A 57,057-nucleotide genomic window follows, 5' to 3' on the forward strand; every position below is an offset into this window, starting at 1 on the left:
GACGAATTCCTCCACCCCGAGCACCTTGTTCAGCCGGGCCTCCCATCTCGGCATCGCAGCGGCCCAGGTCCGGAACGATTGGGCCGGTTCCGAATGGCAGGAGGCGCAACTCGTGCCTGCCGCTCCGGCCGTCTTCCAGAGCGCCGTTGCACGCTCCTCGATCAGCCACATCGCTGGATTGATCAGAGCATCGAGATTGTCCCGCTGTTCGATCGGAGCAGGCCGCTTGATCGGATCGTCGAAAGCGGTCTTGAATTTCGCGGGCCACTTCAGCGTCTTCAGGAAGGCAACGATATCGCCGATCTCCGCTTCGCTGAAGATGCCGTGTGTCCCCCAGGGCGGCATCACCGTGTCGGGGTTGTAGACCCGCGCATCGTTGACGTAGTTGAAAAGCCATTCGTCGTCGCGTCCTGCGTTTCCGATCTCGGACAGGTCGGGACCGACGTTTCCCGGAAGATCGGCCTCTCCTGCCGGCCCCATCACGTGACAGGCGAGGCATGATCCGCCGCGCGAGCGATCCGCCGCCAGCTTCTGACCGGCGGCAGGATCGCCCGTGAGTTCCGTGTCGAGCTTGCGGGGCGTGCCGGGAGCGGGCGGGGACATCATCCTGGTCAGCGAATTGAATCCCGACGTATCGCGAGTCGGCCATCCCGCATATCGCTGCCAGGGGACACGGGACGCGGGGCCGTCCATTGCGAGCGGCGCCAACCGGACGTCTTGCGCCCCGGTCTGCAGGCTGACCATGGCGCCGATCGATGCAGCCAGGACCACAAGTGCGCTGCCGGCGATGAAACGCCGCTTTCGAGGCGATGTGTCGGTGAGAGAGCGGAGGGAGGTCAACATGCAAGCTTTCGTTTGCGGTCAAGCTACGATGATCTTTTCCTCAGCTGCGATCACCGCGCCGTCGTCATCCGTCCAAGTGAACGCGAAGACGCCGCTTTCCTCGACCTTGACCGAAAATTGAAGGTAGGGGTTTGCGGCAATGGCTGGCTCCAAGTCGCATTCCAACACCGGTTTGCCGTTGAAGGAGCATGTGAAGCGATTGATGATTTTCCGTGGCACGATCTTGCCGCTTGCATCCTTGCGCTGGCCCGATTCCATCACATGAGCCATTAGCGTCTTGATTTCGACGACCTCGCCCTTGCCCGCCTGCTTCGGCAGTTTTATGCGCGGCTTTTCCGCCATGACGATCTCCTCAAATCCTGTTTCCGTTCGATCAACCGCCGCATCCGCCGACGGTGACCTTGACCTGCCGCTGCGCAACGAACAGCTTGCCTTCGCTGGTCTTGGCCAGGACGCTCACGACCTGCGTGCCGGCGAGCCGGATCCGCGTGGCTGCCGCGGCGCGCCCGCTCATGGGAGTGAACCGGAAGCTCGCCACACGCGGCGACGGATTGCTGTCGGCAACCACGAGCACCTCCGTGACGTGACTATCCGGCGTCATCGGATGGTCGATGTCGAAGGCAAGGGTGATCGAATTGCCGTTTTCGGCGATCTCGGGCAGGTCAATCGCGATCCTGCCAGAGTCCGCCGCCCTGCCGCCGGTAAAGCGGCCGATCTCGATGGCGACCTCGGCCGGCGTGGCCTGCGAACGTTCGACCGTGCCCGACCACGCCAGGCCCGTCACTCCGGGGATGAGCAGCAGGGCATCCCGCCGTGAAATGAACCGCATGAGCGCTTCCTTCTGATTACAGCGAGCGGCACCCTGGCGCGCGATCTTTAAGACAGAATTATGCAGGCTCGCTTCCGGGCTTAATGTTGCTATAAACTTCGTCCCGCACCCTACCGTCGGATCAAGGCGGCCGGACTGAGATCATGCGAGTTCTCCTGGTTGAAGACGAGGTGCGTCTCGTGGATTTGCTGCGCTCGACGCTCGTCGATGCAGGGTTCGCGGTCGATGCGCTCATGAGCGCCGGAGATGCCAACGAAGCTCTTGCCCTTGGAGCTTACGATGTCGTGATCCTCGATCTTTGCCTTCCTGACGGAGACGGCCTCGACGTCCTTGCTTCGGCCAGGCGAGGTGGCAAGAACATGCCGATTCTTGTCCTGACCGCTCGCGATGCGGTCGAAGACCGGGTGCGCGGGCTTGACGCCGGCGCCGATGACTATCTCGTCAAGCCGTTTGCCACGACCGAGCTGGTTGCCCGAATTAAAGCGCTGCTGCGCCGGCCCGGTCACGCGCTCGGAACGACGCTCGAGGCCGGCAACCTCCTGTTCGATACGATCGGACGCGACGTTCGGATCCACGGCGACACGCTCGCGCTTGCGCGCCAGGAATTATCGGTGCTCGAACACCTGATGCGCCGGCTTGGCAGGGTAGTGCCGAAGGCGGTTCTGGAAGAAAGGCTCTACGGCATGGACGACGAATTAGGCTCGAACGCGATTCCGGTTCATGTCCATCATCTCCGTCGCAAGCTCGCCGAGTACGGCGCGACTTGCGCGATCCACACGGTGCGCGGCATTGGCTATCTCCTGATCGAGGAGCCATCGTGATGCGATGGCCGCGATCTCTCCAGGCTCAGCTTGCAGTTCGCTTAACGGCGGTGCTTTTGATCGCGGCCGCCGTTGGCGTCGTCGCGCTGCTTCACGAAAGCGATCAGACGGCGGATGCCCTGCGGCGCGAAGAGTTGCTCCGGCGGGCAGAGGAGCTGACGCGGCTGATCGAGCGGACGCCTGATGGAACGGTGGCGGTTCGGCTGTCGCAGGGGCTCGCGCAGGTTTTCAACAGGCCGGGCGCAACAGATTTGTTCGTGGTCCGCGCCGATGGGGATGGCATTCTCGCGACCTCGCGGCCCGACCTCGCTCCCGCCACCAACGCTTGGCCGTCCGCCACTGCGGAGCCACGCTACTCGCGCATTCGGGGTTTCGGAGCGGCCGGTCAGGAATATTGTGCGCTGAACCTGCATGCTGAGAGTGCCGCAGGTCCCGTTTCCATCATGGTTGCCCGCTCGATCGAAGCCGACACGCTGGCGCATACCGTGCTGAAGGATTTTGCCCGCGACATCAGCTGGGCCATTCTTCTGTTCGCGCTGGCGCTTCTTGCCGTTGGTATCTGGAGTATCCGTCGCGGGCTCGACCCCTTGCGGGCGGTTTCGGTCCGTGCCGCCGCGATCGGACCGGGCACTACGGGTGTCCGTCTTTCCGGCGACGGGTTGCCGAGCGAGCTGTTGTCGCTGGTGGCGGGATTCAATCAGGTGCTTGATCGGCTCGAGCGTGGGCTGATCGTTCAGCGCGAGTTTACTGCCAATGCCGCTCACCAACTGCGGACACCACTTGCGATCTTGACGGCACAGCTCGACCAGCTTGCCTACAGTCCCTCCGTGCAGCTTCTACGCGGCGATGCGGCGCGGATGAACCGGCTCGTGGAGCAATTGCTCCGAGTCGCACGGCTGGACAGCGTGCCGCCGTCGCAGGACGCCGTTGAACTGAATGCGCTCGCAGCAAAGGCCGTCCGTGGGTTGGCTCCCTGGGCGATCGGGCGGAAGCGTATGATCGGGCTCGACGGTCCGGACCAGCCGGTCTGGGTCTCGGGGCAGGCCGATGCGGTGGAAGACGCGTTGCGTAACCTGATCGAGAATGCCGTAACCTATTCGCCGCCGCAGACCGAAGTCACGGTGACGGTGCTGCCGGAAGGCGCCGTCAGCATCTCGGACCACGGGCCTGGAATTCCTGAACAGGACAGGCAGCGCATCTTCGAGCGGTTCTGGCGCGGGCGTGGCGCTCAGGGAGCAGGGGCGGGCTTGGGACTTGCCATCGTCGCTCAGGTTGCCGAGGCGCATGGGGGGTCGGTTGAAGTCGAGGAAACGCCCGGTGGCGGCGCCACGTTCACCCTTCTCCTGAAATCCGCCGCGGCTAACCAAGCAGTCCCGCCGCGAAATCGCGCCGCCGTAAACCACTGATCGCCTGGATAGGTCAACTCGACCGACCTTAGTGGCGCTTTTGCAAGACACTGATCCCCGCGCGATCCGCCAAGCTGAAAGTCGCGCGGGCGTGTGAACCAGCTCATACAACCCACGGCAGCTTTCTCTTATCTTTTCGATCGCGGTCACGCGGGCAGGTTTATTGCAGCGACCCTCCGTTCGCCCCCGAGGAGCGTCCTCTGGCGCCTACCGATTGAAAAGACGCGGTCGGACCGAAGGTCTCGCGCGCTGTGGCGGTAACACCTCGAAAGGAGCCATCCGATGCTGAACCTTCTGCGACAGGACCCTTCCATTCAGGTCGATATCCAAGACACAGAGTTCGCCCGAGATATGCTCGGCAGATACGTGTGCAGCACATACGACGAAGCGGTGAACAATGGCGGCAGACCGTTCGATGTGGTGGTCATTGGCGCGGGGATGTTCGGCGCATATGTCGCCAACAAGATTTATCGCGCCGGTGCCGACCAGAACCTGCGGGTCCTCCTTCTCGACGCGGGAGGCTATTTTGCCCCGACGCACGTGCAGAACATGCCGCATCTCGGCCTGAATGCGCCGGATAGCGCGCTGGTCACGCGCAACGATCAAGATCCACGTACGCGCAACGGTGTCTGGGGCATTCCCTGGCACAGCAACGAGCCGTTCACTGGACTGGCCTATTGCCCCGGGGGCCGCTCGCTATTCTGGGGAGGCTGGGCGCCGCGGCTCATGCCAGCTGATCTGGCTGCATGGCCCAAAGACGCGCGCGATTTCCTTACGGCGAATTACCCTGACGTCGAGGCCGAGATCGGCGTTCAGGACAAGGCGGACTATCTGTCGGGTCCGCTCAACGCCGCTATCAATGCACAGCTACAAGCCGTCGCGACAAGCTCCAATCCGATCATGCCTGATGTGACGTTGGACCTCATCGACGAAGCTCCGATCGCCGTGCAGGCGAGCTCGCCCGGGGCCGGGCTGTTTTCGTTCGACAAATTCAGCAGCGGCCCCATGCTGCTGGAGAGCATTCGGGACGACATCGCCAAGCGTTGGACCTTGAACGACAACTCGCGGCGACGCTTCTTCCTCGTTCCACGGTGCCACGTGATACGGCTACAGACCGGCGGGGGCAGGGTCACCGGCATCGATCTCACCTACAATGGTCAGTTTCGATCGCTGTCCGTGCCGACGAACCTCAGTCCTGATTGCCAGGTCATCCTGGCGGCCGGCACGATCGAGTCGACACGGCTGGCCATCGAGTCGTTCCCGGTGACGCGCGGCGCCTATAGCATGGGCGCCAACTTCATGGCGCATCTGCGCACAAATCTCACAGTGCGCGTCAAACGCAGCGCACTTGGCCTCGGTGCGCTCACGACTCTTGAGCAGGGCGGCGCGATCGCGCGTGGCGAGATCACGAATCCGGATGGAAGCAAACGCCGTTATCATATTCAGGTGCTCGCATCAGCCGAGAAAGGACAGAACCCGGAAGCGACAATGTGGACGATGGTGCCCGACATCGACTTGTTGCGGAACCTGCTTTCGAACGAGGACCCGGATTGGGTGGCGATCGTCTTTCGCGGCCTCGGAGAGATGGACGGCGACAAGAGGGCCGGACCCGGCGGCGCGACGAGCTTCGTGAACCTAACCAATGCTGCCGATCCACTTCAAAACGACGGCATGAGTGCGCGCGCGTGGGTCAATTTCACGCCTACCTCAAACGACTACGCGGCATGGGGCAAGCTCGCGGCCGCAGCGGTCAAGTTGGCCGGAGGCCTCGCCAAGGGCGCAGGCGACGTCCAGTATCTGTACAATGGCGGCTGGCAAAGTGCGCCGCCACCCGATCCGTTTGCGACCACGAAGGACCAACTGGGCAACACGCATCACGAAGCGGGAACGCTGTGGATGGGCGATGATCCAGCCACGTCAATTACGGACCCGAGTGGGCGATTCCATCACATCGCGAACGCCTACGTTGCCGGGCCTGCCTTGTTCCCCACCGTCGGTTCGGCGAATCCGTCCTTGACCGGCCTGACGCTCGCGCGTCAGACCACCGCCGCTGTCGTCGCAGCACTGAAGCCGGCGCCTTTGCCGCGCTTCAAGGCGCTGTACGCCGGGAGCTTGGCCGACTGGCAGATGTCGGGAAGCGGAGGCTTCATGCAGGTCTACGACATTCTTGAATCCGTCGGTGGACCTGGATTGCTTTGGTACACGCGCGAAAGCTTCTCCGATTTCGTGCTTGAATTCGAATGGCAATACGCGAACCGCACCGACAACTCCGGTGTTTTCATCCGCGTGCCCAACCTGAACAGCTCGAATCCGGGCGATTGGATGCCTGCGATCGACCAGAGCTACGAAATCCAGATCGATCCGCGCGGATACAACTCCGAAAAAAATATGGAGAATGATCCTCTGCGAAGCACCGGTGCGATTTACAACCGCAATGCGCCGACCCGCAGCGATGTTGCGAAGGGACCGTGGCAGTGGAACACGTTCCTGATCGAAGCCGTCGGCGCCCGCATCAAGGTCACGCTGAACGGCGTACTCGTGAACGAATTCACCGACCCTAACCCGCGCTCTCTTCGGGGCCACATCGCCCTGCAAAACCATCACGACGGATCGAAGGTGCAATTCCGCAACATTCGCATCAAGGCGGTGGTGCCGGGGGTGACCGATCTGCCTCTCCCGAGGGTCGCTTAGTCGACTCCCCTTATCCGGCCTGCCAAGACGGGGCGCTCCACCTGAGCGCCCTTTTCCTCTTGGTCCGGCGACCTTGTACTGACCGGCTATTCAGTACTCGCGCTGATCTCCGCAGTTCGCCATGCGACGACGTGTAGGTTCGTACTTACTGCAAACGCTACGTCAGCTCTTGGCTCAGAGCATGCATACGGTTGTGCCCCGCCAGGTCGGCTTTTGCAGTGGGAGCGGATGATGTGAGCCGGAGAGACGTCGGCCAATGACACGCCTCTGGTCTGGCGTGCCAGGCGCCCGGTATCCCGGGACCAGTGCAGAGGCACATATGGGCCGGCCGAGCGTTCCATTCCGTCCCGGGGTTCAAATGGCACTCCGATCCACCTCAGGCAGGCATGGTTGAGGGTGACGGGCTCTCGGGGCCGACTAGGGAGTGGCCCGGTGGTCAGCGCAGAACGTAGGCGATTGCGTCTGCCCGGGCGCCGGCGCGTATACCCCGAGCGCACGCTCGCTGCAGCCGCCTCTTTTCGCTGAGAACCCCGTCAACCTGACGAACGCAGCATGTCAACCTGTCAACCGTGTCAACCCAGATTTGAAAATCTGCGGCTAGCAATATTTCGGGGCGCGCTTGTGCCGTAAGGGGGAGGGGCCAGGGAGGGACCCGCAGCCCGCCCGTCGCCGATGGCGAGGATCACCCCAGCGAGTCTATCTGCGCGGATGAAGTTGCTCGCACCCGTGCCGCAAGAGAATAGCACGAGGACGGGCACGTCTGCGACGCGAGGTACGTGGCCCAGATCACAGCGCGGATCAACCAAGCAGGCATCCAACTTAAAATCCCTGGTAGGCGTGTTGTCGCGAGTGGCGTTTAATTCGAGCTATGCCACCAGACGGGACGCCTCTCTGGAGCGTCATACTCGCCGTATGGGCCAGTCGTCGGCGCGACGACGCGGCGTCTCGGACACGTTCTTGAACGCGACGTTGTTTTATAGCGCGACGGCGCAACGCATACCAAAAAGTGCACAGGCTGTCATTCTGGGGGGTGAGAAGGCTCTTGGAATTTCGTTGCCAGGGGCATGATTACAGCAAAGGGCAATCTCAACTCATCTACCGCATCAACTAATTCCAACACCAACGCGTCTAAGATGGAGCACGCCATTGCTTTCGTTGGAATTGATGTCGTCTTTTGCTTCGGTGTAGGGATGTAGGGACGGTGTAGGGTTACGACAAACCCTACATCAGCGTTTTCTCTTTATGTTTCATACCTTTATTCCATCCTAGTATAGGGATGTAGGGTTGAGTCTATACGCACACATGAGAAAGTGTTCTTTGTCTCTCCCGGACTACAAATTAAAAAAGAAGGCTCGGCCGGCTTCCAACCATACATCCCTACACCCGCACTTTTTAACCTCTTGATATTGTTTTCCTTTCGAGCGGTGTACGATCGTCCGCAACCCTACACCAACCATACAACGCTACACCGGCGCGCTACTGCATTGTTCGTTCGCAAGACTTGCACTCGACGACTTGGTGCGTTGGGCGCCCATGACCGAGGGGCGAGATACCGCGCTGGCCCGGTTGCGGTTCGATCGCCGAGACAAGCCGGGCACATCATGCGCGCTTTTGTCGGCATCTGTTAGCCAAGTGGAAGTAATTGCATGGCGGCAGGATACTGCCGCGTTCTGACCGTTCTTCGGGGTGCCCCTTCCTAGGGGGTGCGGGGCGCAGCATGAGTGCCTAAGAGGGTGAGCCAAGCAGCTCATTACGGCGTGGGTATGCGTGCTGCCGTTACAGCACTCAACGAGCACGAAAATCTTCCCCCTGGTCGCTATGAAGACCGGCCCCAATCACTGGGCGGATTCTGGGCGTATCCGTTCGTGTTTTGACGTCCAAAAGCGTAACGAAATGCACATTGGAACCGAGGAGAACTTAGCAAAGAACCCTGTAAAACAAAGGGTTTGAATGGTGGGCGCACAAGGGATCGAACCTTGGACCTCTCCCGTGTGAACCACAATCTGTAGGCCTTAGCTGACCTAATCAAGCCATAGTTTTATTACAAAAGTCCTTGCAGCGCAGGGATTTCAGGTCATATTGGCCCATAGGAGGCCATAGCTGGCCTTCCTACATTTTGTATGCCCCTGCCGTGCCCTGCGTAAATTTTCCCGTGGGGCACAACAGAGCTGGGAACGTGGAGGGAACGGTTTATGACCCGTTTCTTGGATCTCCTTCGACGTGTCCCGGGGCACAAGGAGTAAGGGCACAAACAATGGAAAACAGCGAGAAGGGTCTCAGAGCCGAAGTGACGACGAACTACCTGAGGCTCACTGACGCTGCGATACGTGCAGCCACGCTGCCGCCGGGCAAGTCGCAGTACTATCTGCACGACACAGAGCAGCCGGGGCTTGCCATCAGGATGCGCGCGACTGGCGGGCGGACCTGGGTCTTCCTGTTCACCAAGCCTGGGACGAGAGGCACCCAACGCAAGACGCTGGGCGCATGGCCCAAGTTCAATGAGAAGGCCGCGCGCAAGGCCGCTACCGTCGCCGCCGGCGAGGTGGTCATTGGAGTCGATCCGAACGAGGCCAAACGCGAGGCAAAGCGACAACAACTGGCAGAGAGGCAGTGCACCACGCTGGCGACCCTGATCATTGAAGATGGCCCCTACGAAACGTCCCTGACCGGACGCCAAGTCGTCAACTGGAAACCGGCAATGTCGGCGTTGCGACGCGGTCTCAAAGATCACTTCGATCTCGCCATCGGCGAGCTGACGCGACGGCAAATCATGGCGACGGTGGACAGGATCGCCAAGACCGGTAAGCGCGGCGCCGCCAAGGACGTGCGCAAGCACACGCACACCTTCCTCGAATGGTGTGTAGGCGAAGGTTATGTGGAGCACAACGTGCTCGCCGGCTATCGCGCGCCCAAGGAAACCCGTGCACAGAGGGTCGGGCGCCGAACGAAGGGCCGCGCGCTGATCGATGAGGAGATCATCAAGGTTTGGCATGCATCCGGCAAACTCGGGGCTTTTGGGCTGTTGACACGCATGTGCCTACTCGGTGGTCCGCGTCGCAGCGAACCAACTATGATCGAGTGGCAAAAGCACATCATGGATGATCGCATCACCTTCGATGCGGCATGGACCAAAATGGGCCTACACCACGACGTGCCGCGCACCCATCTTGTTGACGAGGTGCTTACCGCCGCGAAACACTTCCAGCGCGCAACGTCCGACTATGTCTTCCCGTCACCGAAGACCGGCGGCCAGATGTCGGGCTTCACCAAGATGGTCAACCGTCTGATCAAGGAAGCGGCTGTCGCCAAGTTCACCATGCATGACTTAAGGCGGAGCTTGCGAACCATCATGTCTCGTTGCGGCTACGACAACGAAATCCAACGGCTATGCGTGGGGCAAAAGCCGCGTGGAATCGATCAGGTCTATAATCACGACGAACAGTGGATCATCCGCAAGATGGCGTTCGAAGCGGCTCATGACTACATCGCGCAGTTAGTCGGCGCGGAACGGGTCGGCAAGGTGGTGCGGCTGCTGCGGACGAATCCGCTTGACCCCATTAAGGCCGAGCTCCTTGGCCGTCTCCGTGAGCATTATGCGGCTGAAGCCTCCTAGGGGTCTCATCACATTTGGCCAGATAGTCGCGCACCGCATCGACACGATAGAGGGGCCGGCCGTCGACGTAGCGCCATTTCAGCGGGTGGTTCGGGTCGCGCCTCCACTGCTCAAGTGCGCCGGGCGTCCGCCGGATGACCGCTGCCGCCTCTAATGCGGTCAAGTTGGAGCTGCCCGGCAGCGTATCGATATCGAACGTCGCGGGCGGCGGCATGCCACGGTTCTTGCGACGGCGCTTCGCCGCGAGCGGCTTTTCCAGACCATCCGGCGCCCGTAATCGCTCGATCCGACTCGCTTCGCGCTTGCCGCTCATGCCTTTGCCCTGGACCGTGATTGGTCTAGGGCATTAGGTTCGAGGCTTCTCGAGCAAGAAAGGGATCGAGAGCGCAGATATTGCGGCTGGGTAGCTGTGGCGTGCAAATAGGACGAATTGTTCCGCGGAATGGCTAGGCAAAGCATTTTGTAAAGCGAGAGGAAGCTTCTCCCCGCCTACGGATCGCGTGAGGGCGCAGGGTGGCCGAGCCGCTTCCGGAACTCTTGCAGGGTCATCATACAGACATCGTGCATGCCGTAGCCGGCAAATGCGGCAGAGAAGAAACGTAGATCAAAGCTCTTAGGTTCGTCGATCGACTGAACGATGTTGAGCAGTTTCCTGCTCCTGGGATTATGATTGGCGAGCAGAAAGACGACCTCAGGTCGGCCAGAGACCGAAACTGATGAGATTCAATTCCGAAAGCTGATTGAATTGATCCGCTATCGTCTGGCTCAGTTCGTGAACCTTCGCCGGATCACTCAGTATCGATTGCAGATCCTGGATGTGCTTTTTGATCCCCGCCTCTCCGTCGTAGGCGTCAATGCCATACTTCATCTCTATGAAGACCGGAGTGCACTTCGAGCCATCCTTTCGATTGGTGCTGAGCCATTTGAGACCCAACATGTCCAGCCGCGCGCTTTTTGGCTCGCGTCCGCGTATTCGATATCCGTAGTGAAATATTCGCTCGAGTTGGCTACCGGAGATCGATTGTTTTCCCATGCAACGAGTTGCTGAAATTCGCGTTCTGATTTTGCGTGCACCGAGAAAAACCGATTCATCAGTTCCTTGAGCGCGGGGAGGGCGCTGATCCATTTCTCGCAGTCCTCGGGGGACAGAGGGAAGGTCGACCTTGAATTGCTCCACAGCCTGCCTGAACGCGGCGATCTCTTTCCGTTCGTAGCTGAAGAAGAGCGATAGAAGTTTTTCAAGGCGAGGCGCATCGAGCATCTCGCATCGGATCACCTCTTGTCGATTTTGGATCAGAACGGCCTGACTGCTGTCTTCGAATATAATGTTGTCCTGCGGATAGCCTTTGCGTTTTTTCTTCTCAATTTCTTCGTCGAGCTTGTCGTCGGTGTCCTTGGCTTCCCAGTAGCCGAAGGGCACGCGGATTTCATGAAGGAGCGCGCCGTCAACGTAACAGCGGTCCTTCGCCGGCGTGATGTGCTCGTGCTCTGCTATGAACACTAGGTTCTGCTGGCGGCCCCATTGTTTGAGCAGGTCCTTGAAGGCTTCGCGTACGACCGATTCACGGGTAGCGCCGGAGGCTGTACGGATACGATCTAACTCATTGAAATAGCCCTGAATTAGAAACTGGCTCATCCGCCCCGACCCCTTCGTTGATTGACCGTATCAGTGCTGGGCCAAAGTGCTCAAGCGTTACATCGTTGCTCGTAGGCTACATTGCCCGCCTTCACTTTTCAGGCTCTGCGTGACTGCTTTGCTCGCCTCGCGAGCGAAGGCTGGTGGGCCCGGCAGGACTCGAACCTGCAACCAGACCGTTATGAGCGGCCGGCTCTAACCATTGAGCTACAGGCCCCGCTGCGGGCGACCGCTGATAGACACCCCGGACTGTGCGGAAGCTCGTTTACAGGGCGGTTGGTATTATGGCAATGCCAATCGACAAGCCGACTGGCCAGGCGAGCTTCTCAGTCGCCTCAGAGGAAGCGCCGGCGTGGGCGCCGCCAGGCAATGACGCTCGACCTCCTCCGGAGGGCCGGGCCCGTCTGACGCGTGTTTGCTACGCCGTCCATCGTTGCCGCAGGCTAAGGCTTACACGCACCCAATCCGCTTTCAACCTTGCAGGTCAAACCCGCGAGTCGCTCCCGTCCAGATTCATGATCTCGCGTTGAGTAATCAAGCGCAATATTCGGATATTCACGCGATAGCCGCCGCGCATGGATCGACAGCAGGTGTCGCGCTGGCCGCATCGACAGCCGTATCGCCATCGCGTTCTCTTCAATTTAAGTAAAGCATGCCATAGCTTGAAAAAGACATCTGGATGTAGCGTATTTGTCAGCTTCTCCTTCCATTGTCGCCGATCTCTACTCTTGGTTGCTTTCCTCGTCGACGACCTGGGCGGGCGGATTGGTCCTGGCTTCCACCGAGCCCATTAGACGAGGGCTGGACCCGGTCTCGCAAGTTCTGATTGATCGCTGTGGAGTGACCGCAAATCTACATCGTCCCCCTGATTGAGACTGTGGGATCTCCAAATGTTAAACGCCGCTACAACTGCGCTTCTACGCTCGGTCCTCGACGAGGTCTGCGCAAGCCTTTCCCGGTACGAGACAGGCGCTCGCGTTGATGTCGCCTCGAAGATTCTGGAAGCTGCCAGCACAGGTGAGACGAGGCCGGAGCGGCTCAAGCAGATTGGTCGCGAAACGCTGTCCAAAAAGCTGCGATGATGGCGCGATAGATCCTCGACACCACGTGTGCCTCCCAGGATGTCGATGATGTTGGCGTGCACGGTCCTCGTCAACGTGAACGAAGCGAAGACCGCGGGTCGTACATCCGCCTAAGACACGAGTTTTCCACCGCGCGGATGTGCCCACTCGCGCTTAAAAGATGCGCTCCGCCGGGGACAGCCGCAGAAAGGCTGCGCCGAGATGCAGCCGATTTTCTGGAAATGACCCGATCTCGGCCAGTGCCGTCCGTTATGGCGCTCTTATTGCATGGTCCTTGTTTGTATCCAATGTCCCGCTCAGGTCTGTCGCGCTCGCGGGCTCCGGTCACGCTGAACTCTATTTCTGGATTTCTGGCGATGCCTGACGGGCTGGTCCGGCTATCTGCCATTCACTAAGATCGCAAACGGTCCAATTCGGATCCTCTGTGCTTCAGCGACCCCAACGAAGGTAGGAGGTCTCACACGCTATCTTCTCGCTATCAGAGTGCTAGCACTTCCCATTCTCGTCGGCTTTGGATTGCCTTCGGACGCTGCTTCGCGGGTTCGTTCGTACACCTCACCGGCTCGCCAGGACGTTTATTGCCTTCAGGGACGTAGTTGGGGGTATTCGGGCAACTGCCAATTCTCAACCTATAGCCAGTGCATGGCTACTGCATCCGGTACATACGCATATTGCGGTGTTAATCCGATGTACGCTTTCCAACGACAAGGAAGACAATCGCGCTGACGCAAATGAAAATTGCTGGCTGAGCCAAGCCGCGACTTGGAGAAGCGAGCTCCTTCGTCCATATCGAAATTCTCCTGCGCTCCTCCGATCAAAATGCATGAGGCCAACAGCGTCTCTCTCTCTCTCTCTCTCTCTCTCTCTCTCTCTCTCTCTCTCTCTCTCTCTCTCTCTCTCTCTCTCTCTCTCTCTCTCTCTCTGGATCGGCGCAAGCGGAGCTTGTCGGGGGACCAGATCGCGCGCCATGATCTTGTTATCAATATGGGCGAACGCGAACTTCTCGAGAGCCGTGACACTATAGGATGCCTTCAGAATAGCGCCAGCCGAAGGATTAGATAAATGCCGCAAAGTCTCCGTTTCTCATCGTCCTGCGGAAGACGATGCAGAAAGCGATCGGCAGAGCGCGCCAGAAATCCAATCTGAATATGCCGCCGCGGTCCCATCAAGGCTCTTCCGTGCGCGCAGCATCGCCACGGGACCGCCGAATGTGATTGCTCGGCAGCAGATCGGTGACGGCTTGCCGGTCGAGCTGTTCCTCGAGGGCGTGGATCCAAATTTGCGATCTCAGGATTGGACTTAGGCTGCCGTTATTACAGGAGTGACGTGGGTTTGTCAGTTCGAATGGGTACTTGCTGATTCCGCTCGATGTCGCCCACCATTCCGGAATGATCTCGCCCACCGTTCCGATTTGATGTCGCCCACCATTCCGAGATGATCTCGCCCACCATTCCGGGATGACCGGGGTGACGAGGCCTCTTCTGGCTCCGATACGGTCCCGCCTTTCGGTTTTGCGAAGGGGGGCCTGGATGCCGACGGAGAGGTTTGCGATGCGCATGTGCGCGATGTGATCAGATTGAAGTCGGCCGGGATGCCGACCCGCGAGATTGCGCGGCGGGTCGGCACGGCCCCCTTCGACGGTGCGGTTGACGATCCGCCGGTTCGAGGCGGCGGGGCTGACCTGGCCGTTGCCCGACGACGTCACCGACACGGTGCTGGAGGCCCGGCCGTTCGCCAGCGCCGGTCCGGGCACCCGGCGGGGCCATCGGCGGCAGGCCGAGCCGGACTGGCCGGCGGTGCATCGCGAGCTCAAGCGCAAGCACGTGACACTGTCGATTGTGTGTGAGGAGTACATCGCGGGCGAACCCGGCGGGTATCGCTATTCGCGGTTCTGCGAGCTCTACCGGGCCTGGAAGGCCGGCTGTCGGTGACGATGCGCCAGTCGCATGCGGCCGGCGACAAGCTGTTCGTCGACTATGCCGGCGACGGCGTGCCGGTGGTGATCGACCGGTTCACCGGCGAACGGCGCACCGCGCAGATCTTCGTCGCGGTGCTCGGCGCATCGAGCTTCACCTACGCGCAGGCGACCTGGACGCAGGGCCTCGCCGACTGGATCAGCGGGCACGTCGGCGCCTTCGAGGCGATCGGCGGCGTGCCGGCACTGCTGGTGCCGGACAACACCAAGGTCGCGGTGATCAAGGCCTGCCTCTACGATCCGCAGATCAACCGCAGCTACGCCGATATGGCGGAGCATTACGGCACCGCCATTCTGCCGGCCAGGCCACGACGGCCACGGGACAAGGCCAAGGTCGAGCAGGCGGTCCTCATGGTCCAGCGCTGGCTGCTCGGACGGCTGCGCCACCGGATCTTCCACAGCCTCGCCGAGGTCAACGCGGCGATCGCCGAGTTAATGAGCGCACTGTTGTCAGATGCGACAAGCTCGACAACCCCCATCAGATCATAGTTTCCCAAGACCTTGATGCCGTTCAGTGAAAGCTACCGCAAGCGGGTGGCTCGTCCCGCAATTTGGACCCAGGCTTAGACTGTCCTTTCGGATCTCGGGAGAGGTTCGTGATGTTATTCCCCGTTCGTTCCGGCAGGACTGCGGGGCGCCAAGCATCAAACCTGATTGATCCTGGACAGCCCGGAGCTTTGGGAAAGGGGCCCTGCATCAAGAGATCGAGGCCAAAACTCCCGAGACTGAGTTCCCTTCTAATGTCGCGAGATTGCGAGAAGATTGAAAGCTACCATACGCGCGTGAATATATCCGCGCCCTTCAACTTGCCTGGCTTGCCGTTCTTGTCAACGTAGAAGAGCGTCCATGACGTTGGCATTTGAGACCCGTTAATTTTTCCAACCCAGCGGGTAAAGGAATTGCACTGGGCAAAAGTAACAACAAAATACAGTCCGGTTGCACTAGCGGCTCCCGATGCAGGATAAGGGATGCCTTGGCACGCAAACCCTTGAGCATGGTTTGTGAAAGTCCCTTGTATTGCCCCGCTATTGGCGGACCAAACAAACAGTTCTGAACCTCGTTCATTCTTCCAGTATGAGGGAGCAGGAAGTCCCTGCGCCATGACCTCGGCGGAAAGAAAGAACGAATGGGCGAGCAGCAAGAATCCCAGAAGTCTCTTCATATTGAAGCCCCAAAAGAGTTCGCTAAAAGCGGCAACCACATCACCAATTTAGTACAACTTCAGGTGACATTCGCCGCTCTTATCTCGCGTTCGGCAAGGGAATGCGGCGCATATAGCCGAAATCACGCTGGATCGCGGCGTAGCCGGACTCCGTCGAGCCCCGCGTCCCATGTATCACCGCATGGGTTCGCCTGGTCGTAAGCGTCGTTCCGCACCCACCTTTTCGAGGCAAATGGGATTGGCGAGTTTCACGATCTCTTTGAAGGGATCGGTTTGTGTCTATGTTTGGCCATACGCTTAAGTCGGATGTAACGGCGCGCCGGCTGGAAGGATCACGGAGACGGGACGACGTCGTTGGTTCTCCAAGGAGGACAAGGCCCGGATTGTCGAGGAGACGCTGGTACCAGGCGCGGTCGTTTCCGAGATTGCCCGGCGACACGGGCTGACCCCACAACAAGTGTTCACTTGGCGCCGGCAAGCGCGCCGGCAGCCGGCGCCGATGGCTAACGATCCGCAGTTTGTACCGGCGGTGGTAGACGCTATGGCGCCGGTCGCGGTTGCGGGCCGTGAGCGCAAGACAGCGCGACGGAAGGTCAAGCCGGATGTTGGGGGCATCGAGATCGAAGCCGAAGGCGTCACTATCCGGGTCGGCCAAGGCGCGGACGTGGCGATGATTGCGGCCATCGTCCATGCGTTGAAGGCAAGCCGGTGATCGGCCCGTCCGGCACTGTCCGGGTGATGGTGGCAACCAAGCCGGTCGACTTCCGCAATTATGTGGAGCCCACGATTATGCTGAGTGCGCGGTCGTTCGATCCGAGACCCGCTTCGTTATCAACAGTTTAGTTCCTGGTGCCCTCTTCCTCACTCCGCATAATCTGAGGCCTCCCTTCCTGCCTTGATGGCAACGAAAGGGAGACAACGAATGGCCGAGTCGAGTGAGAGTCACCGCCACGGGCAGCGCTGCATGGACGCGGGCGATCTCGCCCCGCTGGTGACGGAGTTCGCACGACACCTGACGGGGTTGGGGCATGCGAGCTTGACGGTGAGCGGCTATGACGCCGCAGCCCGTCACCTCGCGCAATGGCTGACGCTGGCCAAGATCGCAGTCGCCGACATCGATGATGGTGTCACCGATCGGTTCGCTCGGCATCGCTGTCGAGACCCCTTGCGGCGGGCTAGTCTGATGGTCGAGAACTGTACGTATGGACAGCCATACGATCAGTGCGCTGAATCGACTTGAGGTGGTGGAGAGGGGCCGGCGCCGGCGCTGGTCTGAGGAGGAGAAGGCGCGGATTGTTTTGGAAAGCTGTCCGAGCCGCGTCTGGTTGCGTCGACGGCTGGGTGATATGGCCTGTCGCGTTCTCTGCTGGTGACCTGCCGGAGGGCCTTCGCAGCGAACTGGGCCAAATCCCAGGCTGGTTTTATCAGGGCAGTTATTGCGGAGGATGAACGTGTAGTGGGGCAAAGATGCTCGGCGAAGTGTCGCTCCTGGACGACGGAACGTCACAGGAGGGGGCGCTACCAAGTTGAACATTGGGATGTCGGGCGGAATTGCGCCTCACGGAAGCGGCAGCTCAAATATCCCGGCCCCTGCGTCGACAAGACACGTCGGGGTCTAGGGGGGCGCGAAGCTTTACTCGTGCCACTGAGTTGACCTCCCTCCTTTAGGCTGACAGCGCATCTTTAACCCAGTTCATAGCCGGATGCGTCCGGTTGTTGACCTTGATCCACTCATTTGTGCGGCCAGACATCAGGGCCGGGCTTGGCGAACACTTCCATGTGCTTGAGGATTCTCTCGATGGCCTGACCACGCGCGGCATCGCCGCTGCGAACGGTTGGGGCGATCGCAAAGCCGGTGAGCACAAGGCCGTGGCAGCGCAGGATCTGGCCCTGGCGGCGTCGGCCGCGCTGGAGAAAAAGCTCCCGGCCTAGCAATGAAACCATGGTCTAGCCTCATTTGAGACTGGAATCGTCGATCAATATCTCCCGCGCGCTAGAGCGGGGGAGACTGCGAGACGTGGCGAACGAGCGGCGACGTAACGTCTATGCTGCGCAGATATTGGTGGACGGCAGTCCTGTGCGGTGCAAGGTCCGCCACCTCACGGATTCCTCTGCGATCGTCCAAATCGATAACGCGCCTTTCGTGCCCGCGGCTTTCGGCCTGCGTGTTCCAGGTGCTGGCTTGGATATTGATTGCTCCGTTGTATGGCGTGATGAGCGCCGTCTCGCTGTGAAGTTTCTGAACTGACCGTCAATGTCTTTGTAGACGCGCGTTCCTATCCTGAACTCGGACCGTATTGAGTTGTAGGGATGCTGAATCCCGAGGTGACGTGCAAACTCGCGCCGGTTCTATCCCGGCGTCCTTTTTTCCCGGCCCGAGTGGCGCGGCCCGCCAAGCGGCTGCACGCTCAGCAATTCGCTCGACGGATTCCCGCGTTCACGCAGTAGCCGACATCAGCAGACGCTTGCAGGAGGCCGACAATCTGCCTACGGCGCGCCTGCCGTTGCGCCCGAACTGGACCAGCCAGACGTATGCCTGCTGTTGGCGACGCTCATGAGTGCGCCAAAATTGAACGAACCCGTGGACCATTCGCGCGCGTATGCGGGAATGACACCAGCAGGGCGGTACTGTCGGCTGACACAGCCGGTAGCATTCCGCGCTAGCGCTCGAATATCTAGAACTGAAATCCGAAATCGCAGTCAGCGGGGCGGCCGATGCCGTCGACGACGTTCGCTCCCATCGATTTGAATTCGTGCACGGCTGGTGGGAGCTCTTAGCGCACACCCGGAAGGGACGGTAACGCGATTCGATCTCAGGACAGTTGGCCTCGCATCAACAGGCGCCGCACCGAGTTGAAGGGCGAGTGGTTCATTAATTTGATGAAGGATCTTTTCTAAAACGGCACCTTTGGAGATAAAATCCGCGACGTGTTTTCGCGTACCGAGCTTGGCGGAGTCGGATCCAATCTACGCTAGCTTGGTAGCCAAACGCTGTTCATCACATCAGTTCATGATCGGGTCGTGAGTCAGCCTCGTCTACCCACGCAGGTACGTCGACGCGAGCGAAGTTCCAGCTGCGCAGCAACAAACGTCGCGTTTTGCGTCAACAAAAGAATACCGCTTCCCCGGACTCGCTGAAAAAGAGTTTGGCTTGGACTCGCTCGTCTCCGTTTTCTCTGAGAGTATTGATTGCTCGCCGATGGTGCTTGCGAGGGGAATGCGAATGACCTGCACGGGCCTCCTTGATCGATCTCGAAACTGCTTTGCGTCGCTGAATTCGTGTCGCGCGGCGTGTTGTTGACGCGCCGATTGCGCGCCAGCGCGGATCAGAACTGATCGCGCCAACCTTTCACTCATTCAAATCTCACCGACGGCTCGTATGCGCCGCGTCGTCACCCGCTGGTGCAAGCGCAGCGTGAATGCCTCGTGCTGCCTGCGTCACATCCGTCTCCAAATCCAAACCCTCAGAGGAAAATTCCCATGACCACCAACCATGATCAGATCAAATTCGCCTATTGGGTGCCGAACGTCTCCGGTGGCCTCGTGATCAGCAAGATCGAGCAGCGCACCGGATGGGACATCGACTACAACCGACGGCTCGCGCAGATCGCGGAGCAGGCGGGGTTCGACTATGCCCTGAGTCAGATCCGCTTTACGGCCGGCTACGGCGCAGAATTTCAGCACGAGCCGGTCGCCTTCAGCCACGCGCTGCTCGCAGCGACAACGAAGCTGAAGGTGATCGCGGCGCTGCTGCCTGGACCGTGGAATCCCGCGGTTGCCGCCAAGCAGATCGCGACAATCAGCCAGCTCACCGAGGGGCGCGTCGCCGTCATGATCGTCAGCGGCTGGTTCCGCGGCGAGTTCACCGCAATCGGCGAGCCCTGGCTCGACCACGACGAGCGCTACCGGCGCTCAGAGGAGTTCATCCGGGCGTTGCGCGGGATCTGGACGCAGGACAACTTCACCTTCCGCGGCGATTTCTATCGTTTCACGGATTACACGCTGAAGCCGAAGCCCGCCGAGCCGCTGCCCGAGGTCTTCCAGGGCGGCAGCTCGCGCGCGGCGCGCGACATGGCGGCGCGGGTGTCGGACTGGTACTTAACCAACGGCAACTCGGTCGAGGAGATCAAGAAGCAGGTCGACGACATCAGGGCCAAGGCTAAGGCCAACAATCATTCGGTCCGGATCGCAGTCAATGCGTTCGCGATCGCGCGCGACAGCGAGGCCGAGGCGCGCACCGTCCTGAACGAGATCATCGCCAACGCGGATCCGGAGGCCGTCAACGCCTTCGGTCACGAGGTCAAGAACGCCGGCAAGGCCTCGCCGGAAGGCCAGGGCAATTGGGCGACATCGAGCTTCGAGGATCTCGTCCAGTACAATGACGGCTTCAAGACCAACCTGATCGGCACGCCGGAGCAGATCGCCGAGCGCATCGTCGCGCTTAAGGAGGTCGGGGTCGACCTCGTGCTGCTCGGCTTCCTGCATTTCCAGGAGGAGGTCGAATATTTCGGCCGCCGCGTCATTCCGCTGGTCCGCGCGCTGGAAGCGAATGCGCCGCTGCACGTCCAGGCGGCCGAGTGATCAGGGAAAGATTGGCGTGACGATGATCGCAGCAAGCGCGAGCGTGCTTCCACTGGATGGCGCCCTTGTGGAGCCGGCGCTCTCCCCGCCCTTGGCCGGGCGAGCCGGTACGCGGGACCGGTTGCTCGCGCCGCGAGGCGATGACGCCGCACGGCCGGTGCTTGCGCTTGCGGACATCTCGCTCTCGTTCGGCGGCGTCGCCGCGCTGCGCGACATCGAGCTCGAGGTCGCGCAAGGCGAGATCCGCGCGGTGATCGGGCCCAACGGGGCCGGCAAGAGCTCGCTGCTCAATGTCATCAGCGGGCTCTACCGGCCCGACCGGGGCCGGGTGTGGCTCGGCGAGTATTCCTTCGCCCATGTGCCGACGGCGCGGCTGGCGCAGCATGGCGTGGCGCGGACGTTCCAGAATCTGGCAGTGTTCAAGGGCCTTTCCGTGCTCGACAACGTCCTGATGGGGCTGGCGCACCGCGTCCGTGCCGGCTTTCTGCGCCAGATCGCCGGCTCGCCGCTGGCGCGGCGGATCGAGGCGGAAAATCTTGCCGCCGCTGAAGACGTCATCGGCTTCCTGCACCTCGGCGAGGTGCGCGATCGCGCCGCCGGTTCCTTGCCTTACGGTTTGCAGAAGCGCGTCGAGCTGGCGCGCGCGCTGGTCGCGCGGCCGGCGCTGCTGTTGCTCGACGAACCGTTCGCCGGCGTCACTCTTGGCGAGAAGCAAGAACTGGCCGCGCATGTGCGCAACGCGCGCGACAGCTATGGCGCCACCATCATCTTGATCGAGCACGACATCGGCATCGTCATGGGGCTGTCCGATCGCGTCGCGGTGTTCGACTACGGCCGCAAGATCGCCGACGGAACGCCCGACCAGGTCAGGGCCGACCAGGCGGTGGTCGACGCCTATCTTGGCGTCGCACATCAGGACGAGACGGAGCTCGCCCTCTGATGTTCGACTATCAATTCCTGGTCGAAGTGTTGGTCGGCGGCCTGCTGTCGGGCGTGATGTATTCGCTGGTCGCGATCGGCTTCGTGGTGATCTACAAGACCTCGGGCGTGCTCAACTTCGCGCAAGGGGCGATGCTGCTGTTCGCCGCGCTGACGTTCGTCAGCCTGGTCGAGCGCGGCATCGTGTTTCCACTGGCGCTGCTGGCGACGCTGGCAATCATGGTCGCGCTCGGCGTCGCCATCGAGCGCACGGTGCTGCGGCCGCTGGTCAACCAGCCGCCGATCACCCTGTTCATGGCAACGCTTGGGCTGTCCTATGTGATTGAGGGCGCGGCACAGCTGCTCTGGGGCACCCAGGTCCACGGTCTGGACATCGGTGTCAGCGACGTTCCGCTCGACATCGCCGGCGTCTTCATCAGCCGGTTCGATCTGTTCGCGGCGGCGGTTGCGGGCAGTCTGGTGACGTTGTTTGCGCTGTTCTTCCGCTTCACGCGGACCGGGCTGTCGTTCCGCGCCGTCGCCGACGACCCCTTCGCTGCGCTTGCGGTCGGCCTGCGCCTGCCGCGCGTCTGGGCCATCGTATGGACGGTCGCCGGCATCGTGGCCCTGGTTGCCGGTCTGTTGTGGGGCGCGCGTCTCGGCGTGCAGTTCTCGCTGTCGCTGGTGGTGCTGAAGGCGTTGCCGGTGCTCGTGCTCGGCGGCTTCGATTCGATTGCGGGTGCGATCGTCGGCGGACTGTTGATCGGCGCGATCGAGAAGCTCGCGGAGGTCTATGTCGGTCCGTTTTTCGGCGGCGGCATCGAGGCCTGGGCAGCCTATGTCGTGGCGCTGGCGTTCCTGCTGGTACGGCCGTCGGGGCTGTTCGGGCAGAAGCTGATCGAGAGGGTCTAGGACATGAGCGCAGCCTCAACATCACGGCGGACCTCGTCCGCCACCGAACGCATCCTAATCGGCGTTGCCGCGGTGATCGCATTCGGCGTGATTCCGCTGGCCGGTTCGGATTATCTAATGGACGCGGTGCTCACGCCGTTTCTCGCGCTTGCGCTCGCCGCGGTCGGGCTCAACCTCCTCACCGGCTATGCGGGGCAGGTGTCGCTCGGTTCGGCGGCGTTCCTCGCGGTCGGCGCCTACGCCGCCTACAATCTTCATCTCCGCATTCCCGCGCTGCCGCTGTTACTCGACCTGGTGCTGGCCGGCCTCGTCGCGGCGGCCATCGGCATCGTGTTCGGGCTGCCGAGCCTGCGGCTGCGCGGGTTCTATCTCGCGGTCTCGACGCTCGCCGCGCAGTTCTTCGTGCAATGGGCGCTGACCAAGTTCAGCTGGTTCTCCAACGACAACCCGTCGGGCGTGATCGACGCGCCGACGATCAACATCGCCGGCTATGCCTTAACCAGCGCCGCGGGACGCTATCTGTTCTCGCTCTCCGTCGTGACTGTGGCGACGTTCATGACATTGCGGCTGCTGCAATCGCAGACCGGCCGCAACTTCATCGCCGTCCGCGATCACGAGGTCGCCGCCAAGGTCATCGGCGTGCCGCTGCTTCGGACCAAGCTCTCGGCGTTCGGAGTGTCCTCGTTCCTGATCGGCGTCGCCGGAGTGCTGTGGGCCTTCGCCTATCTGCGCACGGTCGAGCCGGCCGGGTTCAATCTCGACCGCTCGTTCCAGATCCTCTTCATCATCATCATCGGCGGATTGGCGTCGCTGCGCGGCGCGTTCCTCGGCGCGGCCTTCATCGTGGTGTTCCCGTTGATCCTGTCGCGGCTCGGGGTCGCGCTGCTCGGCGGCGTGTTCGATTCCGGCGTGCTCGAGATGAGCCAGCGCATCGTGATCGGTGCGCTGATCATCGCATTCCTGATCGCCGAGCCGCGCGGACTGATTGCGCTGTGGGACCGCTTTCGCGCAGCGGTGCGCCGGGCGGCCACAGCATGACGCTTCCCACGACTGACAAATGAAGGAGCAGACGATGACGAGACTACGACACTTGGAGTTTGCGAAGTTGAAGTTCGTTCTTGGTGTGGCGGGCGCGCTGGCTTTGGCCGGCGCGCCGGCGGCGAGCGCGGACGAGCAGTTTTTCCCGCTGCAAAGCTACCGGGTGGGCCCATATGCCGCCGGCGGCACCGGCTTCTTCGGCGGCTTCATCGACTATCTGAACCTGATCAACATCCGCGACGGCGGCGTCAACGGCGTCAAGCTGACCTGGGACGAGGGCGAGACCCAGTACGAGGTCGAACGCGGCGTCGAGGTCTATGAGCGTCTGAAGAACCGGCGCGGCGTCGCAGCCTGGAATCCACTGTCGGTCGGCATCGCATACGCCATGATCGACCGCATCACCAAGGACAAGGTGCCGTTGATCACCATCAACCATGGCCGTACCGATTCGACCGATGGACGCGTCTTCCCCTACGTCTTCCCGCTGCTGCTCAATCCCTACAGCGAAACCTCGGGCATCGTGAACTACATCGCAGGCCGCGAAGGCGGCGTCGACAAGCTCAAGGACAGGAAGATCGTTGTGCTCTATCACGGCTCGCCCTACGGCAAGGAGACGATCCCGATCTACAAGCTGCTCGCCGACAAGTATCATTTCAGCGTTGAGCAGATCGAGGTGCCGCATCCCGGCAACGAGCAGCAGTCGCAATGGCTCTCGATCCGCCGCGCCAAGCCCGACTATGTGGTGCTGCGCGGCTGGGGCGTGATGAACCCGGTGGCGTTGAAGACGGCGCAGAAGGTCGGTTTCCCGGCCGACCACATCATCGGCAACGTCTGGTCCAACTCGGAAGAGGACGTGATCCCCGCAGGCGACGCCGCCAAGGGCTACGTCGCGATCACCACCCAGGCCTCCGGTGCCGAATATCCGGTGCTGCAGGAGGTGATCAAGACGGTCTATGGCGCCGGCAAGGGTAATCTCGACGACAAGAAGCGGATCGGCAGCGTCTATCACAACCTCGGCATCGTGAACGGCATCCTCAATGTCGAGGCTGTCAGGATCGCGCAGGCCAAGTTCGGCAAGCGCACGCTGACGGGCGACGAGGTGCGCTGGGGCTTCGAGCATCTGCAACTCGATCCGGCACGGGTCGAAGCGCTCGGCGCCAAGGGCCTGTTCCATTCGATCAACGTCACCTGGGACAATCACGAGGGCGACGGCCGGGTCACGTTCCAGCAGTGGGACGGCGCGAAATGGAAGGTGGTTTCGGACTGGATCGCGCCGGATTGGGCGTCCCTGCGGCCCATCATCGAGAAATCCGCGGTCGCCTATGCCCAAGAGCACGGCATCAAGGTCCGCACCTCCGGCGACGACCCGGTCAGCCAGTAACCGAACGCCCGGCTGCGGGAGCCCTGAATCTCCTGCAGCCGGCAATCTCACGGACCGAACCATGAGCGAAGTCCTGCTTTCAGTCGAAGGCCTGGCCGCGACTTATAATCACGCTATCCACGCCGTCAGCGACGTGTCGCTTGCGGTGCGGCCGGGCGAGATCGTGGCCGTGCTCGGTGCCAATGGCGCCGGCAAATCGACCACCTTGCAGGCGGTGTCGGCGCTGCTGCCCGCCCGCCGCGGCCAGATCACCGCTGGTAGCATCGTTTTCGATGGCCGCGATCTCGCCGCTGCATCGGCCGCCACGCTGGTGCGCGAGGGCATCGTGCCGGTGCTCGAAGGGCGGCACTGCTTCGCGTCGCTGACGGTCGAGGAAAATCTCGTCACCGGCGCAATTGGACGTGATGCGACACGCGCCGAGACAGCTGATGATCTCGAGCGCGTCTACACGCTGTTTCCGCGGCTGAAGGAGCGGCGCCGCTCGCTGGCCGGACTGACCTCGGGCGGCGAGCAGCAGATGACGGCGATCGGGCGCGCCCTGATGTCGCGGCCGCGGCTGCTGGTGCTGGACGAGCCGTCGATGGGGCTGGCGCCGTTGGTGGTCGAGGGGATTTTTCGCGCGCTCAAGCAGCTCAATGCCGAGCAGGGCCTGTCGATCCTGATCGCAGAGCAGAACTCGACGGTTGCGCTGCGCTTTGCCGACCACGCCGTCGTGCTCGAGGGTGGCCGCAGCGTGCTCACCGGTGCGGCTGCCGAGCTGCGGCGGCGCGGTGACATCAAGACGCTTTATCTCGGCGGATCGTCGCAAGGCGACCCGAACGGACAGCCGATCCAAGCTGTCGCTTGACATCAACCCGGACAGGAGAACGATCATGGCCAAAGACAATCTCGCCCGCAACGACGACGTCTACGCAAGGCTCGACGCGGCGATTGGCGCCACGGTGAAGGTGAATGCCGACCGCAACGACAAGGAGAGCCGCTTCCCACGGGAAAACCTCCGCGCGCTATCGGATGCCGGCTGGACCGGCGTGCTGAACGAGGTGCAGCACGGCGGCCTCGGCCTCGGCCATGTCGACTTCGCCGAGGCCGCCTATCGCATCGGGCAGGCCGATGCCTCGACTGGCCTCGTCTATGTGATGCATGTCGGCGCGGCCCAGACCATCAACCTGTTCGGCAGCACCGACCAGAAGGAGCGTTGGCTGAAGTCGAACAATGGCGGCCTGCTCGGCACCTATTCGACCAGCGAACGCGCCACCGGCGGGCACTGGTGGTACAACCTCTCCGAAGCCTCACGCGACGGCGAGGACTATCTGGTCAATGCCGAGAAGTCGTTCACCACGAGCTCGGGCCAGGCCGATTATTACGTGGTGCAGACGCGCACGCCCGGCGCGAAGGACCAGGCCGACATCGTGTTCTTCATCGTCGATGGCAAGGCTGATGGCATCGAGTCACGGCCGTGGGATGCGCTCGGCGTGCGGGCCAATCATTCGGGTCCGATCCGCTACAGCAATGTGAAAGTGCCGCAGCGCGACCGGCTCGGCGCCGAAGGCCAGGGCAAAGAGATCATCTATGACGGCGTATCGCCGGTCTATCTGATCGGGCTCGGTGCTGTCTGGGAAGGCGTGGCGCGCGGGGCGCTGAACGCGGCGGTCGCGCACACTACGAGCTTCGTGCACAAGGACAAGAACAAGAGCCTGTCCGATTACCAGGCGATCCGGCAGGAGCTCGGCGCCGCCAAGGTGCTGGTCGAGACCTTGCGGCCTTGGCGCAACGAGCTGGCCGGCAAGCTCGACGATCTGTGGCGCGCGGGCAAGCCGCAGAGCGAAATCCTGATTCCCCTGACCGAGTTCAAGGTGCATGCCGCCGAGGTCGCCAACAAGGTCGCAGCCGCGGCGCTGACCGTGACCGGCGGCTATGGCTACCATCGCGGTCCGATCGAGCGTTCCTTTCGCGACGCGCGTGCGGCGATCGCGATGGGTCCCTCCAACGTGATCGCGCGGGACTGGATCGGCAAGGCGCTGGTCGGCCTGCCGCTGGAGTTGTTCTATGAGGGGGGAGAGTAAGGCGAATGTCGCGGACGGCCAACATTTGGTCGCGCCGAAGATTGTGGCGATCCCTTGAGCATCGCCGCAATTCCACTTGTCGTCTGCTCCTCCCAGCTAGTTACTCTTCATTGGGTCGCACGACATGAAATGAGAAAAAGGCATGCGGATTAGCTGGCGCGCTTCGCTTACGTCCGGCCCGCACCACCCCGACGTCTTCCGGCCTGTGACGGCCAACCCCCGGTCATTGACGCTGGCCTGGCTCCGGTTGCATGCGCATCCGGGCAACGAGGAGAGGCGGATGATAGCCGATGCCCATCAGAATATCACGGATCAGATCATTCAGATGTTTGAGCAAGGCGTGAAGCCTTGGCGTCAGCCCTATCGCTCAGCTTTCGCATGTAGTACCCCTGCTTCCGAACGGTCGACTTGATCTCCTCGCTGACGCTCGTGACCCGCCGTTTTTTCCACCATTTACCGAACGCACTTGCGGGAAGGGAAGCTCCCTTCTCGACGACCAAAAATTTATGCCGATCGTTCAGATATAGATCGAACATTTGCTCTCCATCTGGAGGACTGGATCTCGCCGTGAGCCAGACGGCGCGAAGCATGCAGCAGCCGAACGAGCGGTGGCCAACCCATCCGCGCTGCTTGTTCGCTTTTTGATCGGGGGAATGCAGCCGAAGGCAAGAGTGCATTTCGAAAATCATCACAGGCCGGCCGCTGTAATCGGTCAACTCTCATCTAACCGGCGACGGAGCGTGTCGGTGGCTTCCGCAAGTTGAGTAAACGCTGCGGTTTGCCGAACGCGGAATCGCTCTGACAGACGGCTCGACCGATAACCGTTAACGATCCGCTTGGTCTCATCAAAAGCCTCCAGGGTGCTATTGCAGGACGGGCAGTGATACTTGCCCTTCTGCCCTGGCTCAGACCACAACTCTAGTCGATAAAAACCGGCGCCGCCCCCGGGGCACGTTACGTCGCTCGTCCTCATGACCCGCTCACGCTGAACGCTGTCATAACACCTTAACATGAGTGAGTTCGCGATGGTCAGGGAAAATCAGGCCACCTCCGAATTCGCCTTATCAAGCCGTGCGCGCCGTCGACGATCGACCGGGCCACTCGGCCTACAACGTGATCATTGATATCGCAGATCCGATCGCCCATGCCCCGCTGGGGGATGCCCGAGTCGCGGTCGTCGACGGGTTCTTGTCTGACTGCGACAAGTCGGTGGAGACAGTGGCAAACGCCATTTTTCCTGCCGGCCTTTACCGCCGTATGGCGCACCTGCCTTTTTCGATATTTTCCGCGACAATGTCCTGAAGAAGGTTCGGCGAAGCGAACGCTGGTCGGGTTACTATTTCGAGCGCATGATTCAATATCCGGTGGCCGAGGGTGAGGCGCCCAATCAGCTCTGGGATATCGTCGAACGCCTGAAAAACGAGGACGTGCGGGCCTTAAACAAGTTCGAGTTGTCCCTGTTCGATCCGGCCAGGGATGTCGATAATTCGCCTTCTGGCGGACAGTGCCTCAGTTTTATGAGCTTCAAGGTCATACCGGGTATGGAAAAGCCGCTCGATCACGTTTCTTAGCTCCTGGTCTGGACTTGTGTCCTCCCAGTCGCTCGCCCAGAGGTCAGCTCCGAGCACGTTTCACCCCGACCCGCCGATCGCTACAGTTTTATATGCGCGCGATTGCGATATCCCGGCGCTGTGGGTTGCGCGCAGCTCTTGGATGCGTCCAGATCTCCACCATGTCCGCGACAAAGATCTTTTGGCATCAGGTTATCCTGCTCTGTCTCGTCGTACTCGTCTTCCTGTAGGCGGTAACCGAATGGACGGCTTGGCGACTGGCGTTTCAGTCGCAGCTTGGCTCCCCATGGTTTTGGCTTGGGCATTGGCTGGTTTACAAGCTGGCAGCCTTCTTCGTCTGGTGGTTCAAGTTCGACGCATATTCGCCCATGATCTTTTTCGAGGGAGCCGCCATTGCCGCAAGTGGTGGCATTGCAGCCATCACGCTGGCAATGATGCTCTCAGACTTCAGGGCTCATGAGGCAAGGGACGTGACCATCTACGGCTCAGCGCGCTGGGCTGACGCGCGAGGTCAGGCGCGCAGGGCTCTTGGGACCTGATGGTGTTGTGCTTGGACGTTTTGAAGGTCGCTATCTACGCCATAATGGCCCCGAGCATGTGCTCTGCTTTGCACCGACTCCGTCGGGCAAGGGGGGCAGCCTCGTGATACCAACTCTTTTGACCTGGCCGGATTCCTTCGGAAAATAAGCTTCTCTCCAAGCCAACGCGCCCCGATCACGCTACCCGGTGCTGGTCCCGCTATCATAAAGATCCTCGACGACCTCGGCATGGTATTCCAGAGATTTGCCGAAATAGACAGCCGTCCCCCGTCGGAGGCACATCGTTGCGCAGCGACGCCCGGTCTCGATCGCTGTAAATGATGACGTCAAATCCGGCATTGACAAGGCCAAGCCCGGCGGTTGTCCCGGCAAGACCTGCTCCGATGATCGCGACTTTGCGTTTGGTGTTGGACACGTGGCTCTCCTGAAGGAAGAATGACGCGGCGCCGAAGGCGGGATCTGGACGTGCCTCGTCTCGACGCGTGAAGCTCGCGAGAAAGTGGAGTGCTAGTCGCCCTGTTGTCCTGTCTGACGAACGCCAGCACTCCAGGCATATGGAAGTGTCTCGCCATTCAACTCGTACGCACCGATTGCGCGGAGCTTGAAGATCGCGGGGTTGTGGGAAGCGATGGTACGTGCGTTACGCCAGTGCCGATCGATGGCGAGCTTCTCCGAGCTGAGAGAGGCGCCGCCTACTTCGAAAAGCGTGGTCACGGCGTCGAGCACGAGCTTGATGACGGTCACCTGCGCCTGCGCCGCCGCAAGTTCGGAGGCATCGAGCCGCTGAGGGTCCTGGTGGGCACCATCAAGCGTTCGCGCGAGCTCGTCGACCGCGGCGAGGACCGTTGCCCGTGCACCAAAGGCCGCGCTGAAGAGCTGACCGATGACCTGCTGTACCAGGGGATCGTTGCGTGGCAGGTCAGCGACAGCATGGGTGAACGTGCGGGTTCGCGCCTTGATCCAGTCAGTCGTATCCGCCGCGGCACGTTTCGCAATCCCCGCGAGCGTGGCGAGCAGGATCAGCTGAACGTGGGCCGTTCCAAACACCCGGCCTTCCGTTCCATAGCCGGGACCGATGATCCGGTCCTGGGTGACCGTGACATTCTTGAACGTCGCCGTGCCGCTTGCCGTGAGCCGCTGGCCGAAGCCGTCCCAGTCGTCCTCAACATTGACGCCAGGCTGGCTGGTGTCGACAAGGACGGTTATTCGTTTGCCGTCCCGGTCGGCCGCGACAAGCAGGTGATCGGCGTAAAGTGTGCCAGTCGTGTAATACTTCAGCCCGTCGAGCCGCAGCGCGGCTCCTTCCGATGTGACGGCGGTCCGGTAGCGATCGACCGCACCAAGGCCGGGCTCGGTAACGGCGACGCCGACGAGCGCGCCGTTCGCGATGGCTCTGAGCCACCGCGCCTTGACTGCCTCATCCTTGTTCAGCTGCAAGTCCTCGACCAGGTTGAAGTGTGCCCGTAACGCCTGTGGCAGGTTGGAATCCGCGGCCGCAAGCTCGATAAGGAGGTCGAACGTCTGGCGGAGCGTGGCGCCGAGCCCTCCGAACTCGATCGGCACACGCAGCGCTCCGAAGCTAGCCTCCTTCAACAGTCTGATCTCCTCGATCGGCAGCGTCCGGCTTCGTTCGCGCGCCACCGCACCTGCCGCGATCGTCTCAAAGACCGGAGCGAAGCGCTTGTGAAGTTCGTCATCGCTGATGCTCGGTCTGCCTGGGTGAATGGTCATCGCGCTGCGTCCGCTCGTTCTTTGAGTCCTTGGATGGACAGAGGTTGTTGCCTCGCAGAATAGTCCGCTCTCCTACGAGAGCCAGACTGTATTTTTGTTTGGTTAGAACACGATCGTTTGGAGCGGAACATCGCACGAAGAAAAATCTGCTGCGCGATCCTGCCTGTCGATGTTTCGAGAAATGAGGTCAACGCCGCTTGCAGAAGATCGCGATGCTCGCAATCGCCTCCAACTCGAAAGGACTGTTCTCCGAGGTGCGATATATGCGGCGAATCGTGTCGAGACGCGATCGGATCGAAGCTAATTGTTGCCTTGGACCGCATCGAGTGTGCTGCATGACCAGAGCTTGTGGCAGCGAATGAGACTGGGCCAAGAGCTGGTTTCTCATCTCGCAACGAGATGCGACGAAAGATGCGTCTCGAAAACGACCGATAAACGCGATGGACGATCGACTGCGTCTTGTGGCGAGATGGCTGCGTGGATGAACGCGGGCGACGCGACGGAGACGTGTGAATGGTGCGACAGATTCGGTTCAATGCGTTCGACATGAATTGTGTCGGCCATCAGTCTCCCGGCGTCTGGGCGCACCCGCGCGACCGTTCCTACAAGTACAAGGACCTCGACTATTGGCAGGATCTCGGGCGAACGCTGGAGCGGGGAGTCTTCGACGGCATCTTTATTGCCGATGTCATCGGGTATTATGACGTCTACAAGAACTCGCTATCCCACGCGCTTGAGCAGGCGGCACAAATCCCCGTCAACGATCCGTTGCAGCTCGTGGCCCCAATCGCGCTTGCAACCGAGCATCTCGGTATCGGCATCACCGCATCGACGTCGTTCGAGCATCCCTATACTTTCGCGCGCAGGCTCTCGACTGCGGATCACCACAGCAAGGGACGCCTCGGCTGGAACATCGTGACCTCTTATCTGGAGAGCGGGGCCAAGAACATCGGCCAGGGCGGGTTGCGCCGCCACGACAATCGCTACGAGGTGGCGGCCGAATATGTCGAGGTTCTCTACAAATTGCTGGAGGGCAGCTGGGAGGAGGGGGCCGTCCTGCGTGATGCCGGGAAGCGCATATTCACCGATCCTTCGAAAGTCCACGAGATCGAGCACAGGGGAAAATACTTTGAGGTGCCGGGCTATCATCTCTGCGAGCCGTCTCCGCAGCGGTCGCCGGTCCTCTACCAGGCCGGTGCGTCTGGGGCCGGCAAAGCCTTTGCGGCGGAACACGCTGAATGCGTGTTCGTCGCCGCCCCGATCAAGCCGGTTCTGAAATCCTATGTGGCGGAGGTGCGCCGGCTCGCGGCCGAAGCCGGCCGCGATCCACGCAAGATCCTGACCTACAATCTGGTCACGGTGATCGTCGATGAAACCGACGCGAAAACAGAGGCGAAGTTCAGGGAGTATCAGCAATACGCCTCCTATGACGGCGCGCTGGTGTTCATGTCCGGCTGGAGCGGCATCGATTTCGGACGGTACGCGCCGACCGATCTGGTCAAAAAGGTCGAGACGAATGCGATCGTTTCCCTCGTGGATCATCTCGCGGGTGGCAGCAAGGCCTGGACCATCGAGGAGCTGGCGCGCTGGGGCGGCATCGGCGGACTTGGTCCGGTGTTTGTCGGTTCGGCGTCGACGGTGGCCGATATCCTGCAGGAGTGGGTGGAGGAGACCGACGTTGACGGCTTCAACCTCGCTTACGCGGTGACGCCGGAGACCTTCGAAGACGTGGTCAACCTGCTGGTTCCGGAGCTACAGAAGCGCGGTGTCTATCCGACCAGCTATCGTCCCGGGACCCTGCGGGAGAAGCTGTTCGGAGAAGGGCCGTATCTGCCGTCGAGTCATCCGGCTGCAGCGTATCGCGACATCCAGGCGGTGAAGCGCCGCGCGGGCGAGGCGACGGTCGCGGCTCCGCGCCAGACCGTCGAAGCGTGATGCGCGATGGCAGAGCCCATTCTGCAGTTGCGTGACGTCTCGCTGTCGTTCAAGGCGCTGAATGCACTCAGCTTCGATGTAGAGCGAGGCGAGATCTGCGCGCTGATCGGTCCCAACGGGGCCGGGAAGAGCTCGCTGTTGAATATCATCAACGGCGTCTATCGCGCCGACAGCGGAAGCGTCAGCTTCGACGGTGAAGGCTTCGTACGCATCCGCCCCGCGCGCGCCGCGCATCTCGGGATTGGTCGGACTTTCCAGCACAATGCGCTGTTCAGGCATCTTAGCGTACTCGACAACGTGCTGGCCGGGCTCATCAGGCATAGCCGCACGACTCTGATCGAACACGCCTTTGGCCTCGGTCGCGACCGTAGCGAAACACGTGCGTTCGGCCGACGTGCGGACGAGATCATTGGTTTCCTGGATCTTGCCAGGCATCGCGACAGGGTTGTGTCGACGCTTCCTTACGGTGTGCAAAAGCGGGTTGATCTTGCCCGCGCGCTAGTTGGCCGGCCGAGCCTTCTGTTGCTCGACGAGCCCATGGCCGGGATGAACCAGGACGAGAAGCGCGAAATGAGCAGCTTCGTCCTGGAAGCAAACCGGTCCTTCCGAACCACGGTTGTGCTGATAGAGCTCGATATGAGCGTGGTGATGGGCCTCTCCCATCACGTCGTCGTGTTGGACTACGGCCGGATGGTCGGCGACGGCACCCCGGAACAGGTGCGCAGGAATCCGGACGTGATCGCGGCCTATCTGGGCACGGTGCATTGAGGTCCAGATGAGCTTCTTCGTCGAAACCGTCGTCGGCGGCCTTTTGGCAGGCGTGATGTACTCGCTGGTCGCGATCGGGTTCGTCCTGATCTACAAGGCCTCGGGCGTGTTCAATTTCGCGCAGGGTTCGATGGTGCTGTGCGCGGGCCTGACCTTCGTGACCTTGCGCGACAGGGGGATCGATTTCTGGCTGGCGGGGCTGATCAAGATCGACTTCGTGGTTCGCAAGTCCTGGTGCGAGTGCAACGACCCGCACTTCACGGCCAAAGCCGCCGATGTTGTCGGCCTCTACGTCGCCCCGCCCGCGAAGGCCATTGTGCTATGCGTGGACGAAAAGCCTTCGACCCAGGCCTTGGAGCGAGCGCAGGGTTATCTGAAGTTGCCCAATGGCCGCACCTTGACCGGTCAGAGCCACGACTACAAGCGGCATGGCACGACAACGCTGTTTGCGGCACTCGAGGTTGCACCGGAAAGATCATCGCGACGCATTCAAAACGGCGGCGTCGTGTCGAGTTCCTCGACTTCATGAACAGCGTCACCTCGGCTTTTCCGGACCGCCAGCTTCACGTCATCCTCGACAATTTCAACACCCATAAGAAGAACGACCACTGGCTCAAGGCCCATCCCAATGTGAAATTTCATTTCACGCCGACAAGCGCGTCCTGGCTCAATCAGGTCGAGGTTTGGTTCTCGATCTTGCAGGGGCAGTCGCTCAGCGGCTCCTTCACAAGCCTCAAACAACTCGAGCAGCACATCTGGCCTTGCCCCCCCGGCAACGCCGATTGACAATCCGGAAACTCTCAAAGCGTGTCGACCTCGTCTCTCAATCGATATCGAAGGCCGTGGAGACGGTCATGGACCGCATCACCAAGCTCGAGGAAGAGACTGACGTCTCGAACTCGCCGTCGTTCGGAAGCGGGAAGCAGCAGGAGAGCGACAGATTCGACGACGAGGCATTGAGAGCCTGTTTCTTCCGCTTCACAAAGATGACCGTTTGGGCAAAAGATCGAAACGGATAACCTTTGCCTGGGCGGTTCTGCCTACGACCCTTACGTGGAACGGATTTGATGCCAATTTCTCGTCAGCTTCTCGAAAGCCAAGCATCTTACCAAGAATGTGTTTATCCGTGTCCGGCGTTAGCTGCTCAGATCTGTCGAAGGAGAGTGGGGTGGATCCGTTCAACAATCTCGACCAATTCGAGGGCCCAGATGTCGAGTGGACGTATTACGACGGGCCAGAACAGCAGCAGGCGGACCAAGCGGGGTTTCAGCAGCACCTGAATGCGAATCCTTTGAGAATGCCGGACGAGGATCGTGTCGGGCAAGGCACCTCGCGGTGGCTCTCGGATCCGCCTGCCTACTCTGAACAAGGGCTCAATCAGCATATGCTTTTTGCGGCGGCGGATCGCGCTGGCCAGTTGCCAGCCGGCAATTTCGGTCTATCGGATTGTTGGCACGGCATGGATGCAGCTGCCGATTGGCTGACGCATAGTGTCGATCAGGAGGAGCGATCGTGGGCGGAGGTCGGTGACGTGGTGCCGGAGTGGCCAACGACCTCCGAAATTCCTTGGGAGCAAAATCTCGGGGCATCGATCCTCGGCCGAGAGCCCCGGCCGGGCGATGGCAATACTTCAAGAGGAGGCCGCCGGCTCACCCCAGCCGCGGCGCAGAGGACCGAAGCCTTGTACGGCACGCGGGCCTCAGGCCCTGCAAGCCTTCCGACGGACCTTGAAGACCCCGTCCTCAGGCAATCGCGGCTTGACCAGATCTTGGACACCTGGGCCGGCGAGGAGGGGCAGACGGAAGACGAGGACCGGCAAGAGGCGGTAAGACGAATCCGTGCCTGGGGAGAGGCCGGCGACGGCTATGTAGGGCTGGAGCTGTTAAATCTAGGCCTGACGACATTGCCCGCCGCCCTTCCGCCGGGGCTCCAGTCGCTCAACGTGAGCGACAACGAGCTGGTGCGCTTGCCTGACACCCTCCCGTCCCGACTCCGAACGCTCGACGCCAGCGGCAACCGGTTGACCAGCCTGCCCGACACCCTGCCGACGGGACTCCAGTCACTCGCCATCGGCAGCAACCGACTGACCAGCTTGCCCGAAACCCTTCCGGAGGGCCTTTTGACACTCGCCGTCTTCAACAGCCGGCTGACCAGCCTGCCAGACACTCTGCCAGCCGGGCTCCAGGACCTTGATGTCCGCGGCAACCTGCTGACCAGCCTGCCCAACGCCCTCCCGACCGGACTTCAGTTGCTCGCTGTCGGCGGCAATAGGCTGACCAGCCTACCCGACACCCTCCCGCCCGAACTCCAAGAGCTCGAAGCCGATGGCAACCGGCTGACCAGCCTGCCCGACACTCTCCCCGCCGAGCTCCAGTTGCTCTTCGCGCGCGAGAACCACCTGAACAGCCTGCCCGAGACCCTCCCACCTGAGCTCCAGAGACTCCACGTCAGCGGCAATAGGCTGACCAGCTTGCCCGAGACCCTCCCGGCCGAGCTCCAGGTGCTCGAGGCAGGCGACAATCGGCTGACCAGCCTGCCGGAGACCCTGCTAACCCGGCTAGGTTCTGAGTGCATGGTTCACGTGGAGGATAATCCGCTGCCCGAGCAGGTGCGGACGAATTTGGCGGGAGCCCTGAATACCCTGAGCTATGCCGGCCCGCGGGTCTTCTTCTCGATGGGCGGGGGGACGGCGGTGGGTCAGGAACGGCCGCTGGCCGAGGTGGTAGCGGACTAGATGGAGGCCGAGCCGGAGGCGATCGCCGCCTGGCAGAACTTCGCCGACGAGGCGGGTGCCTCGGAATACGCGCTCTTCCTCGACAGGCTGCGGGAGACCGTGAATTATGACAATCCCCATTTCCAGCAGGTCGTGGCCGAGGATCTGCGGCAGGCAGCGATTAGGCCGCAATTGCGCCAGCAGTATTTTCAGCTGGCCTTCGGGGCGAGCGAGAGCTGCCAGGATCGCATCACCCTGACCTGGAACGGCATGCAGACCGCACGCCTGAACGCCGATGTCGAGGACGGGGCCTATGACGATCGGCTCGGCGAACTCATCCAGCAGGCCCGGGTCCTGTTCCGCCTGAACGCGCTCGAGCCGATTGCCCGTCAGAAGGTCGGCTCGCTCCAGTTCGTCGACGAGATCGAAGTCTATCTCGCCTATCAGGTCAAGCTACGTGAGCGGCTTGACCTGCAGCTCGTCGCTCCGGACATGCGGTTCTTTGATGTCGCCTACGTTACTGAGCACGACCTCACCGCAGCCGAGACGCAGGTGCGGAATGAGGAGGCGGCGGGATTCGCCGACTATCTGGCAACTCGCTGGCAACCCTGGGAGACGGTGGTGAGCCGGATCGCCCCCGAAGCCCATGCAGAGATGCAGGACCGGCTCGCCGAGGCGATGGACGGGGAGTTCCAGAGCCGCCTCGACCAACGGCTCGCCGATCATGACCTGACCGGCAGCGATGCTGAGTTGCAGTTCGGAGCCCAGATTCGCGAGGAGATCGCCCGCGAGATCAAGGGCGCTCTAACGCGCCAGGTGCTCGGGGACCACGCGGTTGAGCTGTGAAGCGGCCTATTGCGAGCCTTGGCGACCCCATCGTGGATGATCAGCCGGTCCATCAGCTGCATCTTGCCGTAAGTATCGATCACATCTGCGGTCTCCGTGATGTTGGGGAGGTAATCGAGCAATGACGGCTCCTTCAGACTGACATCGAAGGAGAGCGCCTTGCCATGCATGTCAATCGGCGTTGGAAGTTTGCAAACGATGACGTAATTGCGGTCGGCGCTCGTGGCAGACAACCTCGCGTTATCGTTGAGCCCTCGCAATAAAATGATGCGAAGGAGCTCCCATGAAGCAGTACGTCGGGCTGGACGTCTCACAGAGAGAAACCGCTGTGTGCGTTGTCAACGAGACTGGTCAAGTAATCTTCGAAGGAAAAGCCAAGTCTAATCCTGGTGCCTTTGACTGACCTGCTTAGCAAACATGCGCCTCATGCCGAGCGTATCGGCTTCGAGACCGGTGCGATGGCAAGTTGGCTATGGCATGAACTCCGCAGGATTCAGCTTCCGGCGGTCTGCATCGACGCTCGGCATGCGCACGCAGCTTTGTCGGTCCGAATGAACAAGAGCGATCAGAATGATGCGCGAGGCCTTGCCGAACTGGTGCGGGTTGGATGGTATCGAGAGGTCAAAGTCAAAAGTGAGGAAAGCCAGAAGATCCGAGCGATCCTTGTCGCCAGATCTCGGCTAGTGTCCATGCGCCGAGACATCGAGAACCAGGTTCGCAGCTTGATCAAGGAATGTGGATTGCTATTCCCTCGCGCGATCGGCCAACAGTTCCGCAACCAGGTCAGCGAACTCTTGGGCGTCGATCATTTGCTTCTCAGCGTGATATCGCCGCTGCTCTCGATCCATGAGAACGTTTGTCAGCAACAAGGTAAGTTCGACAACGAGGTCCGCCGGTTGGCAAAGCTGGACGAGACGACGCGTCGCCTGATGACGGTCCCGGGGGTCGGTGTCGTGACGGCCCTAACGTTCCGCCACACGATCGATGACCCCTCGCGCTTCCGATCGGCTTCGACGGTCGGCGCCTACCTAGGCCTTACGCCGAGGCGCAGCCAATCCGGCGAAACCGACACCAACGGAAAGATATCTCGATGGGGCGACCGGCTTCTCCGAACTTACTTGTTCGAGGCCGCTACTGTCCTTCTTTATCGAACCAAAAAGTGGTCTTCCCTAAAGGCCTGGGGCATGAAGCTCGCCAAGCGGATCGGCATGAAGAAGGCAAAGGTCGCCATCGCCCGAAAGATCGCCGTGATTCTCCACTGCATCTGGGGCGATGGCACATCGTTCGACTGGGGCCAGCGAAGCCAATCTGATATTTGCTCGCAACTTCCTGGTTTGGTCCGCCGGACTGGCGATGTCCCGCTGGGACGGTGGTCGCGGTGACCTCGTTCAATCGGCTGGTGGCAGTTCGCCCGCACTCCGCTGCAAACGTTGAGGCGCCCGATCCGGACATCATCATGAGGCGCTCGCGACCTCGGAAAGGACCATGACCCCAGCTACGACATCAAGCCAACCCGCTGAAGCCGCCAACGACATCGATTGCCAATCCCGCTAGGCAATCGTCTCGCCATCCGCGATCGCTCCGTCTCCGCAACCTGACCAGCTCCGACGGAGCAATCGCTACCGGCGTGTCACTGGAGAGAGGAAGAATGGTAGCTTGAACCGCAATTAAAGGGCCGATTGACAATGAGCCGCGTGCAGATCGCGGCGCAGGACGTCGCTGGTCGTCCTGCTTCCCTCGGCGGCGGAGAGGACCGCCCCACGGCCTTCTGAGAGGGCGATCGGGCGGCAAGCGGCCCGGACAGACAACCTCCTGGGCCAACTATTTTCCGTCGGCGGCAGAGCCGCCTTTACATCGCGAGGCAAAATAGTCGGCCCCCTTCGGTCCTCCGCCAAGGCTCCGGCCCTCCGCTGCGCTGCGGGTGCAAGTCCGTTCCGCCCGCCGCCTTCGTCGCCATGAAGGCCGCGATGGGCGCGGTCGATCCGACGAGAGAAATCCGCAATGACCACCGACTACGACGACGATTTCGAGCCGCACCAAAGCTTATCCCCGACCGACCAGGTCCTCCAGGAACTCCAGCTTTATGGCTACCGTCCCTTCCACGATGAGCCCGATCCTCGGCGGCTCCCTGAGGCGCGAGTCCTCGCCGGCAGCATCGCCGACATTTTCGATGCCTTGGTGGTGGCGCTGTCCGATACCCGTCTTGAGCCCGACCTCGAAGACCTGCTCTGGTCGACGCCGAACGTCTTCCATCGTGCCGTCGACAGGATCGAGCGCGAGCTCGACGACAACGAGCTGGCCCAGCGGCGCTCGCAGCGGGAGCAGGACGGCAGCGAGATCAAATCCGTCGAGCTGGAGCGGCTGACGGCGGAAGGGCAGACGCTGATCGAGCGACGCAACGCCTTCGAGCTGCTGGGTTGATCGTGTTGAATCGGTCCATGGCCAGTCCGCTGGCATCGCTCCCTCATTCTCTCGTTACTCATGTTAGCTTTCCAAAACCTGACGTGACCGAGCGGAAGGGGAGAATGAATGATGGCCGGCAGGTGTCTTCTCCAAGGCCGCTACAAAGAGTGTCTTCAACTGGAGAGTTGGGCTGCAATGCCTGATGTGCTGCTGCGCTAATGGTCGCGATCGTAGACCATCAAATCTCGGTCGCGGTGATCACTTCGCTATGATCGCGACGACCGGTATGGTCGGCGACCTTTCGATTGGTCGGAGGTCGGTACGGGGGCGACGTATCGCTCGCTCTTTCAAATCAACTAGATGTCCATTTCGGCGGCATCAGAACCGTGAATGAGCGCACGCTTGTGGGTTACTGACTAGCTTTCGTAGGAATGTTAATTTTTAATGCAGCTCGCAATTTCTGCTTTCTGGTCGACTGCCGCGAGAGTCGCGAACGTGTACCAAATCGGCTATGAGTGTTCGGTTTCTGACACCGGTGCCGACACGCTGGGGCGGCAGAACAGCTCAGGGCTTACCGGCAGCCGCTCTTTAAGGAAAATCAGCAGCCGAGCGCGTATTGAATGCTGATGGCACGGCCGTTGCTATTGAGAGGCAACGATAGCTTGTGAAGGACGATGGCATTCAGACACGCAAAGACAAACGATGCTCCCATTCCCATAGACCGGCATGCCCTGCACAGAGCGCCGAGCGTGCGGAAGCTGCCGTACTCGCTCAATAGAGCGATCCATTGATCGGATGGGGCGACGATGAGGCAAAGCAGCTGCCGAGCCCGCTACAAAATTGGAGAGTTGAAATGACCGCCCCCCTAACCATATCGGCGCGGTGCCAAACGACCGATGTGGACGCAATGATCGCTGATCTGCGGTCATGCGAACATCCGCACGATGTGGAAGTGTGCGGTATGCTCTTGCACATTCTCCCCGGCGTGCTGTCGCCACGCCTAAGTCACGCTCCCGATGTCTTGATATCGAAGTGGCACATCGAATCTGGAGCAACAGTGCTAGATCTGGGATGCGGATCAGGTGTGTTGGGGCTGGCAGCACTCCGCGCTGGAGCAGAACGCCTAGTGGCTCTCGATATTAATCCGCAAGCCGTTCTCACCACAAAGCTAAACATCGAGCAGTTAGGTTATTCCGAGCGCGCAGAAGCGCGCCACAGTGACATCTATTCTGCGCTGCAGCCTAAGGAAAAATTCGACCTTATTCTTTTTGCTGCCCCGTATTGGAACCGAAAAGCACAGGACGACCTGGAGCGCTCTTGCTTTGACGAAGATCATAGAGTCATGGCCTCAGCTCTAGGGGGAGCACGTGTCTGGCTCAATGCGAATGGCCGAATGTATGTCGTCTTTTCTGATCAGGGAGATATTGGGCGCGTCGTGAACTTGATTGATGACAGTAAGCTGCGCGTTAGAAATATGCATATTTTCCGACCATCGATTCATGGAGGGCACATCCGGATCATCTGGGAGCTCACGGTTCGGTGAAGCCTACCAACAAGGGTCCCGGCCTTGCGCCCCTGCCTTTAGGCGTTCAGCGCTTCCTTGAGGGCCTTGGCCGGTGCGAACGTCAGTTTCTTCGATGCCGCGATCTTGATCGCCGCGCCAGTCGAGGGATTGCGGCCTTCGCGCTCCGGGGTGTGCTTCACCTTGAACTTGCCAAAGCCCGGCACATTGGTTTCAGCATCGCTCGCCGCTGCATCGGCGATAGACTTGAAGACACCGTCCACGATGGCCTTGGCTTGCGCCTTTGGCAGATTGTACGCCTTGGCGATCTCGTCGGCGATTTCAGCTGCGGTGGTCATGGTGTGACGTTCCTCGGGGATGTCGGTTGCAATCGGCTGCGCGCAGCCTCGGCGGTCTCAGCATAGAGGAGCGCATCGCGGCCACGTCAAGACGCGGCCTGGCCGCTTGCGCGAATTATCCCAAAAATTCGGCTTAGGTCGGCAGCTTTCGCGAACGGGTCTGGCACGCAAGCCGGCGATTGGCTGCATTCTTCTGGGTGATGGCCGGAGCGAGCTCGTCATAATTAGCGCGGCTCTTTTGTAGCGCGCGCTTGGCATCGGCGAGTTCGATTTCAACGGCCAATCCAAAATGTCTTGCAGTGGCGGACTTTCGAACTCACTGAAAACGAAAAACCCCGGCATGAAAGCCGGGGCCCCGTGATGCCACGGCGTACATCCGGCCGCGACGATCAGCCGACAGATTGCATTTGGTTCTTGAAGAAAATGTGACCTTCGCGGCCGTCGCTTTTGAATGTCACGCCAATCAATCGATGATCACACACTGTTCCCTCCGAGCGTTCGCCCTGCTCCGGTATAAGATATCCGTGTCGCAAAGGGAATTCGTGAGGTTACAGTTACGTCGGGCCCGCCTGCGTCGCCGGTACCGCGTCACGTATGGAATCGTCCAGATGCCGATGCCTTCACCGACCTCGTATACAATATCTGCTACCGTCTGCACGGTTGCCGTCAGGCCTACACGAACCTACGGCTATTCATCGCCGATCCTCGGTCCGGTCCTCCGACTGCGGCGTGGAGATCGCGTGCAAATGATCGTCCACAACGCGGTCCATTTCCCGACCACCGTCCATTGGCATGGCCTGCTGGTGCCGGGGCATTCGGACGGCGGGCCGCAGCAGGGGATCAACCCCGGCGAGACATGGCGACCGGTCCTCGCGGTTGACCAACCTGCAGCGACACTTTGGTACCATCCTCACCCGCATCACGACACGGTTCGGCAAATCTATCTCGGTCTGGCGGGGCTCGTCATTGTCGACGACGGCGACGATCACGGCTTGCCGTCCGTTCTGGTCGATCCAATGGCGATGGACCCGAGCGTCGCGGTTCAACGCCGGCAATTCGTTCTCAATAACGGCATATGCGAACAGCGGACACGGATGAGCGAACATCCGGATATGCCGGCTCTCATCGGGATCAACGGCAAAGTCCATGATCCCAAGAGAATCGACGTCCAGGCTTGGAACGACCGAAATATGGGAGATTCTCTCGGTCGGAATGCCGCACCCGTTCCACATCCATGGCGCTATGTTCCGGATCCTGTCGCTGGACGGCAAACCGCCTCCCGAACACCTCGCGGGATTAAAGGATGTGGTCCTCGTCGAGGACAAGGCCGAACTACTGGTGAGTTTCACCAGGCCGGCAACGCGCGAGCACCCCTTCATGTATCATTGCCACATCCTCGAACATGAAGACGCGGGGATGATGGGCCAGTACACCTGCGCTTGATCTGCTGGAGTGCCTCTGAAATTGCGCCGGCTCAGCTTGCCGGCGCTGTCCTCGCGGTTCCGCTCGCGCCCTGGCTTTGGCCGCGGCCGACCTCGATTCCCAAGTCGGGATGCGCCATCGTCTGTCCCGTAGTCGCCCCCCAAGGCATCCCTGCTTTCTTCGGCATCATCTCGCTACTCTATGCGACCGTGGGTCAAGCCGGCGGGACCGCGTTCTTAGCGTTGATCGCGTTCACTGCCTTTCATCGACGGAGAGACCGATAGACAGGCCCTGGACCGGTGGTTCGATGGAGGCGGTTAGCATGGTGGATGGACGGCCATCGAATGGGGAGAAAAGTTCCCGGTTTCAACAGTTTGGCTTCATATTCGACGGAACTGTTGAAACTCTTGAATTCAAATGATAAATACGGTTTCAACAGCAGCGCCCCTAAACTGATCGAAGTGTTGAAACCATGGATTTTCAAGAGCTTAACAATGATCAGCGCCGCGAGGTTGTCAATAGCCAGCAGCGCTTTCAGGCCCTCCGAGACGCGAAGGAGGTGTCCGACGCTCATCGCGGTTCCCTGACCTGGGTAGAGTCCAAGGGCCATGAATACCTAGTCCGGAGCTACTACGACAAAGCGGGCCTCCGGAAGCAAAGCTCGCTCGGCGCGCGCTCTCCCGAAACGGAAAAGATGAAGGCCGACTTTGAGGCCAAGCGCACTGCGGCAGAGGACCGATTGAAGAACTTGCGCGACACGATGGACCGGCAAGCTGCAGTCAATCGTGTGCTCGGCTTGGGTCGTGTACCGCTTATTGGAGCCCGGATCATGCGCGCTCTCGATGGTTTCGGGGTGCTGGGTTCAGGCATTCGGATTCTAGGAACGAACGCGATCTACGGTTATGAAGCCTTTTCCGGCGTCAGAATCGATCCGGGCCTCGCCACGACGGAAGACATCGATCTTCTGTTCGACGCGCGCGGCGGGCTTACGTTCGTGGCGGACGACGACGTCTCTGACTCTTCGCTCCTCAAGATACTCCAACGTGTCGACACCAGCTTCGAACGCGCCAAGCAGACTTTCCGCGCTGTAAACCGAGACGGTTATCTCGTCGATCTGATCAAGCCTATGCAGAGTCCTCCTTGGAAGAAGGCTCCGGACAAGATCGGCTCGGACCCGGAAGACCTGACTGCCGTTCAAATCGAAGGACTCGATTGGCTGCAAAATTCTCCGGCTTTCGAAGCGATCGCGATCGACGAAAAGGGTGAACCCGTGCGTATCGTCGCGCCTGATCCTCGGGTTTGGGGCGCCCATAAGCTTTGGTTGTCCCGTCGTGCGGACAGAGAACCGCTCAAGCGCCAACGAGATGCAGCACAGGCGGAAGCCGTGGGTGCTCTGGTCGCGAACTATCTCACTCACTTGCCGTTCGAACCAGAGCAGCTGAAGATGCTTCCGAGGGAAGTGGTAGACAACGCGGCGCCGCTTTTCGTTAAGACAGACAGAGGGGCGCGAGCCTAGCGTTCAGGCTCGACAAGAACGAAGCCGGCATACCCGGTGCCGATCATCGGCGGCACCATGATGATGATCAGCATGATGCTGCCCGTCGGCATGTTTATGAACATAATGACTGGCATCATCCGCGGCATCATCATCGCCAGCAGCAGCACCCGCATCAGCTTCAGTGTCGCGATCGGCGACGCCGGCATTGCCCGCGCCCCAGCGGCTGCTGGGCCACCTAACACCGACCAAAATCGACTGCGATCGCGGCAAAACCGCTTAGCCCACGGCTAAATCTTCGCGGCGTTAATGTTTGGTTTCAAGCTCGGCCGCTGATTTTCAAAGATCGGCCATCGAGTTACAAAATCGAGTCGTTCTTAAAGCCCGGAATCGAGTCGCTCTTATAACCCAAGCGAGCCGTTCTTACAGTGGACCAACAAATTTCTGTGGGGCCACTTTGAAAACGGCTCGGCTATCCCGTTGATTTTCCACGACCGCGCGTTTTGAAAGCGACTCGATTTCCACTTTGAAAACGACTCGATCACCCCGTTTTTAGTTTTGAAAACGACTCGATCTGGTAAGTAGCTATTGGGGTGAGGTTATTTTTGGCTGTTTTTTTCGCGAAAGGGCTCGAGATTTGGGGCTGTTTTCTGGCGTGAGCAGGCCGCGGTGAACGGTCGGCTCGCAGGGGTGCCGCAGCGGGGCGTCCGGGTCAGCAGCTACTTTTGATAATGAGTCGTTCGTGAAGCACGTCCCTGAGCACCGTTTTACGCAAGGTCTGGTTGCGATAGTTGGCGACAGAGTATCCATAACAGGCCGCATAAAAGTTCGGTGAGCCAGCGGCGGAGCAGGCTGAAGTTGTAGCCGGCGGCGGCGAGCACGGCGTTGGTGCGGTCGCCGTCGCGACCCTTGAGATGGTTACGGCGCATTCGGTGGTCGTCCTTGAGATGGCCGATCACAGGCTCGACGGCGGCGCGACGCCGCATCTCGCGGCGGATGGCTTTGGTGACACGGCGAACCTGGCCGCTGATCCAGACCTTGAACCGGTCGGGATAGTTGTGGCCGCGGTAGCGCTTGTCGCCGTGGATGCGGCGCGCTGCAACACCAGTGAGCTTTTCGAGGTCGGCGATGACGGGACCGAGCGTGTGGCCGTCATAGGGATTGCCGTGCAGGGCCTTGGCATGCAGTACGAACTGCCCGCCTTTGGGCGCGGTGGCAGGCGTGGCAATCGAGACTTTGCAGCCAAATTCGTAAGGTGCCCGGGCCTTGCCTTTGCCGATGCACTCCACCTCGGGGGCGTGCAACGAGTAGACCTTGGGGCCGCGCTGAGGCGGCTCTTGATGGCGAACCCGGTGGGCGAGATCGAGCAGCGGACCAAAGCGATCCTCAAGCGCAGGGGCGCCCTCGATCTTGCGCCTGATGTCAGGATGACGCGGCCAAGCCGGGTGCGCAGGAATTGAGTTCTCGCCGGGCACGCTTGAACTGGTGGGCAGCCGCGCGAACGCTCATTGCTACAAAGTCGAGCACCAGAGTCTCACTGACACATCCCGAGCAGCAAACTATCATCGAGCGGTTGGAGACCTCTTCCTCGTCCGAAAGTATCTGATCATGATGATCAGGCACGCCACCGAGAACCCGCGTCTCGCATGTTTCGCAAATGCCTTGCTCGCATGATATCGGAACATCGACATCGGCTGAACGACGTTGCATAGCTTCGGTCGAGGTCGAGCAACGCCTGAGCATAGTCGAGCGTGATTGTAATGCCGTCTAGGGTGGTCAGGTCGATATAGCTGTTCAGAGAGCGAACATCGGTCGCGACCAGATCGCCAACGCGCGTGCGTACTCCTCCGTATCGAAGCAGCGCAGGCTTATAGACATGTTCTCAGGGGCGGTCGGCGGCGGGAGTTCATCCGCCGCCGCGCCTCCGGTTTGTATCTCCGTGGGCGTCGCATCCGTCATTGGCCGTCATGGTAGACCATGAGGGCGATTCGTGCTGACGGTTTGGGACCCCCGCCAAGTCCCTGATTTGGTTTCAAAATAGGCGGTTTGCAAGGAAAATAAGACCGCGGGCTGATTATTGTAGCGCTAAAATCAGGTTGTGGCCTGATAAATATTGGAATAAACAAGACTGTAGACTGATACAACGGCCCATAAAATCAGGTCACACTATGAAAAACGATGCTCGCCAGCGCGGTCGTAAACGACTTGATGAGCGGCTCATCCCGCTCAAACCCGAAGACCGCTTCAACGCCCCGCCGAAAGGCTGGGTGCGGGCGATCAGGGACGCGCTCGGCATGACGGGCGTCCAGTTCGCCAAGCGGCTCAAAATCCGTCCCCAGAGCGTCGAGGCCCTTGAAAAGTCGGAAGCGAACGGTTCGGTCCAGCTCAAGACGCTGCGCCGCGCGGCGGAAGCCCTCGACTGCACGCTTGTCTACGCCCTCGTGCCGAACACGTCGCTTGAAGGCGCCGTGAGCGCGCGCGCGCGCAAGATCGCCAGACGCGAACTGGGCCGCGTCGCCCATACGATGAAGCTGGAAGCGCAGGGGACGGGCGACGCCAATCTCGAAGCGCGCATTGAGGCGTATGTTCGTGATGTCCTCAAAGACCGCGATTTGTGGAACGAGCTATGACGGATCTCTTCCAGGAACCGGATGACGCGACGCCGCTCGATCCCGCGCTGCGCGGCGATCTGCTGCAAACCTGGATCACCAGCCGCGCGGACCTGAACGAGGCGGAAGAGGAAAACATCGTCAAGGGCGCGGCCTGGGGCCGCCGCCGCCGCGGAAAGGCGGCCGATCTCCTGACGGAGGATTTCGTCAAGACGCTGCACAAGCAGATGTTCGGCGAAGTCTGGAAATGGGCCGGAACCTACCGGCAGGGCGAACTCAATATCGGCATCGCCCCGCATCTTATCGCCGCCGAGATGCCGGCGATGCTCGATGACGTACGCTATTGGGTCGAACACGAGACCTATCCACCTGACGAAATCGCCGCGCGCCAGCATCACCGGCTGACGCAGATTCACGCCTTCCCGAACGGCAATGGCCGTCACGCGCGCATGATGGCCGATCTCGTGATTGAACGGCTCGGCAGCAAAGCGTTTAGCTGGGGCGGCGGAAGCCTTGCCGACGTAGGAACGCTGCGCAATCAATACGTGGCGGCGCTTCAGGCCGCGGACAATCACGACATCGGGCCGCTGCTGGCCTTCATGCGGTCATGACGGCGGGCGCGCTGACCATCGCCGATCAAAGCCTCGTCGTATTCGTCGATGATACCGGGCACGAAGTCCTCGTGCCGCGTCATCCCGTTTATGGGCTTGGCGGCTGCGCGGTCATGGCCGGCGATCTCGACCGGCTCATCCGTCACCCCTGGCATGAAGTACGGCGCAAGGTGACCGGCTCGGCCGACACGCCGCTGCATGCCGCCGCATTCTTTCGCACGGAGCCATTCGCGCGCATCGGTGCGACCGTGACCGGCGCCGTAATTCGCGTCCGCCTCGATGATCGCCTGGCAATGCGGATCGAGCGTGGCGAACTCGTCGAACAGCGAGAGGTCGGCGCTGCTGTCGTATTTGAAGTCGAGCTTCAGTTGCCCGATGACAGAACCGAGATCGAGCGGCGGCTCCGGGTCGCCCAGGTCGCGGAGTACGCGCGCGACCTGGGCGCGGATATCTCCGGCGGAAAGGCGCAGCGCATCCCAAAGGCGCTGCGGCTTGCTATGGAAGGGCATAGATAAATCTGCTTCTCATTCACGCTTTAGCCGTCCAGCGACCTAATGAAAACAACCCGTTCGGCTTCTGTTGCGACATCGTCAAAGCAGTGTTCTCGGGAGTTGGATACGAGCTTCGCCCAAGCAAGGGACTAGCGCACCCAAGCCGTCCTAACTGAAGAATAGTTTGTCGCAGAAAATGGATCGATTGCCGCGGGTCCTCGGCGGACTGGAGGCCCATTCCAGGCGGGGCCGCGCGGCCGGTCCAGCCCCCGATATGCCCATCTCGTGATTCGAAACGAATGCGATACCGCGGTGGTCTAATGCAAAGCCCCGGTCTTGCGACCGAGGCTCCTCTCTTCAAGTACAATGAATCTGCAGCTCACTTTGGCGCGGATGGCTCTATCGGCTGTGGCACCAGACGACCATCGCTACGGATGTTTGATTCCATTCGCGACTGAATGTCAGTCAGAACCTGCGCGCCCTGGTCACCGTATACTTCGGCAAAACGCCGACGAACCATCTCTCCCGCCCAATTTGCGGAGCGACGATTGGCCTTTTCGTACGCCTCATCAACAAGAATGGTCACGGTACACCTTTTCAAAGAACGAATCGGGCGACGCTATCAGCTTCGCGCCTTCCCGTTAATCGTCCGTCTACGCCAAAGCCCGGGCGGTTCAACAAAACACATACCCACGGTTGAGTCGAGACGTCCGAACGTCGCTGGGCGGCTTCGCCTCCGTCTATTTAAGTTGAAGCGGTGCGCCACACAACCCTTGCTTACAATTTTGTCATGGTAGATAAGTAGGGAATTGCCCCCTGTTCCACGTTAACCATCCCATTGAAAATGCCTCCTTTTTCTCCCGCAAATGGGCCCCGGTTTCTGAGCGTTGGAGCCGTAATCTCCTGGGTCTTCCCGGATGGACCCGACCAGCAGAATAAACGACTTAGGTTCGCTCCGAGCTACCCACCCGACCTGTTCGCGGCTGCGGCCTTCTTGCTGCAGGTCGGCGGTGCCTATCACTATTTTGTTCCGCGCGGCCGGCGGGATGATTGGAGTGAGGCGTGTGTGTGCGTTGAGGATGCAGACCTTCTGGAGTGGCAGCACATCGGAAAGGGATGGGCTAAGCGGTATCCAGAGCTACCAACCGAAATACAACAGCTATGGACCGAACTCTGGAAGTGCAGAGGCGAGCCGGTCTTCAAGGAGCCTGAAGAAGGCAAATCAGCACCAAGCTGGTGGAAGATTTGCTGGGCGCTGATGGCGATTGCCGATGAGGCTTGCGAAAGTGTCGGCTACATCCACGTAGACGACAAGCAGAGCGACTGGCACGGGAGCTGGGTGGCGCTTACCGTCGATTATTGTCTGCGCAATTCGTCAGATGGGGTTACGCCCTCCGACCGCCACCGTCGCGTAGACAGACAGATTGCAAGCATTTGTCTTATGGCAGATCGTGACGTCGTCTGCGTACAACCCAAATCACACACGCCAGAAGTAGGCTGTACGCCTCGAACATTAGCGCACAATCTGGCGCTTCTTCCGCCCAGGGGCGAGATGCGCGCGCATTGGCAGCGGCCGCCCCAGTATATGCTGCCAGAATCCCGAACGGATCTCCGTTTGCTCTTGATTCCGTATCCGTTTGAAATGGATGCAGAGTGGTTTGTCGGAGAAAAGGTGACCACTGAAGAAGAGCTGAGGAGACCGGGTCGAGCCAAACCTTGGGGGTGGTTCACACTCGATCAGCACTGGTTGCCCAGAAATTCACAGGCCATAGTAAAGATGGTCGATCTTCTCTTGGCCCAAGCAAGAGCGAAGGCGGGTAGCGTCAACGGGGTTGTTTTCCCTGAATACGCGCTCGATTGGAAGTCGTACAAAGCTGTCGCCGATCATCTTCGCGACCACCATCCGGACGTTGAATTTTTCGTAGCAGGATCGAGTGACAATTGTGCCGGCGAGAAGGGCAATTTCGCGCTCTCGTCCCACTTTTTCGATGAGCCGAATGGCGAGCGTTCTACCAGGATGGCTGCAACGACGAGCCGCGCAAAACATCATCGCTGGCGGCTGGACTTACATCAACTCGCAACCTACGACCTAACCAATGCCTTGGATCCGCGATATCTCTGGTGGGAAAAGATTGTTCTTCAGCAGCGGGAAATCCACGTAAAGGTCATTCGAAGTGCTTCAGTTTTTACCACCATGATCTGCGAGGATCTTGCCCGGAGTGATCCTTGCCACGAGGTGCTGAGAGCCATAGGACCGAATCTAGTGTTCGTATTGCTTATGGATGGGCCACAAATTCCGGTTAGATGGTCAGCGCGCTACGCAACGGCGCTTTCGGATGATCCGGGTAGCTCGGTTCTAACGTTCACTTCGCGAGGGTTGATATCTCGATCGAACTCTGCGCTCGAAAGAATGACTCTCGAGGAGCGGGGATCGCGGGAAGCGAGTTGGGCCGTTGGCTTGTGGAAGGATGCGACCGGTACTGCACAGGTCATCAGTTGCCCGCCCGGCGACCACGGCGTTGTCATCAGTCTTCATGGCGATCCCTTGTTCGAGGCTACCCTGGACGCAAGGCAAAATGCGGATGCTTCTCGTTGGAGAATGGTCGGCACTCCAATCACCGTATCCCTCGACGCTGTTCGCGATAGCAAGTTGATAGACGAGCTAAAAATTTGAAGAGCGGAAACACAAATGCCTAGTGCACCAAAGGCGTACCTCGCAGGCCCCACGGTTTTCTTCCCGGATGCACGCGAAGTGGGGCACCTGCTCAAAAGGCTTTGCCAAGATCATGGTCTGATCGGAGTGTTCCCATTAGACGAATTGGGACCTGGCGTCACTGCCCGTGAGATATTCGATCACAATATCGCCCGTCTTCGGGTATGTGACATCGTTGTAGCGGATGTGTCGCCATTCAGGGGGCCACATGCCGACGATGGTACGGCGTTCGAGATGGGCTTTGCCAACGCTTTGGCGCTCCCAATTTTTGCGTATAGCCGGGATGTGCGGCCCCTGGCTAGCCGAATAGCCACAGAGCGTGGCCATGACCGACGGTTGCGGGATGATCGGCAGCTAGAAGTGGAGGATTTCGGTCTGAATCAAAATTTGATGTTATCGTGCGCAGTGGTCGGTGTGTACGAAAGCGCCGCAAAGGCAATCGAGGCGGCCGCGCAGCATCTGTCTGCGACATGACGACATTCTTCGCTTGTAAAGTCCGGTCTCCGCACAGATCAAGACGCGGCGCGTCGCTTGGTCAAACCGTCAGATGTATCGATCGCCTCGACCCAAAACCAAACCCTCTCCTTGGCGCCTCAGAGCACATAGTTCCTCAAGGAGCGCACTGTCAGCTGAAGATAAGCGCGCGTGTTCGATCATACAGAATCCGGGCGCTCAGGGCATTGACCTGCGATTGGAAACGCCCGACCCCTCGGGGTCGTGTTCGTCGACGATTTTTGCCTCCGCCTTCGAGCATCCGCCATCTGAGGTTTTGCGCGCGACCCCTGTGTATCAGTAACAAACTAATTCTTGCTAGGTTTTAAGCGACCCTAGGCGCTGTGCGATCGCCCTTGCGCTCCCGGGTCTTGTTGTTGGTGCATCCTCTGCTCAGGATAGCGGGCCGGCCGTTGCGCGAGTGAATTACCAGCAGCCAGAAAAAGATGCGGATCGTCTAACCGTTATGATCAGCGATCTGCATTTTGGGGTCGGCAAAGGGACGAGCGGACAAGTTTATCGAACTGGCTGAGCTCCGCCCCAAGTTTGCCCGCGCGCCCTCCGCTAGAGCATACGCACCCAAATTCGCCTAAGCAGGCGTCCAACGCGGGACCCCCTTGCACGATATCGAGTGACCGATCATGTTCGGTCCCGATGCTGAATCGAAGCAGGGCAAGAGGGGGTACCATGTTGTCCTACCTAAACGCTGAAGCGAGTTTCATCCGAGCGTACGGAAATCGCTGCCTGCTACTCATTCTGCTTTGCGCGCTTACGCGAACCGCGAATCCCGATAAGCTTTCCGCTCTCGGCATCTCTTTGGATATCTCGCCCGGCATCATCGTCGCTTTTGGTCCGCCGCTCGCTCTGCTGCTGCTGATCTCCCTTAAGATCGAAGCTGACAGCCTTTTTGTGGCGCGAGAAGCCGTATTGGAGGAGGCGAGCAAGCTCCGTTGGCACGCGGCTCGGGTAAGTCGGTGGGTCTATTTGTTGTTCGCGGTGCCGTTCCTCTCAAGCCTATTCATGACTGCACAATTCCTTCTGAAGGTGGTTCCTTCGAAACCCGGGTGCGAGGGCTGGAGCTGGGTGCAGCACCTCACGGATTTCACGTTTCAGGGAGGTTCTCCGTCGACGTATTGCATTCGCAATCTGACCGAAGGGATGCCATGGATCTATCCACCGATCCAAACCTACCTCTACGTCCTGTGCGTGGTCGCGTGCGCGTACCTTACTTGGCGCATCGCGGACGCTTGGCCGCGGTCGCGAGCTATGCCCGGATAGAGGCGCTGCTCATCTGGTGCAGCATTCGAAAGCGGCCCTCGACGCGTTGCCGCCTGCGCCCCGCGGAATGTATGACGAGCGGCGACCCTACTGGCGAACGGAGAAGCCAATCGAGTGTTCGCCCAGGTGGGGTACCACTACCAAGACTTGCTCTCCAAGCTTGAGATCTTTGCGCTCGATCTTGATCGGGATGTCGAAACCGTCGAGATCATAGCCGACATCGCCGGTGAAGGCAGCGGAGGCCTGTTTCCCCGCCAACGCCCTGATGATGTCGCCACCGGAGAGCCCTTGTGCCTTTCCGATGATCGAGAGACCCGTGATCGCTCCCGTCAACACTGGATTGCACTCGACAAGGAGCTGGGGGTTCTGGGTAAGGACCGCCTCGGCCGGTGCCGGGGTGATCTTGGCCGTCAGGTTGAAGCTGTCGACGTGGCCGTTGAGAATGAGCGTGCTCGGGGCGGCCGGATCCGGAGGGCCAGTAGCGAAACTAGCCGTGATGCTCGGCTGCTGGGGCGGGAGGGTCACGTTCGCCGAGAAGAACGCCTTACCCTTGGCTGGACACACCAAAACCGTCCCAATGTCGTAGGGTGTAAAGTCGATCGCGCCGCTTACGGTGAGGTCTACGGCGATCCTCGGCGCGAACCTAATGCCAGGGCGATCGGTCGTGAGCGTCAAAGCGGCCGCGTCCGCCTTTATGACGCCTTGCGCCCGTCCGTCGCCCCCGATCTTGCCGATGCCGCCGACTTGTGAGGCCAGTTGCTGAATGGCGTTCCCCAAATCACATCCCGCCTTGTCGGTTACGGCTGCCGCATCGCACGCAGCCTTTTCCGTATTGGCCGCGACATCGCAAGCCGTGCGGCAAGCTTGATACTTTGGTTCGCGAGCGACCTGACAGGCCGCCTTGTTTGCTTCGCAGACCGGGTCACCGGTACACTTTTCACAGAACTTGGCAGGTTCTCTCCAGCTAGGGCACGGGACGTTCGTGCATATGCCGCGACCGCACGCCCAATCGCAGCCGTCTCGTGTACAATCATAGGCGCAGGAGTGGAACGAGCAATTGCGTTGCGAGCACGCATATGTCGGCTTCTTCACCAGTCGGATTTCGGTCGGGGTCATTGCCTGCGAGCCCGTGTCGACACGATAGACGGCCTGAATGCCGCCGATATCGTGCCAGTGGGCATTGGTAATTTCGGCGAGGCGCGTCCAGGATACATCGGCGGAAATCGAGGCCATATCGGCGTCGGGGAAACGTGTTCGCCGGCGCTGGCTGAAGGCCTCCTTGAGATCCGCAGTCTTGCCGGAGAACGGCGGCGGTTCCACGCCAGCAAGGCGGTCGGCGAGGTTCGGAGATGCAAGATCGAAGTCGGCGAGGATCTGAATCCCGTCGCTGGCTATTAGGATCGCGGCGCCCGCCAGCTTGCCTTCGGCGGCAGACAACGTCGCCGGCGACAGCTCGAGTCCAGGAGTTTTCTTGGCTATTTCCTTGAGATCGATGGGGGCTATCCGCAGTGGCGGAACGTCGATCGGGATCGAGGGCAGCGCCTGGGAAACCCCAGACACAAGGCCAGCCAATATGGTGTTCACGGAGCTCACAAGTTCGGTCGGATCGAACCGCGTAGTCTCGATCTTGATGATTTCCACCTCGTCGAGTACCGGCAGCAACGATAGCGATCCGTTCTCGGTCACTGGCGAACCACCGATACCAAGCCGGGAGGTCGCTTTCCCCGATACCGGATCCTTGAGATCGGCCGTGGCGGTCGCGACCACGCTCAAGCGTCCGTCGGAGAGTATGAATTTGCTATCCAGCAGGGTGATGGATTTCTTGGCGGCCGCCTCGCCGAGAGCCTTCTGAAGCAATGGCGCAATTGCGGTACCGACGTTGGCGGCCGGTAGGATGAGCGATACGTCCGGCCCCTTGAGATTGTGGACACTGCGCCAGGCAGCCTCGAGCGGCGCCGTCGCTCGCTGCTGCGGGGGAATCGAAGCTCCGAAGCCAGAAAAAGCGCTTTTCACCAGGTCAGGGGATAGGACGAGGCCATCCTTCGGTGCACTCGTCAGGAGCGGAGCGCCCTTCGCCAGGAAGGCGGATTTGAAGCCTGGAAAGTCGGTCGAACCCACCGGTTGCTGATTTTGCTGCCGTTCACCATTGATCTGGCCGAGAAAAGTGATGCCGTTGTCATCGATGAGGATACTTGCGGCCGTCAGCGACTGAGCCGGGACAACGATCGTTTGGCTGCCCAATGACACACGTGGTTCGGACGAAAGCTGCTTGATGAACGCCAGCTCGATGGGCTTGATTCGGCTATTCGCGTTTGCCATGACGGAGGTCAGCGCATCTCCGACGCTGCTTGCGATCATGCCCGGCAGATGATGCCCTTTTAGGCTAACCGAGGCCACTGAACCCGATCGAGAGCCGGCGTGAGAACGATGCCGCTGTCGGTCGTCGAGACGGATATCGAACCTTGCGCCTGCCCGGAGGCTGTTCCGTCAAGCGAACCAATCGGGGCAGTAAATTCGCCGGAGAAGCGGATTTGCTGCCCGCCGGAATGCACGGACAATTGGTCGATTTTGATGGCTTGCGTGTCGAGAGCGGCGATTGCGCCGCTCAACAACGAGGCAAGTGTGTCGGTTGATAGCGTGAAGGCGACGTTGGGAGTGGCTACCTCATTCAAACTGCTGGCCGAGCTCTTGATGGCGCTCGCCTGAGCTTCGGCGGCCGATCGAGGCGGGAAGTGCTCGTTGAGCCATCCGATCGCGATCCTATCGATTGCCCAGGGTGCTAGTAGAAAGCCGAACGGAGCGAGGAGAGCCAGTACCGCAAAAGCGATCGCGACCTTGGTCCTCCTCTCCAAAATTAAAACGTGCAACATTGGTAGTGAGGCAATTCAGAGGTCGAGCACGCCGCACGATCACAATTGTTCGCGGCCGTAACGATCGATCCCAGGATCAAATTTGGAGGAGAGCCTTTCAGCATAACAAGACAGATCTATTGTGAATTCACCGTTAGGTTGAGTTCTCCACAGAATGAATCTCGTGACTTGAGGCCGGAGCTGGGACGACCATGAGCCCGGCCCAGGTCTCCCACATTCCAGCCGGATCGCGATCAACCCATCGTAGGCATCACGAATTCCGCACCCGCACGGATGCCGGTCGGCCAACGGGACGTGATGGTCTTCAATTTCGTATAGAACCGGTCGCCTTCCGGACTGTGTATGTGGTGGCCGTTTCCGCCGGATACGCGGGAGGGTTTTTCCGTGCTGAACTCGCCGGCGACGGAAGACCGGACATCCAGGTGCACTTCATCACGTTCAGTACGGACGCGATGGGGACGCGGCTGCACGATTTCTCCGGCTTTACCGCGCTCGGCTTGTCAACTGAGGCCGGAAAGTCGCGGATACGTGCGGATAGCGGCACGATCTCGTCGCGAAGAAAAAGGGCCCCAGGAGGATCATCTGCCTCCGCGCGCGGCTCCGGGTGAATCTTTTGTGATTGCGCGAACAATCGAACCTCTGAATCAATCCGGCGCGAAAACAGAGCCCGGTGGCGGCGGCAGCAGCGGCGGCATCAATGGCACAGGACACCATCGGCGTTCGGACAACGGTGCTCGTAGTCAAACGGCCTCAATAACTCTGTCCACAGACCATGACAGTGTCGCCGCGCGATTTCGGATGGCCTCAAGTTCATCCGTCGACCTGCTTCTGCCGGTTCGGTGGCGTGTTGCGGACGTCGCCTGATACCCCGGTTGTGCATATCCGACGCAATAGTCCCCGGTGTACGTGGCATGAATGAAATCGTTTCGGTCTTCCGCAAACTGCAACAGTTCAGCGCCGACGGATTTGATGTGAGCTGCGAGCGCTTGATCAGTTACGCGCCACGATAAGGCGTCCGCCCATCGGCTGGCCTGGGGACCTAGACCTGGGAGAGCCTTTAGGTCGGCAGACGCGGCCAGATCAACGTGTGCCAAAGATTCGATCATCATGTGTTCGATTTGACCCATGATTTCGGCGAGTTCGCCGAGTAGAACGTGCTCCTCGGCGGTCAGCACCAAGGGGCGGGCTGGGTCGATCTTGATCACCGGGGATTCTCCAGCGCGAGCTAATGGAAAAGAAAGCCACAAGGGCAACGTTGCAGGCGCTATCCACGCTTGTGGCGCAAACGCCGAAGAATAAAGACCAGTGCGACCGAAACAGCGGCAACTGCCGCGATGATTTGGCCAATAAAGTATAAACGCTCTTTCTGGCGGGCGTTTTGCTGAGCCTGCTGAATAACAGAAAGGAACATTTCCGGCGTCGGGCGGAGACGATCGGTTACGGGCGGCAAGATGTTTCTGACTACATCCATTGTCTCGATTGTATCGTTTCGGTCGCCGTGTCGAAAGCGAAAGGTGAAGTCCAATTCGAGGCCGGGAGTCAGGCTATCCCATTTGCCATCGGTTGCTCCCGCCAAGATTCCATCAAGTTTTGCGGTGCCTTTCGGAGCAATAGTCCCCATCGGCTGGAGGTCGAGCGTAGACGATAGCTTATCCAGGCTCTGTTGGCGGCTGGAGAGATACAATTCGCCTGCTTCAATGGAATTCTCGACGCGCATGCTGAGCGGACGGATGTTTGATTCAGATCGATTCAGTATCGA

Annotated in this window: 47 protein-coding genes, 1 tRNA gene and 10 pseudogenes (2 of these 58 running past the window's edge); 39 read left to right on the forward strand and 19 right to left on the reverse strand. The window is 60.3% G+C overall.

What is annotated here, in order from left to right; all coding sequences use genetic code 11:
* The 3 genes in view from soxA to ABIC03_RS25130 are tightly spaced (at most 31 nt apart) and all read right to left on the reverse strand, a layout consistent with a single transcriptional unit that may run on beyond the window.
* Positions 1-843: the 5' portion of a sulfur oxidation c-type cytochrome SoxA gene (gene soxA / locus ABIC03_RS25120; protein ID WP_354061918.1), read on the reverse strand. Its footprint begins 465 nt before the window's first position; 843 of the gene's 1,308 nt are visible here — the first part of the coding sequence; the start codon lies at positions 841-843; its stop codon lies off the left edge, out of view.
* Positions 844-861: 18 nt separating this feature from the next.
* On the reverse strand, positions 862-1,185 hold the full coding sequence (gene soxZ / locus ABIC03_RS25125) for a thiosulfate oxidation carrier complex protein SoxZ (RefSeq protein ID WP_354061920.1): 324 nt from the start codon (positions 1,183-1,185) through the stop codon (positions 862-864).
* A 31-nt stretch (positions 1,186-1,216) separates the two neighbouring features.
* Complete coding sequence (locus ABIC03_RS25130; RefSeq protein WP_354061922.1) at positions 1,217-1,672, reverse strand: thiosulfate oxidation carrier protein SoxY; 456 nt, start codon at positions 1,670-1,672, stop codon at positions 1,217-1,219.
* Between the two features lie 143 nt (positions 1,673-1,815).
* Here ABIC03_RS25130 and ABIC03_RS25135 point away from each other — a divergent pair, with 143 nt between their 5' ends.
* The 4 genes from ABIC03_RS25135 (at position 1,816) to ABIC03_RS25150 (ending at position 10,203) form a co-directional block, all read left to right on the forward strand.
* A complete protein-coding gene (locus tag ABIC03_RS25135; protein WP_354061924.1) occupies positions 1,816-2,493 on the forward strand; it encodes a response regulator in 678 nt (225 codons plus the stop codon).
* Positions 2,494-2,549: 56 nt separating this feature from the next.
* Positions 2,550-3,899 (forward strand): HAMP domain-containing sensor histidine kinase, encoded by a 1,350-nt coding sequence (locus ABIC03_RS25140; protein ID WP_354061926.1) that lies wholly within the window; start codon positions 2,550-2,552, stop codon positions 3,897-3,899.
* A gap of 282 nt (positions 3,900-4,181) precedes the next feature.
* Positions 4,182-6,590, forward strand: a complete 2,409-nt coding sequence (locus tag ABIC03_RS25145) for a 3-keto-alpha-glucoside-1,2-lyase-like domain-containing protein (RefSeq protein WP_354061928.1) — start codon at positions 4,182-4,184, stop codon at positions 6,588-6,590.
* A gap of 2,254 nt (positions 6,591-8,844) precedes the next feature.
* Positions 8,845-10,203, forward strand: coding sequence for a tyrosine-type recombinase/integrase (locus tag ABIC03_RS25150; RefSeq protein WP_354061930.1), 1,359 nt, complete (start codon positions 8,845-8,847; stop codon positions 10,201-10,203).
* On the opposite strand, the gene ABIC03_RS25155 is transcribed toward ABIC03_RS25150, so the two are convergent.
* The 3 genes from ABIC03_RS25155 to ABIC03_RS25165 form a co-directional block, all read right to left on the reverse strand.
* Positions 10,148-10,516, reverse strand: a complete 369-nt coding sequence (locus ABIC03_RS25155; RefSeq protein WP_354061932.1) for a hypothetical protein — start codon at positions 10,514-10,516, stop codon at positions 10,148-10,150. The two genes, ABIC03_RS25150 and ABIC03_RS25155, sit on opposite strands and share 56 nt — an antisense overlap.
* A gap of 378 nt (positions 10,517-10,894) precedes the next feature.
* Positions 10,895-11,839 (reverse strand): hypothetical protein, encoded by a 945-nt coding sequence (locus tag ABIC03_RS25160; protein ID WP_354061934.1) that lies wholly within the window; start codon positions 11,837-11,839, stop codon positions 10,895-10,897.
* A gap of 141 nt (positions 11,840-11,980) precedes the next feature.
* A tRNA-Ile gene (locus ABIC03_RS25165) sits at positions 11,981-12,056 on the reverse strand.
* Positions 12,057-12,729: 673 nt separating this feature from the next.
* Here ABIC03_RS25165 and ABIC03_RS25170 point away from each other — a divergent pair.
* The 3 genes and pseudogenes from ABIC03_RS25170 to istA form a co-directional block, all read left to right on the forward strand.
* The gene (locus ABIC03_RS25170) at positions 12,730-12,921 is read left to right on the forward strand and encodes a hypothetical protein (protein WP_283017651.1); all 192 of its coding nucleotides are present in this window, start codon (positions 12,730-12,732) and stop codon (positions 12,919-12,921) included.
* Positions 12,922-13,437: 516 nt separating this feature from the next.
* Positions 13,438-13,647: a DUF3551 domain-containing protein gene (locus ABIC03_RS25175; protein ID WP_354062032.1), complete on the forward strand. Its 210-nt coding sequence runs from the start codon at positions 13,438-13,440 to the stop codon at positions 13,645-13,647.
* A gap of 865 nt (positions 13,648-14,512) precedes the next feature.
* Positions 14,513-15,343, forward strand: a pseudogene (istA, locus tag ABIC03_RS25180) (IS21 family transposase); the annotation flags it as partial.
* Positions 15,344-15,665: 322 nt separating this feature from the next.
* On the opposite strand, the gene ABIC03_RS25185 reads toward istA, so the two are convergent.
* Positions 15,666-16,058, reverse strand: coding sequence for an avidin/streptavidin family protein (locus ABIC03_RS25185; protein ID WP_283017645.1), 393 nt, complete (start codon positions 16,056-16,058; stop codon positions 15,666-15,668).
* A 331-nt stretch (positions 16,059-16,389) separates the two neighbouring features.
* Here ABIC03_RS25185 and tnpA point away from each other — a divergent pair, with 331 nt between their 5' ends.
* From tnpA to ABIC03_RS25240, 11 genes are all read left to right on the forward strand, one after another.
* Complete coding sequence (gene tnpA / locus ABIC03_RS25190) at positions 16,390-16,770, forward strand: IS66-like element accessory protein TnpA (RefSeq protein ID WP_354062034.1); 381 nt, start codon at positions 16,390-16,392, stop codon at positions 16,768-16,770.
* Positions 16,771-16,980: 210 nt separating this feature from the next.
* Positions 16,981-17,298 carry a hypothetical protein gene (locus tag ABIC03_RS25195; protein ID WP_354061936.1) on the forward strand — a complete coding sequence of 106 codons (318 nt, stop codon included), beginning with the start codon at positions 16,981-16,983 and terminating at the stop codon, positions 17,296-17,298.
* Positions 17,299-17,771: 473 nt separating this feature from the next.
* A complete protein-coding gene (locus ABIC03_RS25200) occupies positions 17,772-17,990 on the forward strand; it encodes a hypothetical protein (RefSeq protein WP_354061938.1) in 219 nt (72 codons plus the stop codon).
* A gap of 1,548 nt (positions 17,991-19,538) precedes the next feature.
* Positions 19,539-20,639, forward strand: coding sequence for a dimethylsulfone monooxygenase SfnG (gene sfnG / locus ABIC03_RS25205; protein WP_283017638.1), 1,101 nt, complete (start codon positions 19,539-19,541; stop codon positions 20,637-20,639).
* Between the two features lie 22 nt (positions 20,640-20,661).
* Positions 20,662-21,579, forward strand: a complete 918-nt coding sequence (locus ABIC03_RS25210; protein ID WP_354062036.1) for an ABC transporter ATP-binding protein — start codon at positions 20,662-20,664, stop codon at positions 21,577-21,579.
* Positions 21,579-22,469: a branched-chain amino acid ABC transporter permease gene (locus tag ABIC03_RS25215; protein WP_354061941.1), complete on the forward strand. Its 891-nt coding sequence runs from the start codon at positions 21,579-21,581 to the stop codon at positions 22,467-22,469. Before ABIC03_RS25210 ends, ABIC03_RS25215 begins: the two co-directional genes overlap by 1 nt.
* 3 nt (positions 22,470-22,472) lie before the next feature.
* Entirely contained in the window at positions 22,473-23,507 is a 1,035-nt protein-coding gene (locus tag ABIC03_RS25220) for a branched-chain amino acid ABC transporter permease (protein WP_283017636.1), read from the forward strand.
* A gap of 34 nt (positions 23,508-23,541) precedes the next feature.
* Positions 23,542-24,888 carry an ABC transporter substrate-binding protein gene (locus tag ABIC03_RS25225; protein ID WP_354061943.1) on the forward strand — a complete coding sequence of 449 codons (1,347 nt, stop codon included), beginning with the start codon at positions 23,542-23,544 and terminating at the stop codon, positions 24,886-24,888.
* Between the two features lie 61 nt (positions 24,889-24,949).
* Positions 24,950-25,735: an ABC transporter ATP-binding protein gene (locus ABIC03_RS25230; RefSeq protein ID WP_283017634.1), complete on the forward strand. Its 786-nt coding sequence runs from the start codon at positions 24,950-24,952 to the stop codon at positions 25,733-25,735.
* A gap of 25 nt (positions 25,736-25,760) precedes the next feature.
* A complete protein-coding gene (locus tag ABIC03_RS25235; RefSeq protein WP_283017633.1) occupies positions 25,761-26,951 on the forward strand; it encodes an acyl-CoA dehydrogenase family protein in 1,191 nt (396 codons plus the stop codon).
* Positions 26,952-27,093: 142 nt separating this feature from the next.
* The gene (locus ABIC03_RS25240; RefSeq protein ID WP_354061946.1) at positions 27,094-27,363 is read left to right on the forward strand and encodes an ArdC-like ssDNA-binding domain-containing protein; all 270 of its coding nucleotides are present in this window, start codon (positions 27,094-27,096) and stop codon (positions 27,361-27,363) included.
* Here ABIC03_RS25240 and ABIC03_RS25245 read toward each other — a convergent pair.
* Entirely contained in the window at positions 27,269-27,667 is a 399-nt protein-coding gene (locus tag ABIC03_RS25245; protein WP_354062038.1) for a hypothetical protein, read from the reverse strand. The two genes, ABIC03_RS25240 and ABIC03_RS25245, sit on opposite strands and share 95 nt — an antisense overlap.
* 355 nt (positions 27,668-28,022) lie before the next feature.
* Between ABIC03_RS25245 and ABIC03_RS25250 the strand changes: the two genes are divergently transcribed.
* The 3 genes and pseudogenes from ABIC03_RS25250 to ABIC03_RS25260 form a co-directional block, all read left to right on the forward strand.
* On the forward strand, positions 28,023-28,253 hold the full coding sequence (locus tag ABIC03_RS25250; protein WP_283017631.1) for a hypothetical protein: 231 nt from the start codon (positions 28,023-28,025) through the stop codon (positions 28,251-28,253).
* Positions 28,254-28,300: 47 nt separating this feature from the next.
* Positions 28,301-28,522 (forward strand): hypothetical protein, encoded by a 222-nt coding sequence (locus tag ABIC03_RS25255; protein ID WP_354061949.1) that lies wholly within the window; start codon positions 28,301-28,303, stop codon positions 28,520-28,522.
* A 161-nt stretch (positions 28,523-28,683) separates the two neighbouring features.
* Positions 28,684-29,197 (forward strand): annotated as a pseudogene (locus ABIC03_RS25260) (type IV secretory system conjugative DNA transfer family protein); the annotation flags it as partial.
* A gap of 371 nt (positions 29,198-29,568) precedes the next feature.
* Here the strand turns inward: ABIC03_RS25260 and ABIC03_RS25265 are convergent.
* Positions 29,569-30,792, reverse strand: coding sequence for an acyl-CoA dehydrogenase family protein (locus tag ABIC03_RS25265; protein ID WP_354061951.1), 1,224 nt, complete (start codon positions 30,790-30,792; stop codon positions 29,569-29,571).
* Between the two features lie 513 nt (positions 30,793-31,305).
* Here ABIC03_RS25265 and ABIC03_RS25270 point away from each other — a divergent pair.
* The 9 genes and pseudogenes from ABIC03_RS25270 (at position 31,306) to ABIC03_RS25315 (ending at position 41,000) form a co-directional block, all read left to right on the forward strand.
* A complete protein-coding gene (locus tag ABIC03_RS25270; RefSeq protein ID WP_354061954.1) occupies positions 31,306-32,727 on the forward strand; it encodes an LLM class flavin-dependent oxidoreductase in 1,422 nt (473 codons plus the stop codon).
* A gap of 6 nt (positions 32,728-32,733) precedes the next feature.
* Positions 32,734-33,495, forward strand: coding sequence for an ABC transporter ATP-binding protein (locus ABIC03_RS25275; protein ID WP_354061956.1), 762 nt, complete (start codon positions 32,734-32,736; stop codon positions 33,493-33,495).
* Positions 33,496-33,502: 7 nt separating this feature from the next.
* Positions 33,503-34,251, forward strand: a pseudogene (locus ABIC03_RS25285) (IS630 family transposase); the annotation flags it as partial.
* 98 nt (positions 34,252-34,349) lie between these two features.
* Positions 34,350-34,514: a hypothetical protein gene (locus ABIC03_RS25290; RefSeq protein WP_283017623.1), complete on the forward strand. Its 165-nt coding sequence runs from the start codon at positions 34,350-34,352 to the stop codon at positions 34,512-34,514.
* Positions 34,515-34,663: 149 nt separating this feature from the next.
* Positions 34,664-36,229: a leucine-rich repeat domain-containing protein gene (locus ABIC03_RS25295; RefSeq protein WP_354061958.1), complete on the forward strand. Its 1,566-nt coding sequence runs from the start codon at positions 34,664-34,666 to the stop codon at positions 36,227-36,229.
* Complete coding sequence (locus ABIC03_RS25300) at positions 36,230-37,054, forward strand: NEL-type E3 ubiquitin ligase domain-containing protein (protein ID WP_354061960.1); 825 nt, start codon at positions 36,230-36,232, stop codon at positions 37,052-37,054. It abuts the gene before it with no gap.
* A 283-nt stretch (positions 37,055-37,337) separates the two neighbouring features.
* A pseudogene (locus ABIC03_RS25305) lies at positions 37,338-38,352 on the forward strand (IS110 family RNA-guided transposase); the annotation flags it as partial.
* Positions 38,353-39,055: 703 nt separating this feature from the next.
* Positions 39,056-39,469, forward strand: a pseudogene (locus tag ABIC03_RS25310) (hypothetical protein); the annotation flags it as partial.
* A gap of 895 nt (positions 39,470-40,364) precedes the next feature.
* Positions 40,365-41,000, forward strand: coding sequence for a methyltransferase (locus ABIC03_RS25315; RefSeq protein ID WP_283017621.1), 636 nt, complete (start codon positions 40,365-40,367; stop codon positions 40,998-41,000).
* A 38-nt stretch (positions 41,001-41,038) separates the two neighbouring features.
* On the opposite strand, the gene ABIC03_RS25320 is transcribed toward ABIC03_RS25315, so the two are convergent.
* Positions 41,039-41,317, reverse strand: coding sequence for an HU family DNA-binding protein (locus tag ABIC03_RS25320; RefSeq protein ID WP_283017620.1), 279 nt, complete (start codon positions 41,315-41,317; stop codon positions 41,039-41,041).
* 614 nt (positions 41,318-41,931) lie between these two features.
* Here ABIC03_RS25320 and ABIC03_RS25325 point away from each other — a divergent pair.
* From ABIC03_RS25325 to ABIC03_RS25335, 3 genes and pseudogenes are all read left to right on the forward strand, one after another.
* A pseudogene (locus ABIC03_RS25325) lies at positions 41,932-42,237 on the forward strand (multicopper oxidase domain-containing protein); the annotation flags it as partial.
* 226 nt (positions 42,238-42,463) lie between these two features.
* On the forward strand, positions 42,464-42,760 hold the full coding sequence (locus ABIC03_RS25330) for a multicopper oxidase domain-containing protein (protein ID WP_502917343.1): 297 nt from the start codon (positions 42,464-42,466) through the stop codon (positions 42,758-42,760).
* A 451-nt stretch (positions 42,761-43,211) separates the two neighbouring features.
* Positions 43,212-44,255: a GSU2403 family nucleotidyltransferase fold protein gene (locus ABIC03_RS25335; protein WP_354061963.1), complete on the forward strand. Its 1,044-nt coding sequence runs from the start codon at positions 43,212-43,214 to the stop codon at positions 44,253-44,255.
* Here the strand turns inward: ABIC03_RS25335 and ABIC03_RS25340 are convergent.
* From ABIC03_RS25340 to ABIC03_RS25350, 3 genes and pseudogenes are all read right to left on the reverse strand, one after another.
* Complete coding sequence (locus ABIC03_RS25340) at positions 44,252-44,443, reverse strand: hypothetical protein (RefSeq protein ID WP_354061965.1); 192 nt, start codon at positions 44,441-44,443, stop codon at positions 44,252-44,254. The genes ABIC03_RS25335 and ABIC03_RS25340 overlap by 4 nt on opposite strands.
* Positions 44,444-45,001: 558 nt before the next feature.
* Positions 45,002-45,725, reverse strand: a pseudogene (locus ABIC03_RS25345) (transposase); the annotation flags it as partial.
* A 69-nt stretch (positions 45,726-45,794) separates the two neighbouring features.
* Positions 45,795-45,977 (reverse strand): annotated as a pseudogene (locus tag ABIC03_RS25350) (2Fe-2S iron-sulfur cluster binding domain-containing protein); the annotation flags it as partial.
* Between the two features lie 425 nt (positions 45,978-46,402).
* Here ABIC03_RS25350 and ABIC03_RS25355 point away from each other — a divergent pair.
* Positions 46,403-46,864, forward strand: coding sequence for a mobile mystery protein A (locus tag ABIC03_RS25355; protein ID WP_354061967.1), 462 nt, complete (start codon positions 46,403-46,405; stop codon positions 46,862-46,864).
* A complete protein-coding gene (locus ABIC03_RS25360; RefSeq protein ID WP_354061969.1) occupies positions 46,861-47,454 on the forward strand; it encodes a mobile mystery protein B in 594 nt (197 codons plus the stop codon). Before ABIC03_RS25355 ends, ABIC03_RS25360 begins: the two co-directional genes overlap by 4 nt.
* On the opposite strand, the gene ABIC03_RS25365 is transcribed toward ABIC03_RS25360, so the two are convergent.
* Positions 47,415-47,963, reverse strand: a complete 549-nt coding sequence (locus ABIC03_RS25365; protein ID WP_354061971.1) for a hypothetical protein — start codon at positions 47,961-47,963, stop codon at positions 47,415-47,417. The genes ABIC03_RS25360 and ABIC03_RS25365 overlap by 40 nt on opposite strands.
* Before the next feature lie 976 nt (positions 47,964-48,939).
* On the opposite strand from ABIC03_RS25365, the gene ABIC03_RS25370 reads away from it, so the two are divergent.
* The 3 genes from ABIC03_RS25370 to ABIC03_RS25380 all read left to right on the forward strand — a co-directional run bounded on the left by ABIC03_RS25370 (position 48,940) and on the right by ABIC03_RS25380 (position 52,428).
* A complete protein-coding gene (locus tag ABIC03_RS25370; protein ID WP_354061973.1) occupies positions 48,940-50,619 on the forward strand; it encodes a hypothetical protein in 1,680 nt (559 codons plus the stop codon).
* A gap of 15 nt (positions 50,620-50,634) precedes the next feature.
* Positions 50,635-51,132, forward strand: coding sequence for a nucleoside 2-deoxyribosyltransferase (locus tag ABIC03_RS25375; protein WP_354061975.1), 498 nt, complete (start codon positions 50,635-50,637; stop codon positions 51,130-51,132).
* 705 nt (positions 51,133-51,837) lie between these two features.
* Positions 51,838-52,428, forward strand: a complete 591-nt coding sequence (locus tag ABIC03_RS25380) for a hypothetical protein (RefSeq protein WP_354061977.1) — start codon at positions 51,838-51,840, stop codon at positions 52,426-52,428.
* 87 nt (positions 52,429-52,515) lie between these two features.
* On the opposite strand, the gene ABIC03_RS25385 is transcribed toward ABIC03_RS25380, so the two are convergent.
* The 3 genes and pseudogenes from ABIC03_RS25385 to ABIC03_RS25395 form a co-directional block, all read right to left on the reverse strand.
* Positions 52,516-54,825 (reverse strand): hypothetical protein, encoded by a 2,310-nt coding sequence (locus ABIC03_RS25385; RefSeq protein WP_354061979.1) that lies wholly within the window; start codon positions 54,823-54,825, stop codon positions 52,516-52,518.
* Positions 54,807-55,298 (reverse strand): hypothetical protein, encoded by a 492-nt coding sequence (locus ABIC03_RS25390; protein ID WP_354061981.1) that lies wholly within the window; start codon positions 55,296-55,298, stop codon positions 54,807-54,809. The genes ABIC03_RS25385 and ABIC03_RS25390 overlap by 19 nt, the downstream gene beginning before the upstream one ends.
* Before the next feature lie 233 nt (positions 55,299-55,531).
* A pseudogene (locus ABIC03_RS25395) lies at positions 55,532-55,648 on the reverse strand (methylmalonate-semialdehyde dehydrogenase (CoA acylating)); the annotation flags it as partial.
* 9 nt (positions 55,649-55,657) lie between these two features.
* On the opposite strand from ABIC03_RS25395, the pseudogene ABIC03_RS25400 reads away from it, so the two are divergent.
* Positions 55,658-55,835, forward strand: a pseudogene (locus tag ABIC03_RS25400) (choline dehydrogenase); the annotation flags it as partial.
* A gap of 203 nt (positions 55,836-56,038) precedes the next feature.
* Here the strand turns inward: ABIC03_RS25400 and ABIC03_RS25405 are convergent.
* On the reverse strand, positions 56,039-56,503 hold the full coding sequence (locus ABIC03_RS25405; protein ID WP_354061983.1) for a hypothetical protein: 465 nt from the start codon (positions 56,501-56,503) through the stop codon (positions 56,039-56,041).
* A 59-nt stretch (positions 56,504-56,562) separates the two neighbouring features.
* Positions 56,563-57,057, reverse strand: the 3' portion of a protein-coding gene (locus ABIC03_RS25410) for a hypothetical protein (protein WP_354061985.1). Its footprint extends 207 nt past the window's final position; only the last 495 of its 702 coding nucleotides appear in the window; its start codon lies beyond the right edge, outside the window — the gene reads right to left on this strand; the stop codon is at positions 56,563-56,565.

Source organism: Bradyrhizobium sp. RT6a (genome assembly GCF_040547675.1).
In the GTDB taxonomy this organism is placed as follows: domain Bacteria; phylum Pseudomonadota; class Alphaproteobacteria; order Rhizobiales; family Xanthobacteraceae; genus Bradyrhizobium.

Bases quoted from the DNA above. Each gene is read 5' to 3' on its own strand.
- ABIC03_RS25300 (WP_354061960.1), top strand. From the start codon at position 36,230: ATGGAGGCCGAGCCGGAGGCGATCGCCGCCTGGCAGAACTTCGCCGAC.
- ABIC03_RS25225 (WP_354061943.1), top strand. From the start codon at position 23,542: ATGACGAGACTACGACACTTGGAGTTTGCGAAGTTGAAGTTCGTTCTT.
- ABIC03_RS25265 (WP_354061951.1), bottom strand. From the start codon at position 30,792: ATGACCATTCACCCAGGCAGACCGAGCATCAGCGATGACGAACTTCAC.
- ABIC03_RS25160 (WP_354061934.1), bottom strand. From the start codon at position 11,839: ATGAGCCAGTTTCTAATTCAGGGCTATTTCAATGAGTTAGATCGTATC.
- ABIC03_RS25320 (WP_283017620.1), bottom strand. From the start codon at position 41,317: ATGACCACCGCAGCTGAAATCGCCGACGAGATCGCCAAGGCGTACAAT.
- ABIC03_RS25340 (WP_354061965.1), bottom strand. From the start codon at position 44,443: ATGCCGGCGTCGCCGATCGCGACACTGAAGCTGATGCGGGTGCTGCTG.
- ABIC03_RS25185 (WP_283017645.1), bottom strand. From the start codon at position 16,058: ATGAAGAGACTTCTGGGATTCTTGCTGCTCGCCCATTCGTTCTTTCTT.
- ABIC03_RS25235 (WP_283017633.1), top strand. From the start codon at position 25,761: ATGGCCAAAGACAATCTCGCCCGCAACGACGACGTCTACGCAAGGCTC.
- ABIC03_RS25215 (WP_354061941.1), top strand. From the start codon at position 21,579: ATGTTCGACTATCAATTCCTGGTCGAAGTGTTGGTCGGCGGCCTGCTG.
- ABIC03_RS25360 (WP_354061969.1), top strand. From the start codon at position 46,861: ATGACGGATCTCTTCCAGGAACCGGATGACGCGACGCCGCTCGATCCC.
- ABIC03_RS25255 (WP_354061949.1), top strand. From the start codon at position 28,301: ATGATTCAATATCCGGTGGCCGAGGGTGAGGCGCCCAATCAGCTCTGG.
- ABIC03_RS25335 (WP_354061963.1), top strand. From the start codon at position 43,212: ATGGATTTTCAAGAGCTTAACAATGATCAGCGCCGCGAGGTTGTCAAT.
- ABIC03_RS25195 (WP_354061936.1), top strand. From the start codon at position 16,981: ATGGCCGAGTCGAGTGAGAGTCACCGCCACGGGCAGCGCTGCATGGAC.
- ABIC03_RS25230 (WP_283017634.1), top strand. From the start codon at position 24,950: ATGAGCGAAGTCCTGCTTTCAGTCGAAGGCCTGGCCGCGACTTATAAT.
- ABIC03_RS25220 (WP_283017636.1), top strand. From the start codon at position 22,473: ATGAGCGCAGCCTCAACATCACGGCGGACCTCGTCCGCCACCGAACGC.
- ABIC03_RS25270 (WP_354061954.1), top strand. From the start codon at position 31,306: ATGGTGCGACAGATTCGGTTCAATGCGTTCGACATGAATTGTGTCGGC.
- ABIC03_RS25315 (WP_283017621.1), top strand. From the start codon at position 40,365: ATGATCGCTGATCTGCGGTCATGCGAACATCCGCACGATGTGGAAGTG.
- ABIC03_RS25380 (WP_354061977.1), top strand. From the start codon at position 51,838: ATGTTGTCCTACCTAAACGCTGAAGCGAGTTTCATCCGAGCGTACGGA.
- ABIC03_RS25290 (WP_283017623.1), top strand. From the start codon at position 34,350: ATGGACCGCATCACCAAGCTCGAGGAAGAGACTGACGTCTCGAACTCG.
- ABIC03_RS25150 (WP_354061930.1), top strand. From the start codon at position 8,845: ATGGAAAACAGCGAGAAGGGTCTCAGAGCCGAAGTGACGACGAACTAC.
- ABIC03_RS25210 (WP_354062036.1), top strand. From the start codon at position 20,662: ATGATCGCAGCAAGCGCGAGCGTGCTTCCACTGGATGGCGCCCTTGTG.
- ABIC03_RS25135 (WP_354061924.1), top strand. From the start codon at position 1,816: ATGCGAGTTCTCCTGGTTGAAGACGAGGTGCGTCTCGTGGATTTGCTG.
- ABIC03_RS25365 (WP_354061971.1), bottom strand. From the start codon at position 47,963: ATGCCCTTCCATAGCAAGCCGCAGCGCCTTTGGGATGCGCTGCGCCTT.
- ABIC03_RS25330 (WP_502917343.1), top strand. From the start codon at position 42,464: ATGATCCCAAGAGAATCGACGTCCAGGCTTGGAACGACCGAAATATGG.
- sfnG (WP_283017638.1), top strand. From the start codon at position 19,539: ATGACCACCAACCATGATCAGATCAAATTCGCCTATTGGGTGCCGAAC.
- ABIC03_RS25145 (WP_354061928.1), top strand. From the start codon at position 4,182: ATGCTGAACCTTCTGCGACAGGACCCTTCCATTCAGGTCGATATCCAA.
- ABIC03_RS25275 (WP_354061956.1), top strand. From the start codon at position 32,734: ATGGCAGAGCCCATTCTGCAGTTGCGTGACGTCTCGCTGTCGTTCAAG.
- ABIC03_RS25155 (WP_354061932.1), bottom strand. From the start codon at position 10,516: ATGAGCGGCAAGCGCGAAGCGAGTCGGATCGAGCGATTACGGGCGCCG.
- ABIC03_RS25375 (WP_354061975.1), top strand. From the start codon at position 50,635: ATGCCTAGTGCACCAAAGGCGTACCTCGCAGGCCCCACGGTTTTCTTC.
- soxZ (WP_354061920.1), bottom strand. From the start codon at position 1,185: ATGGCGGAAAAGCCGCGCATAAAACTGCCGAAGCAGGCGGGCAAGGGC.
- ABIC03_RS25240 (WP_354061946.1), top strand. From the start codon at position 27,094: ATGCGGATTAGCTGGCGCGCTTCGCTTACGTCCGGCCCGCACCACCCC.
- ABIC03_RS25355 (WP_354061967.1), top strand. From the start codon at position 46,403: ATGAAAAACGATGCTCGCCAGCGCGGTCGTAAACGACTTGATGAGCGG.
- ABIC03_RS25170 (WP_283017651.1), top strand. From the start codon at position 12,730: ATGTTAAACGCCGCTACAACTGCGCTTCTACGCTCGGTCCTCGACGAG.
- ABIC03_RS25390 (WP_354061981.1), bottom strand. From the start codon at position 55,298: ATGTTGCACGTTTTAATTTTGGAGAGGAGGACCAAGGTCGCGATCGCT.
- ABIC03_RS25130 (WP_354061922.1), bottom strand. From the start codon at position 1,672: ATGCGGTTCATTTCACGGCGGGATGCCCTGCTGCTCATCCCCGGAGTG.